This window comes from Gilliamella sp. B2923, from assembly GCF_026536565.1.
GTDB lineage: Bacteria > Pseudomonadota > Gammaproteobacteria > Enterobacterales > Orbaceae > Gilliamella.
Map to the genome: position 1 here is coordinate 1 of NZ_JAFNNZ010000002.1, position 57,671 is coordinate 57,671.

50 protein-coding genes (1 of these 50 running past the window's edge) are annotated in these 57,671 nt (G+C 35.9%); 24 read left to right on the top strand and 26 right to left on the bottom strand.

The features are described from left to right. The 17 genes from J3U42_RS02700 to araC form a co-directional block, all read right to left on the bottom strand. A partial coding sequence (locus tag J3U42_RS02700; protein WP_267335413.1) for a contractile injection system protein, VgrG/Pvc8 family occupies positions 1 to 514 on the bottom strand: 514 nt, incomplete at its 3' end. Positions 515 to 635: 121 nt separating this feature from the next. Further along, positions 636 to 1,061, bottom strand: coding sequence for a type VI secretion system baseplate subunit TssE (gene tssE, locus J3U42_RS02705; protein ID WP_220219106.1), 426 nt, complete (start codon positions 1,059 to 1,061; stop codon positions 636 to 638). Then, positions 1,062 to 1,577 (bottom strand): type VI secretion system lipoprotein TssJ, encoded by a 516-nt coding sequence (tssJ, locus tag J3U42_RS02710; RefSeq protein WP_220219105.1) that lies wholly within the window; start codon positions 1,575 to 1,577, stop codon positions 1,062 to 1,064. It lies immediately after the preceding gene. A gap of 13 nt (positions 1,578 to 1,590) precedes the next feature. After that, entirely contained in the window at positions 1,591 to 2,637 is a 1,047-nt protein-coding gene (gene tssG, locus J3U42_RS02715) for a type VI secretion system baseplate subunit TssG (RefSeq protein WP_267335415.1), read from the bottom strand. Continuing rightward, the gene (gene tssF, locus J3U42_RS02720; protein WP_267335417.1) at positions 2,601 to 4,364 is read right to left on the bottom strand and encodes a type VI secretion system baseplate subunit TssF; all 1,764 of its coding nucleotides are present in this window, start codon (positions 4,362 to 4,364) and stop codon (positions 2,601 to 2,603) included. The genes tssG and tssF overlap by 37 nt, the downstream gene beginning before the upstream one ends. An 82-nt stretch (positions 4,365 to 4,446) precedes the next feature. Then, positions 4,447 to 6,057: a type VI secretion system protein TssA gene (gene tssA, locus J3U42_RS02725; RefSeq protein ID WP_267328555.1), complete on the bottom strand. Its 1,611-nt coding sequence runs from the start codon at positions 6,055 to 6,057 to the stop codon at positions 4,447 to 4,449. Between the two features lie 33 nt (positions 6,058 to 6,090). Next, entirely contained in the window at positions 6,091 to 9,429 is a 3,339-nt protein-coding gene (locus J3U42_RS02730) for an ImcF-related family protein (RefSeq protein ID WP_267328556.1), read from the bottom strand. A gap of 21 nt (positions 9,430 to 9,450) precedes the next feature. Further along, positions 9,451 to 10,572: a hypothetical protein gene (locus J3U42_RS02735; RefSeq protein ID WP_267335419.1), complete on the bottom strand. Its 1,122-nt coding sequence runs from the start codon at positions 10,570 to 10,572 to the stop codon at positions 9,451 to 9,453. A gap of 4 nt (positions 10,573 to 10,576) precedes the next feature. Then, positions 10,577 to 10,843 (bottom strand): PAAR domain-containing protein, encoded by a 267-nt coding sequence (locus tag J3U42_RS02740; RefSeq protein WP_220219099.1) that lies wholly within the window; start codon positions 10,841 to 10,843, stop codon positions 10,577 to 10,579. Between the two features lie 420 nt (positions 10,844 to 11,263). After that, the gene (gene tssH, locus J3U42_RS02745; protein ID WP_267328558.1) at positions 11,264 to 14,095 is read right to left on the bottom strand and encodes a type VI secretion system ATPase TssH; all 2,832 of its coding nucleotides are present in this window, start codon (positions 14,093 to 14,095) and stop codon (positions 11,264 to 11,266) included. An 80-nt stretch (positions 14,096 to 14,175) separates the two neighbouring features. Next, positions 14,176 to 14,664 (bottom strand): Hcp family type VI secretion system effector, encoded by a 489-nt coding sequence (locus J3U42_RS02750; protein WP_220219097.1) that lies wholly within the window; start codon positions 14,662 to 14,664, stop codon positions 14,176 to 14,178. A gap of 35 nt (positions 14,665 to 14,699) precedes the next feature. Next, on the bottom strand, positions 14,700 to 16,460 hold the full coding sequence (locus tag J3U42_RS02755) for an OmpA family protein (protein ID WP_267335421.1): 1,761 nt from the start codon (positions 16,458 to 16,460) through the stop codon (positions 14,700 to 14,702). 11 nt (positions 16,461 to 16,471) lie between these two features. Further along, entirely contained in the window at positions 16,472 to 17,137 is a 666-nt protein-coding gene (gene tssL / locus J3U42_RS02760; protein WP_220219095.1) for a type VI secretion system protein TssL, short form, read from the bottom strand. Positions 17,138 to 17,146: 9 nt separating this feature from the next. Further along, positions 17,147 to 18,499 carry a type VI secretion system baseplate subunit TssK gene (tssK, locus tag J3U42_RS02765; RefSeq protein ID WP_267328560.1) on the bottom strand — a complete coding sequence of 451 codons (1,353 nt, stop codon included), beginning with the start codon at positions 18,497 to 18,499 and terminating at the stop codon, positions 17,147 to 17,149. Between the two features lie 48 nt (positions 18,500 to 18,547). Continuing rightward, positions 18,548 to 20,077, bottom strand: a complete 1,530-nt coding sequence (gene tssC, locus J3U42_RS02770; RefSeq protein WP_220219093.1) for a type VI secretion system contractile sheath large subunit — start codon at positions 20,075 to 20,077, stop codon at positions 18,548 to 18,550. A gap of 72 nt (positions 20,078 to 20,149) precedes the next feature. Further along, positions 20,150 to 20,650: a type VI secretion system contractile sheath small subunit gene (tssB, locus tag J3U42_RS02775; protein WP_220219092.1), complete on the bottom strand. Its 501-nt coding sequence runs from the start codon at positions 20,648 to 20,650 to the stop codon at positions 20,150 to 20,152. A gap of 754 nt (positions 20,651 to 21,404) precedes the next feature. Next, positions 21,405 to 22,328 (bottom strand): arabinose operon transcriptional regulator AraC, encoded by a 924-nt coding sequence (araC, locus tag J3U42_RS02780; RefSeq protein ID WP_220219091.1) that lies wholly within the window; start codon positions 22,326 to 22,328, stop codon positions 21,405 to 21,407. Between the two features lie 206 nt (positions 22,329 to 22,534). Between araC and J3U42_RS02785 the strand changes: the two genes are divergently transcribed. The 4 genes from J3U42_RS02785 to J3U42_RS02800 all read left to right on the top strand — a co-directional run bounded on the left by J3U42_RS02785 (position 22,535) and on the right by J3U42_RS02800 (position 28,022). Continuing rightward, on the top strand, positions 22,535 to 24,196 hold the full coding sequence (locus J3U42_RS02785) for a ribulokinase (RefSeq protein ID WP_267335423.1): 1,662 nt from the start codon (positions 22,535 to 22,537) through the stop codon (positions 24,194 to 24,196). Between the two features lie 41 nt (positions 24,197 to 24,237). Then, positions 24,238 to 25,746: an L-arabinose isomerase gene (gene araA / locus J3U42_RS02790; RefSeq protein ID WP_267335425.1), complete on the top strand. Its 1,509-nt coding sequence runs from the start codon at positions 24,238 to 24,240 to the stop codon at positions 25,744 to 25,746. Positions 25,747 to 25,847: 101 nt separating this feature from the next. Further along, on the top strand, positions 25,848 to 27,245 hold the full coding sequence (locus J3U42_RS02795; protein WP_220219616.1) for a sugar porter family MFS transporter: 1,398 nt from the start codon (positions 25,848 to 25,850) through the stop codon (positions 27,243 to 27,245). An 84-nt stretch (positions 27,246 to 27,329) separates the two neighbouring features. Further along, the gene (locus J3U42_RS02800; RefSeq protein ID WP_220219088.1) at positions 27,330 to 28,022 is read left to right on the top strand and encodes an L-ribulose-5-phosphate 4-epimerase; all 693 of its coding nucleotides are present in this window, start codon (positions 27,330 to 27,332) and stop codon (positions 28,020 to 28,022) included. 178 nt (positions 28,023 to 28,200) lie between these two features. Here J3U42_RS02800 and J3U42_RS02805 read toward each other — a convergent pair whose 3' ends face one another. The 4 genes from J3U42_RS02805 to J3U42_RS02820 form a co-directional block, all read right to left on the bottom strand. Further along, positions 28,201 to 29,799 carry a bifunctional aspartate transaminase/aspartate 4-decarboxylase gene (locus J3U42_RS02805; RefSeq protein ID WP_267335429.1) on the bottom strand — a complete coding sequence of 533 codons (1,599 nt, stop codon included), beginning with the start codon at positions 29,797 to 29,799 and terminating at the stop codon, positions 28,201 to 28,203. A gap of 28 nt (positions 29,800 to 29,827) precedes the next feature. Beyond that, the gene (gene aspT, locus J3U42_RS02810; protein WP_220219086.1) at positions 29,828 to 31,528 is read right to left on the bottom strand and encodes an aspartate-alanine antiporter; all 1,701 of its coding nucleotides are present in this window, start codon (positions 31,526 to 31,528) and stop codon (positions 29,828 to 29,830) included. Positions 31,529 to 31,856: 328 nt separating this feature from the next. Next, positions 31,857 to 32,255, bottom strand: coding sequence for a hypothetical protein (locus tag J3U42_RS02815; protein WP_220219085.1), 399 nt, complete (start codon positions 32,253 to 32,255; stop codon positions 31,857 to 31,859). Positions 32,256 to 32,285: 30 nt separating this feature from the next. Beyond that, the gene (locus J3U42_RS02820) at positions 32,286 to 33,371 is read right to left on the bottom strand and encodes a class I SAM-dependent methyltransferase (protein ID WP_267335433.1); all 1,086 of its coding nucleotides are present in this window, start codon (positions 33,369 to 33,371) and stop codon (positions 32,286 to 32,288) included. A 118-nt stretch (positions 33,372 to 33,489) separates the two neighbouring features. Here J3U42_RS02820 and J3U42_RS02825 point away from each other — a divergent pair, with 118 nt between their 5' ends. Genes J3U42_RS02825 through J3U42_RS02895 form a run of 15 tightly spaced genes read left to right on the top strand, consistent with a single transcriptional unit; the run spans position 33,490 to position 47,057 of the window. Beyond that, positions 33,490 to 34,215, top strand: coding sequence for a beta-ketoacyl synthase chain length factor (locus tag J3U42_RS02825; RefSeq protein WP_220219084.1), 726 nt, complete (start codon positions 33,490 to 33,492; stop codon positions 34,213 to 34,215). After that, positions 34,194 to 34,991, top strand: a complete 798-nt coding sequence (locus J3U42_RS02830) for a lysophospholipid acyltransferase family protein (protein WP_267328567.1) — start codon at positions 34,194 to 34,196, stop codon at positions 34,989 to 34,991. The genes J3U42_RS02825 and J3U42_RS02830 overlap by 22 nt, the downstream gene beginning before the upstream one ends. An 11-nt stretch (positions 34,992 to 35,002) precedes the next feature. Beyond that, the gene (locus J3U42_RS02835) at positions 35,003 to 35,257 is read left to right on the top strand and encodes a phosphopantetheine-binding protein (RefSeq protein ID WP_220219082.1); all 255 of its coding nucleotides are present in this window, start codon (positions 35,003 to 35,005) and stop codon (positions 35,255 to 35,257) included. A gap of 16 nt (positions 35,258 to 35,273) precedes the next feature. Then, a complete protein-coding gene (locus J3U42_RS02840) occupies positions 35,274 to 35,522 on the top strand; it encodes an acyl carrier protein (protein ID WP_220219081.1) in 249 nt (82 codons plus the stop codon). Positions 35,523 to 35,528: 6 nt separating this feature from the next. Next, entirely contained in the window at positions 35,529 to 36,092 is a 564-nt protein-coding gene (locus J3U42_RS02845) for a hypothetical protein (protein ID WP_267328568.1), read from the top strand. Then, the gene (locus tag J3U42_RS02850; protein ID WP_267328569.1) at positions 36,062 to 37,798 is read left to right on the top strand and encodes a hypothetical protein; all 1,737 of its coding nucleotides are present in this window, start codon (positions 36,062 to 36,064) and stop codon (positions 37,796 to 37,798) included. Before J3U42_RS02845 ends, J3U42_RS02850 begins: the two co-directional genes overlap by 31 nt. Beyond that, positions 37,789 to 39,537, top strand: a complete 1,749-nt coding sequence (locus J3U42_RS02855; RefSeq protein WP_267328570.1) for a glycosyltransferase family 2 protein — start codon at positions 37,789 to 37,791, stop codon at positions 39,535 to 39,537. Before J3U42_RS02850 ends, J3U42_RS02855 begins: the two co-directional genes overlap by 10 nt. Next, positions 39,530 to 39,949 (top strand): acyl-CoA thioesterase, encoded by a 420-nt coding sequence (locus J3U42_RS02860; protein ID WP_220219077.1) that lies wholly within the window; start codon positions 39,530 to 39,532, stop codon positions 39,947 to 39,949. Before J3U42_RS02855 ends, J3U42_RS02860 begins: the two co-directional genes overlap by 8 nt. Then, on the top strand, positions 39,946 to 40,551 hold the full coding sequence (locus tag J3U42_RS02865) for a LolA family protein (RefSeq protein ID WP_267328571.1): 606 nt from the start codon (positions 39,946 to 39,948) through the stop codon (positions 40,549 to 40,551). The genes J3U42_RS02860 and J3U42_RS02865 overlap by 4 nt, the downstream gene beginning before the upstream one ends. Beyond that, positions 40,529 to 42,859, top strand: coding sequence for an MMPL family transporter (locus J3U42_RS02870; protein WP_267335436.1), 2,331 nt, complete (start codon positions 40,529 to 40,531; stop codon positions 42,857 to 42,859). The genes J3U42_RS02865 and J3U42_RS02870 overlap by 23 nt, the downstream gene beginning before the upstream one ends. Positions 42,860 to 42,869: 10 nt before the next feature. Beyond that, a complete protein-coding gene (locus tag J3U42_RS02875; protein ID WP_267328573.1) occupies positions 42,870 to 43,442 on the top strand; it encodes a DUF3261 domain-containing protein in 573 nt (190 codons plus the stop codon). After that, positions 43,443 to 44,627: a beta-ketoacyl-[acyl-carrier-protein] synthase family protein gene (locus tag J3U42_RS02880; protein WP_267328574.1), complete on the top strand. Its 1,185-nt coding sequence runs from the start codon at positions 43,443 to 43,445 to the stop codon at positions 44,625 to 44,627. Beyond that, entirely contained in the window at positions 44,627 to 45,103 is a 477-nt protein-coding gene (locus J3U42_RS02885) for a 3-hydroxy-fatty acyl-ACP dehydratase (protein WP_267328575.1), read from the top strand. The genes J3U42_RS02880 and J3U42_RS02885 overlap by 1 nt, the downstream gene beginning before the upstream one ends. Continuing rightward, positions 45,103 to 45,834 carry a 3-ketoacyl-ACP reductase FabG2 gene (locus tag J3U42_RS02890; RefSeq protein ID WP_267328576.1) on the top strand — a complete coding sequence of 244 codons (732 nt, stop codon included), beginning with the start codon at positions 45,103 to 45,105 and terminating at the stop codon, positions 45,832 to 45,834. The genes J3U42_RS02885 and J3U42_RS02890 overlap by 1 nt, the downstream gene beginning before the upstream one ends. Beyond that, complete coding sequence (locus J3U42_RS02895) at positions 45,831 to 47,057, top strand: beta-ketoacyl-ACP synthase (RefSeq protein ID WP_267328577.1); 1,227 nt, start codon at positions 45,831 to 45,833, stop codon at positions 47,055 to 47,057. Before J3U42_RS02890 ends, J3U42_RS02895 begins: the two co-directional genes overlap by 4 nt. 40 nt (positions 47,058 to 47,097) lie before the next feature. On the opposite strand, the gene J3U42_RS02900 is transcribed toward J3U42_RS02895, so the two are convergent. Together J3U42_RS02900 and sohB are read right to left on the bottom strand one after the other, a co-directional pair. Further along, a complete protein-coding gene (locus J3U42_RS02900) occupies positions 47,098 to 47,505 on the bottom strand; it encodes a hypothetical protein (RefSeq protein ID WP_267328578.1) in 408 nt (135 codons plus the stop codon). 45 nt (positions 47,506 to 47,550) lie between these two features. Beyond that, on the bottom strand, positions 47,551 to 48,654 hold the full coding sequence (gene sohB / locus J3U42_RS02905) for a protease SohB (protein ID WP_267335438.1): 1,104 nt from the start codon (positions 48,652 to 48,654) through the stop codon (positions 47,551 to 47,553). Positions 48,655 to 48,805: 151 nt separating this feature from the next. Between sohB and J3U42_RS02910 the strand changes: the two genes are divergently transcribed. Further along, complete coding sequence (locus J3U42_RS02910; RefSeq protein ID WP_267335439.1) at positions 48,806 to 50,506, top strand: formate--tetrahydrofolate ligase; 1,701 nt, start codon at positions 48,806 to 48,808, stop codon at positions 50,504 to 50,506. Positions 50,507 to 50,520: 14 nt separating this feature from the next. Continuing rightward, positions 50,521 to 50,928 (top strand): RnfABCDGE type electron transport complex subunit B, encoded by a 408-nt coding sequence (locus J3U42_RS02915; protein WP_220219066.1) that lies wholly within the window; start codon positions 50,521 to 50,523, stop codon positions 50,926 to 50,928. Positions 50,929 to 50,970: 42 nt separating this feature from the next. Here J3U42_RS02915 and typA read toward each other — a convergent pair whose 3' ends face one another. Further along, complete coding sequence (gene typA, locus J3U42_RS02920) at positions 50,971 to 52,797, bottom strand: translational GTPase TypA (RefSeq protein ID WP_220219065.1); 1,827 nt, start codon at positions 52,795 to 52,797, stop codon at positions 50,971 to 50,973. 149 nt (positions 52,798 to 52,946) lie between these two features. Next, positions 52,947 to 53,498, bottom strand: coding sequence for a menaquinone-dependent protoporphyrinogen IX dehydrogenase (gene hemG / locus J3U42_RS02925; RefSeq protein WP_220219064.1), 552 nt, complete (start codon positions 53,496 to 53,498; stop codon positions 52,947 to 52,949). Between the two features lie 138 nt (positions 53,499 to 53,636). Between hemG and glmU the strand changes: the two genes are divergently transcribed. The 3 genes from glmU (at position 53,637) to J3U42_RS02940 (ending at position 57,218) form a co-directional block, all read left to right on the top strand. Next, positions 53,637 to 55,022 carry a bifunctional UDP-N-acetylglucosamine diphosphorylase/glucosamine-1-phosphate N-acetyltransferase GlmU gene (glmU, locus tag J3U42_RS02930; protein ID WP_267335440.1) on the top strand — a complete coding sequence of 462 codons (1,386 nt, stop codon included), beginning with the start codon at positions 53,637 to 53,639 and terminating at the stop codon, positions 55,020 to 55,022. A 3-nt stretch (positions 55,023 to 55,025) separates the two neighbouring features. Then, a complete protein-coding gene (gene glmS, locus J3U42_RS02935; RefSeq protein WP_267335441.1) occupies positions 55,026 to 56,858 on the top strand; it encodes a glutamine--fructose-6-phosphate transaminase (isomerizing) in 1,833 nt (610 codons plus the stop codon). Positions 56,859 to 56,972: 114 nt separating this feature from the next. Then, a complete protein-coding gene (locus tag J3U42_RS02940; RefSeq protein ID WP_267335443.1) occupies positions 56,973 to 57,218 on the top strand; it encodes an AbiH family protein in 246 nt (81 codons plus the stop codon). Positions 57,219 to 57,616: 398 nt separating this feature from the next. Here J3U42_RS02940 and J3U42_RS02945 read toward each other — a convergent pair whose 3' ends face one another. Continuing rightward, on the bottom strand, positions 57,617 to 57,671 hold the 3' portion of the coding sequence (locus tag J3U42_RS02945) for a hypothetical protein (protein WP_267335445.1). It continues 692 nt past the right edge of the window; 55 of the gene's 747 nt are visible here — the last part of the coding sequence; the start codon falls outside the window, past its right edge; the stop codon is at positions 57,617 to 57,619.

A 57,671-nucleotide genomic window follows, 5' to 3' on the forward strand; every position in this document is an offset into this window, starting at 1 on the left:
AATCAACGCCGGTAAATTCATGGCTGCGTAACACTGTTTCAACCACACTAATGACACTTTGGTTTTGAAAGATAGCGCTGTTGCGGCTCAGTGACAGTCGGGCTAATCTTGGCGATAACACCACCCGATAATGCGCCTCATCCCGGCTGACCGACAGCAGACTAAATGCAGTAATTACCCCATAAAGGGTGCGGGCTTGTCCTGCTGTCGGTAAGTCCGTTAAGGAGCGTATCGCTGTATTCAGCAAATTGCCGCTAAACGGGTTAAAGCAGAACGAAGCTTTTTGATTCAGCAGGGTTTCAATCGATAGTTGTTTATCAGTACAGGTAAATTCTATTGTGTATTGCCACGGCTGGTTTAACTGCTCTTCACCATTAACCTTTAATACTGAAACAGGTGCATTTAACCCGTCAACCGTTAAGGTATAACGATTATGACTGACAGCTAAGCCTGTCAGTCCATGGAGTAACTCTTGACCCAATGGGCCAATGAATTTGGCTAATTCCTTTTTCATATTACATCCCTTAATATCCCTGACCATTTCTTGGCAATTTTTAATTTTTTAGTTATTAACCGCTAACTTTTATACGCTTTATATTTTAGAGTTTTTTAATCATTAAACATTAAAAATCTAATTAATACCTTGTTGCTTTTTTGGTATATTTTAAACGAGCTTTACCATCTGGCATAAAATAGGTTCCATATTTAACCAATCCACCTTCTTTGAAATAACAAACTAATTCATAACTTAATACCATAGAATCATTAATTTTTTCATCAATATTAATACTAACTGATTCTAATCTTGGCTCATAAATCAGAAGCGTTTTCTCTATTGCTCGCATTAATACATAAGCAGAAGAAGGCAAAGCCTGAAAGATTGTTGACATATCGGGAAGCCCATAATCTGGCAGATGTTTTATCGCACCTGCCCGGCTATTTAAAATTCGCTCAATATTATCCATAACACTGATTATGGTTTGTTCATTTTCTGATACATCATCAATATCAATTCCGGATTCAAAATAACCGTATAATATGTCATATAGTGAAGCACTCATTTACTTTTCTTCCACTAGTTCAATTGAATATTTATTTGCAATAATTTCACGTGGATCGGTGATATGTAAATCATCTCGAGATAAGACTAATCGCCAACTGTCATCTTTCAAATTGGGTTCTTTATAAAGTGCAACGATTCCAACCTTTTCGGCCTTCTTATCAAAAGGTGTGTCTATCGAAATTGAAGTATTTGGTTTTAAGACAACTTCTTTACTTTCAATGAGAGAATCTTTTAATATCTCGCTATCTTGATCAACCAGATCTTGATAAGAAGCTGAGATAAAAGAATCTTCTTCTTTTAACTGATATATGCGAATTACCACCGGAGATGAGCGGCTTTCATCATCTAAATTTAATTCAGCTCTGGCTGTAATATCTAAATGTAACGTTCTAATGTTCCACTTGAAAACGGAATCGCTTATCCCTGTTACGGTTTCTGTCACACTCTGAGCAATACCACACCCTGTTAACCAAATCATTAATAAGCAAGTAGTTATCGATTTTATTATTCTCATTTCAATTCCTTTTTTAATATGCCTGATAATCAATACCAGAATAAAATCCTATATTTACCAATACATCTTCAATGGCGTCTTTATTGGTATTGGTTTTAGTAAATGATGCAGTTAATCCCAATCGACTATTGTTGGAGGTCAATTGGCTTTTCGGTAAAAATTTTCTTTTTATACGTAATGTGATTTTGGCATCAACCTGATAACCTAAATAAACACGTAATAAAGCCAAAATATCATGAAAGGTTTGACCATCCGGCAGAAGATCCGTAATTTGATTTTCATGTTGAGGGGTGATAATGATATGTATACACTGATTACACTCTTTAAAGCGAGATCCAAGGATAGCACCACCATCTAATCCAATTTTTTGCTGACCTTGCCCACCTAATTTTGCAGGCTTGTCGATCGATTGCCATATAGGATAAAACTCAATAACATCTACTTTAGCATCTTCAACCAATAATCGAATTAAGCCAGCGACTCCCTGTGCAGTACGTGTTTTTTGAGACATAGTCCCAAGCAGTGCAAAGAAACGAGATAACGGTGTACCAATCTGTTTACTCGTTCCTTTAATACCCAAACCAATTAGCCCGAATAAACATTGTGATATCGGATCTCGCCCACCACTTAAATAGCTTGCTGGATAATGGTATTTTAACCAGATTCGGTAAAACTGAGTAATCACCCTATGGTTAAAAATATCCAAAAAGTCAGTCATAGCCTGATAATTTTCTTCTCGGCGAATGATATTATCAAGCAACCCCAGTGGCAATACTGCATCGACACCATATAAACCCAAAAACCGTGTCCTTACTGTTGTTGGTCGATTTAAATAAGGTGACTTTTCAATACACTTCAATTCGCTCGCAGGAAAAGACATATCGACCGAAGGTGCAAATCTTAATGGGTCAGATACAGGTGATTCGAATCGACCTAAAGATGGCTCTTTATCATATAATTGCTCGAGTAACTGACAAAAACGATAAAAGTTAATTTTTGGCAGATTTTTTTCAAGCATTTGCATTAAAGGGCTATTTTCGATGCTTTGCTCTGATTCCATACAATTTTATTTCCTGTTGGTAAAATAATCATAACCAATTGAGTGAAAAGATTTACATCAGCATATAATGCGAAAAATTGATGTAATAATTCACCAAAAAGTCGCACATCACCTTCACCGGTAAATTGATAACTATTGATTGTCACTTCTATTTCTATCCCTCGTTGCAACATACCTTTTACTGTGCGTTTTATCATCCTATGCGTTACTTCTACAATCCCCTCTAAACGGCGGCGATTAAGTTCGTTATCTGTCCAATCATATAAAGCAAGCGTTCCACGCAAAACTTCTGCATTCATGAGTGAAAGATAATTTGGTGCAAGATGAGATAATACTCGCCAATAAAAACGATCCTCCGTTGGCGGATAACAAGGCATGGTTGGAGAGCAAAGATTGCGCACTTTAGCGATATTACTATTTGAATCTTTAAGATCATTAATTCGTGCATTACGTAAAGATTTACGTGGTAACATCCCATTGGTACCAGTGACACGCAAAGATAAGGTTTCAGTTTCAAGCAACTCATTTTTATCCCAAATCTTTCCGCCTAAAATTAACCATGTATCATGTAAACCGGATGCACCTTTTCTAACACGGGTATGATAGTATCTTTCCGGAGCATCATGTCTTAACATACCACCACGATGTTTGAAGCTAGTGAATGGCACATAACGATATCGCCCATCACGCGTAATTGATTCTACATGTTCAACTGAGTAGACCTCAATATGACCATCTTGACGAAGTAATGGACGAAGCAAATATTCACTCTCTAATTGATTTACAACAATCGGATCAGCTTCCATATCAAACAAGTTGATAACAGGTACGCAATGCAAACAAATATTATCATTTTGCAACGGCATATCGCTTGGCCAGGTCTGATTAAGAACTATTTCAATATCTATATAAGAACAAGAGTCTGATAACTGACAACTATCTAAACCATGTAAATCCACAAACATGAATTTTTCACGGAAAGCAAAATATTCTAGTAATAATTGATAACCGGAAAACGCATTATCCGCTTTTAACCATAAGCGGTCTTCATCACTAAAACCAACCGGAGTGATCTTGCCATTTAACTCGAGTTTGTTTTCGGGATTATTCGAATAACGAATAGACATTGATGCAATTTGTTGCGTTAATGCCAGATGCAAATTTGAGGCTATTGGCGCATCCGCATTTAAATACAAACGTAAACAAGATAGATCTAACTGCTCCAAATCGGCAAGTTCACTAAAACTTAAACGAATGGTTATCATGCTTCGACCATCATGATTAATACCAAGGTTAACTTGACTGATTTTAATTGGCTGTAATGTTACCGCCTGAGTTGTTCTAAATGGACATTTAGTGCCAACCTGCCCAACAGGTTCAGTCTGCATTTGTAAACCTTTTGGGATTAACTCTTGACGTGATAATGTCGAAAAATTAGGCGTTAATTCAACGATTGATAATGACGGAATTAAACGTAAATAGTGAGGCCAAAGTAAAGTCACTAGGCTTTCAGTTAACTCAGGTAAATCATCATCAATCTTTTGACGTAATCGTCCTGTTAAAAAAGCAAATCCTTCAAATAATCGCTCCACATAAGGGTCTCTGTCCCCGACATTATCTAAATTTAATAAATTCGCTCTATCAGGATGTATTTTTGCAAATTCCTTTCCGGCCTCTCGCAAATATCGCATTTCCGATTCATAGTAGCCTAAAATTAAATCATCCATTGTTTATCTCTTTTATTGTAACGTTATATTTTATTGAATTTATTTCGCCTGTTTTTATTCAGACCGTTAGTTGAATTTATCGTTAAATAAAACTCAATGCTCGAGCAGGGTCAAGCTGCATTAATTCATGTTGTAATAAGTCTATTTTCTCCAACAGCTCTATTTTTGTGTTATCTTTAGATTTATTTTTCTGCTTCAATAACCTTAACAGACAACGTTTAACATCAAATAGTAATTCAGGTTCCCACTCCAAAAATGAGATACCTTGCTGTTGGCCATTTAAGCCTGTCAATAAATTTAAGGCAACATCATGTTTGCCAAATTGTTCAGCAACTCTTGCTTGTGTATATTGAACTAGATACCGCTGCTTTGCTGTTCTGATTGACGGCATATTTTGTAACCATTGAAAGGCTTGCTCTAAACTCTCACTATGAGCCAATTCTAACGCTTGCGTTTCTATTTCACTCCAGTTGTTCTCACCAGATATAGAAATAGGGGCGATACTGTCACCTTCATCTAAATGGTGAATACGGGCATTACTGGCTATCCAACTAAGTGTTTCATCATCGGCAAAAGGCATACCATTTTCGTAGCTCAGTCTCTCAATTCCATTTAACCGTTCAAGCATTAAGCCAATATCTGTTAAAAATATATCAGCCCATGCTTGATATTGTCCGCCCATTTTTTGGAAAGAAAGCACGGTTGCACGTTGAAGATCTAACCAAAAATGATTAGCCCCCTCCATAAAAGCAGCCTCTACACGTTCGAAAAGATCTAACCATTGTTGCTGAATAATTAACCGGCTGATATTTTGTTTTAGCTCAGCTCTTGGTGCAGGTAAACGTGTTCTTCCTCGATGATCAGTAGGTGGTAACTCCAAAACTGTATCCCAGCGCAAAATTCGTAAAAAGCGAGCTGCCGCAAGATAACCTTCGGGTTTCTCACGTAAGAAAACCGCCATTTTACGTGCTTGATCGAGTAATTCTCGTTGCGATCCAATTTTAACATCGACTATTTTAGGTGTTGATTCCGATGCCGGTATGACTTGAGGCTCACTTGCGGTAGCAACTTCAACTTGAGAATTTTTGGCTTCATGCTTCAAGTTATTACTAAAAAAGCTGACCAGTGCGGATAGGTCTGGTGCTTCGATAGATTGTTCAGATGTTTCACTTACAAATAGTGATTGGCATGTCGTTTCAATCAAATTTAAAGCAAAAATGATTCGTGTTAGATTAGCTTCAGGTAGTGGTCTTAAATTAGCTAATAACTCTATAAATCTAGCGTTTGCTAACCACTCAATAGCATTTTTTCGAATATTATGCCGTGAAGGGTAAATTATTGTTCCAAATTTATCGAGTAATCCAGCCAGTAATTCAACCCCATCGGTGTAGCCGTCAACACCATCTAAATTTAGGCGAGCTAAACAATAATAAGTTGCAACTCGAATATCTTTACTATTTTGTTTTAGTATATTTTCGCTTTCAATAGCAACCATTTGATAATCAATACCAGAAAGTTTAGCAATCTCCTCTTTTATCTCCTGAAAAGTATCATGATAAGTTAAATCTTCACCAGTTGGTTTTTCCAAACTAATTGGCTCTAACCAATCAGCCCACTTTTGATTTAACTCTTTTTTTATTGATTCATCTGGGTCTTGTGTACCAAATAAACGGCTTAGTAGCTGACTAAACATAATCGTATTCCATTATCTATCTCTTATAAATACTTACTCAAATACCCTATCTGGTAAGTTAAAGTTACGTAATTTTAATAAAGTCAATGGACCACTACCTAACTGTGTCCTTAAAATATAGCGTAACCTTTTGCCATCTGATGTTTTCCAAACCACTTCAAAACGGCTGGAATCAAGTTGTTTAACTGACGCTTTTTCTAACAGGCGTATCCATGCCCAGTCACCATGGTAATAATTAAAAAGCTTCAAGCCAGTTTCATCTGTGCTCCAGCTAAGTTGTGAATAAGGAGAATAACCATCGCCCGGCCAATTAAACCGTTGCCATGTCGGGGCTTGATTAAAATATTCTGATCTTTGCTTATTAATAATTAATTCTGTACGAACAATCTGATTACCGCTACGCGGCATTAAATCGAAAGATAATGCGACATCACCTGAAGTTATTAGTTCCGAGGAAATATCATTAAATAATTCTAATGTTTCTAGAAATGCTGGTGAAAAATTAAGCCCTTGAGCATTAACCGCATTAACTACCCATCTTCCCCCTTTCTTTTCTAATACACCATTAAGCTCATTGACAATAAAGTTATCGATAATACCTGTATCACTCCTTAAAAAACGAGCAACTTCTGATAAAGAAGCTTCATTATCACTATTTTTGAACGGGTAACGACCGGCGAAAGATTTTTCCCATTGATTAACAACATAATTTTGCCAAACACTATTAAAACTATCAGCGGCAGGAGTTAAAACTACTTGCCAAGATTGTTCTAGGGGTTGTTTAAATAAGCTATGACCAAATCCAGACCATTCATCGCCCAAATTAGCGGCAATTAAATTGCCATAATCTCGTGTTTCAGTTAGATCAACGGAAGAACCTTTGAAAACACTTTTTGCCAGACCTTGCATCATAGCTTGAGGATCTTGACTGTTAGTTACATTTTGTAATTTTAAGCGCACTTGAGTAACACGAGATAGATAAGTTTGTAGTGATAATCCATTGTTGTTATCATTCTTAAGCAAACTCAATACGGGTGCAAAAGTGGCAGTTAAAGGCCCTGATGACTCATTTTCTTCTGGCATTGGTAAAACTGATTGATTCTTTTTACCCATAATTTGTTGTGCTGTACGCATTAAATTATCGGATATGCCATTGCCTTTATATTCAACTTCTGACTGATATTTAATAACATTGATTAATGCAATTAAGGGAGACTGGCGATTATCGGCGAGTAAGGTTAATTGTGCAATTACATCTGAAACATTATCTGCTTGTTGCCATTTAATTGTGTTTAAAAAATCAAGCCATGCAGCACTATATTCACTGAAATATTGATCTGTCAGCTGTTTTTTTAAAATTTCAGGCGCAATCGAAGCAGTTAAGTTGCTTTGATTATCATCACCTAATACCCAATCTATTTGTTCTTGTCGCATTTTTGCAGCATCTTCAATTTCTTCTTTTATTAACCCTTCCCAAGCTTTACGAGTATAGACACCTGGAATTTCGGTCTCATTAGAAAACAACAAATGGCTATCAATTCCTTCAAGCAATTGATCTAAACTTTGATTAGAATATTGTTGGCTTGCTCGCTGAATTATCTCTTGATACAACGTGTTAACGGCATTTTTTACGCCAATTTTATTTATCAGTATTTTTTGTGTACTTTTGACAAGTTGTTTATCTTCAAAAAGGCTCCACTCCGGGTGCAAATTCAGCATTTGTCCCCAAAAACGAACTAATTCTGGCATTATTTGTTGCCAGTCACCATCTTTTATCTCTTTTGGTGCTCGCCAATTTTGAGCGGCAAAATCACTTAAATAGTGTCCATCACTTTTATCAGGATGACTTAGCATTAAATAAGCTTTCAAATAGTCGTAAGCTGAATCAACTAATTTTTTTCGTTCCGGGCTTTCAGGCGGTAGCGTTGTTAATGAAACTAAATAGTTGGTCAAAAGATCATGAAACGGCGTTGCAATATTACGTGAATTAGTCACTTTATAAGTAAGCCATAATTTTTGTAACAATTCATCATTATGGTTTAACCCAAAACGGTGTGATAATGGCGAGCCATGTTGCTGACGGTGAAGCAATTGCGCTACACGCTGCTGTAATTGAAATTGTGTTTGCAATTTGGACAGATAATCTTGCTTAACAGAATTATCAGCTTGTTTTGCCAATTCAATTGTACTATCAATAAGCGAGGCATTATTAAAGTAAGAAGTGACAATACCTATACCGCTAATAACTAAAAGCCCCAAAAAGGCGCAAGCTGAAACCATTCCCCATTGAATTCCCATGCGTCGCCCTTGCTGTTGATTAGCGTCATCACTAATCGACTGCCATGTCGGTGTCATTAATAGATAATTATCATAAAATGGGCTATCTTCCATTAATGAGGTTTGATTAGGTATAAAAAACAACCCTCTCACCTGTGGTGAAAAAGGCAGAGAGGTTAATGTTAATAGGTAATTTTCAATCTTATTGATATCACCTTTAACAAGTTTTTGGCTAAGATTTAAAAGAAAAGAATAGTTACTGTTTACTTTAATTTGTTGAACGCCACGCTTACTACACAATATCGAAAGCTCATTAAGAGACGATACAACGGATGCCATTGTATCTTTTTTTAATGTTGGCAAAAGTAAACCGACACTTTGCTCAATGCGATCCTTTTGTGACCACTCACTATTTTCTGTAGCAACAAGATAAACTGGCGCTGACCATTTTAACAACTTATCACGTGATTTAAATTGTGTTATCGCTTTTTCAATGGTTAATTGTTGCCAAGGAGTTTCATTAAGATAGTTATTAGGTACAACCCAAATTATTGCATTTAAAGGTTTAAGAAAAAACGGAATAATTCTTGATAATTGCTTTTTTAACGCCAGTAACCAAGGTGTATTGAGTGGATCTTCTATGTTTCCACCATAAATCATTAAAGTTTTATCGTTTAACTGCCATTGATTTTGTTGTAGACGAGGAAATGCTGACTCCACATCCGATGATGCACCTATGACTAAACATTTTCTAATTTTATAACGCCAGAAAAGCCCCGAAATATAGCGGCATTTTTTTTGAATTTCTGCAAATTCAGGGAAAGGGGTTACTTTTATTGGTTTTGCTGTTTCATTAGGATTAAGCGCTTCACGCTTGATTTTATCTTTTGCTGCAATACGAAGGCTATTGGTAATGATTGCGGGAATTAAAAGTAAGCCTAATATAAACAGCATACAATAGACCCACATTTCCAATTTACGTCCAAATGTAGTAAAACCTAATTCATCACCCCAGAAAAAAAGACCTAAGGCTATAGATACAGCACTTAATAAAATAATGAAAAATAATCCAGCACGTTTCCATTTGTGACTCATTTACAACTCCATTTCCCTTTTTTACATTCCCTTGACTACTGAAAGTAACTTTTGATTCATACTTTGCGAAGCAATTAAGTTATTTTGATTAGTTATCGTTATCATTTCACAGGCTAATGCCAATGCAAGCCAATAAGAAAGTTCGGTTTGATTTCCAACAAAAATCTCAAGCATATATAGATGTTCAGGAACGATCTGATAATCAGCTAACTGTTTTATAATATTAATTTTTTCCTTACTGTCGATGTTTGTGAACCAAAGCTGATTGATCTCTTCTAATGCACATTGCATATCAACCATCTGTTTTAAATCAGTGGTCAAATCATTCGATATCATCGGTCTTAAAATTTCACTTTTCGCAAAACTAATGTTTAGCTCTTGATAATAAGTTTTATTGGTCAACAAAAAAGCAGCAACAAACGCTGAACCATTTGATTTAGCGTTATTAATGATAATTAATTGGACTCCTGGCTGAGATGAATCAATATTTTCAATTAAATTTTCTATATTTGTATTTTGCAAAATCTGATGAGATAGATTATAACCTAACGATATTTGGGCATTTTTATAGGCATGACTAATAGTTTGATCTATATAGCTAAAACTATCTGGTGAAGACAAAACTTTAATGTCCAGGTGTTCTGTAGAAGGTAATTGAATTAGTGTATCTTTTATCGCGAAAAAAAGATCCTCAATGTACCTTTCGGCTTTTACATCCCCTTCAAACTCTAGTGACTTATTAACTTGAGAGTCTATATTCGATGCATTACTATAGATTTCCATACTAGTTATATGTGTTGGTATGGAGTAATAACTATCGAGAACAACTAATGACTGCATTGCCCATTTTTGCCAGTTTTGATCGACCTTTTGCTGTTCCTGTTGCCATATTTCATATTCTTCTTGAGATAATCCATAAAGATATAATCGTATGCCAAAAGCGGAACCACCGATTAAAGTTGGTATAAATGTTGCCACCGCCCAATACATCCACTGAGAGTGAAAATTTTTACTTGGCCAAATTGCAGCAAGAATTAAACAAGTAATAATAAATAATACAATAAAGAAAAGAAACCACCTTCCACGGTTTAACTTTACCGGTGGTTTTATAATATTTAGAGTATTTGGTTTAGGCCAAGACATAATTTTAATCAATCTCCGATGTAGTGGTTGTTGCAATAACCTTGCAGCCACAAGCACAGGCACATTGATCCATAACAACAGGTTTACCGTCTGAGAATGTATAAGTGGAAGCTTCAATAATTGGGTTTACACCATGACCGGGTAAAGGGCAACTGACTAAATCCCCTAATAGCGCTACTAACTTACCTTCTATATTCGTTTTTGACGATACCGAAATCACCCTACCTCCATGTGTTGTTGGATCACCCAATCGTACGACGTTTCTACCCATTTATATTCCTTTATGATTCTAGGTTATTTTCCACTTTTTGAATTAAAGATTTTAGATTCATTAAAATAGTATTAAAACTGATAATCTTTTTTAATCATTACCTTGCTAAAGTATGTTAAATCTGAAGATCAAACATAAATAAAGCAATTTATCTAAAATGATTTATAACAAGTTCACTTCGAATAAAACAGTCAAATAGCCTAGTTATATTCTTAGTTTAGCTTTGTTGTTAATCACCATTAACATGGACAAATAACTATGAGAAAACTAACCTCATCATCCGCCAGAAAAGTTGAGCAACTTTAGCTAACCTAAACTGTTAGCTAATTAGTCTTTACTAACAAATATCATGAGATCAGTTAACTCATTTTCCATGTTATGTCCCCCTTTTATTCCTTAAAAGGTATTTATCTTTATATTTTATTTATCCTTTTTAACTGGTTTACTTTTTTTATTTGTTTTTTCTGTTGATTGAGCCTTCACCTTTGTCGCTTTTTGAGACTTATTTTTTTTAATCTCAGCCTTACTTTGTTCATTCCCCCACTCAAGCACAATACCTTCTGACTCGTTAAAATCGAGTATTAGTTTTGGTACTTCACTATCTGTGCTATTACTTCTTTGTAAAAGTAAATTTGAAACCACAGGTAAAATTTGCTGATTTAATATGCTATCAATATTTCTAGCACCAGTGTCAGGTAAAAGACAAGCCGACACTAATGTGTCATATAATTTTTCACCAACTTCAAACACTATCTTGTAATGTTTTTGTAATCGGCTAGCAACTTTATTGAGTTTCATTTCAACAATTTTACGTAAAGCTTGTTGACCTAGTGGCGTATAAATCACAGTTTGAAAACGAGCTAATAACGCAGGTTGGAAATGTTCTCGTATAATTGGGCGTAATAGTTCTTGCTGAGTAGCTGTATCTGCATCTGGCATTTCATCAAAAAGCGCCATTAGTTCATCACTACCCAAATTAGAGGTCATTAATATCAAAGTATTACGGAAATCAATTTCACGTCCTTCACCATCACGCATAAACCCACGGTCGAATACTTGATAAAATAAATTAAGAACATCACGATGTGCTTTTTCAACTTCATCCAGTAATACAACACTATAAGGTCTTTTGCGAACAGCTTCGGTTAACACACCTCCCTGTCCATATCCTACATATCCTGGTGGTGACCCCTTAAGTTGTGATACAGTATGTGACTCCTGATATTCCGACATATTAATCGTTACAATTGATTGATCTCCACCAAATAAAGTATCAGCAAGTGCTAATGCCGTTTCTGTTTTACCAACACCTGAAGGACCAACTAATAAAAATACGCCCATAGGAGCATCTTCTGAAGTTAGTCCTGTTTTTGCTGCACGAATTCGTTTAGCGATTTCAAAAAGTGCATTATCTTGGCCTACAACTCGTTTTCCTAAATCTTCCTCGAGAGAAAGCAAGTGGCTTTGTTCATCTTTTAATAAACTTTCTAAAGGTACACCAGTCCAGTCAGAAATAACAGCAGAGACCACCCGACTGTCAACGTCAAGTGATAGTAAAGGCATGTTACCTTGTAGATCTGACAATTCTTTTTGCATATCACTTAATTGACTAAGTACTTTTTTATCAGATTTATTGGTAAGTTTTTGTCTCAATGCTATTAATTTTTCAACTATTTTTTTCTCTTTTTCAAATTGCTGCTGTTTGTTATTCAAAAGATCTGTCAATTGGGTTAACTGCAACGCTATTTCATTTAAACGTTCATCTGATATTTTTTCACCTAGCGCAAAATCTGCTTCGATTGCTTGTTTTTCTATGTTAAAAGAGGCAATTTTTGCTTCGAGTTCAGTGATCGATTCAGGGATAGTATCAAGCCCCATGCGAACACGAGCAGATGCAGTGTCGAGTAAATCGACTGCTTTATCCGGCAATTGGCGGCCACTAATATATCGACGAGATAGCGAAACGGCCGTTTTCACTGCTTCATCTAAAATATGCACGCCATGATGCTTAGCGTATCTTGATTTCAAGCCACGTAACATAAGGGATGCTTTTTCATCATCCGGTTCATCCACTTTAACCATTTGAAATCGGCGTTCTAATGCAGCATCTTTTTCAAAATATTGTTTGTATTCAGACCAAGTTGTGGCTGCGATAGTGCGTAATTCACCCCTTGCTAATGCTGGCTTTAATAAATTAGCAGCATCTGCTCCCCCGGCTGAATTACCTGCGCCAATAATAGTATGTGCTTCATCGATAAAAAGGAGTACCGGAGTTGGTGATTGTTGTACTGCATCAATCACATTTTTTAATCTCTGTTCAAATTCACCTTTAACGCCTGCACCAGCCTGTAGTAAACCTAAATCAAGCGTTAGTATGCTTACATTTTCAAGATTTTTGGGGATGTTTCCTTCAGCTATACGAAGTGCTAATCCTTCCACAAGAGCTGTTTTACCCACACCTGGTTCACCAACTAAAATTGGATTATTTTTACGGCGACGTGATAATATGTCTACCATTTGTCTGATTTCACTATCACGACCAAAAACTGGGTCAATTTTTCCGGCTTTGGCTTTTTCAGTTACATTTTCTGTAAAGCGCTCAAGGGCAGCTTTATGATGATTTGCCTGTGTATTCGGTTTGTCACTATTTGTTGTATTTTCGAATGATCCAGATTTTTCATTTCTGTTCATTGCTGTTTCTTTATTAACTTGTGTATTAATATCTAAAGTTTCAGCAGATGTTGAGGTTGAATCTGAATAATAGTTGTATTGATATAGTGGGTTTTCATCAGATACCGTATCTAATTTCGAACGAATTTTTTTTAATGAAACAGCTGGTAAACTCAATAATTGCCATGCATCTTGAGCTTTAAGACAGTGTGGCATTTCAACTAAAGCTTGTAAAATATGGACAGAACGGATCATCTCTTCTTGATCTTCTAATGATGCCTTCAGCCATGCTGATTGAATTACCGCTATTAATGATGATGATAAACTAGGTTTGGAATCGATTGTATGTGGTAAGAAATCCAGATATTTAAGTAATCCAGACCAGACTTTATCCATATCAAGTTGATAATGTCTAGCTATGATTGTTATATCGCCTGAACCCTGCTCTAATAATTTCAATAACCAATGTTCAAGTGTAACTTCTGTATGAGCTCTTGTTTGGCATAATCCAGCAGCCGCTTCTAAAGATTTTGCACAATAAGAATTTAGTCGTCTCAATAAGATAGAGGGGTCAGTAATCATTTGCAGTCCTTTTCTAATTACATTATTAGTATTATTATGACAGCCCCTATTAATGGCTAATAAGGGCTGTGTTAATTAAATTAACCTCGGCTTTCTACCCAGCTGTCTGAGTGAATGATGTTGCCATCTTTATAAGTCCAGGTAATTTTTTCATAACGAAGTTCAATACGCTCAAGGTGATTGTATTGCTCTTTTGTTGGATCTTTGATGTTGTGCATTTCTGGTTTAACAGAAACAACTTTAACGCCATCCATTAAAGTATTGAAATACTCAACTTCTTGACCCGCATCGTTAATTTTGTACCACTTGATCTCAACTGATTGTAAGTTTTGACCGGTAGTAACGGCTTTGTAAAGGTAAGGCGATGAAGCATCAACTTCTTTAACAAATTCAAGTGCTTTATGTACACGTGTACCTGTTAATTTACCTGTATTACCATCTGTAGGGATGTATACTCGGTGGTCAAACTCAACCACTTCAACACTACCCTCGCGCCCAACAACGGTTACAGAACCTTTGATTTCAGCACCGCCATCATCCTTTAAAAACATATAAGCTGGAACAGCCATTGTTTGTCTCCTTTTGTTGTTTTTGCTTTACATATTTAGTTTTCTCTCGACCAAATACAATTTGACGATTGAGGAACTAAATTAATTTCTACCCTTCGATTTTTAGCACGACCCTCTAGCGTGTCGTTACTCACTAAAGGTTTTTTGGCTCCATGCCCTTGAATGGCAAAACAGGTCTCCGGTAAGTCACTGGCTTTTAAAATCCAATCACGTACCGACATTGCACGATTAAATGATAATTGTTCGTTTTTTAACTCATCACCGACCGAATCGGTATGACCTGCAATGATAATTAGCCAGCCTGTTTCCGGATTGGTATTCATCTGTTTTTTGATATCAACTAAAGCATTAATTAATACTTTTTCAGATCCCGTTTTTAAATTTGCTTGTCCACTTTCAAACAAAGCTAAACTATCAAGACGAATGGACGGAGGTGGCTCTTTGAAGATAACTTCCGTTTTTTCGACTATTACTTTCTCAGGTTCTGGTGGTTTTGCCACATAGTCACTCATTGATACATTTAAAGGCTCCACAAGTTGTGAACCACGGTATAACCCCATTCCTAAACGGATAGGTTCTCCTTGCGTAAAATATTCATTTAATAATGACTTATCGTTTTTTAATACATCCAATGCTTGTCGTTTTTCTTCATAGTTATTCATTGGAATTAAACGATAGTGATGAATATCATTCTGGATTTGACTAATAAACTTAACATTATTACAAAATGAAGCGCCTAAACAGCCCATGATAAACAGTGAAGTAATCATGATTAAACCACAAACCATTGAACACATATGAGAAAATGGATACGCTATTGGCATAAACTTAATCAAACTATCTGGTGGAGTAATACCGCCTTGAATAGTGTGAGTATTAGGAAGTGATAAGGTAGTCGCACTTTCCCATAGTTTTTGCATTATATTTTCATTTATAAGCGTTTTATTCGTTGGGTAAATCACCACTCCTGATGGCACACATTTAGCAATCGGTTGTTTCTCACTAATTAACGTCGTTAAAACATTAGTTTCAAACCATGATTGAGTTTCATTGAGAAATGGACGAAGTCGTAAGCGCCTTTCCCTTTCATCACTTGGGATCTTGATATCATTAACCCAATTATTGATTGGTGATAAATAACGATCGAGTAAATATAACTTTTGATTAACTGACTGAAACCAGTAAACCGGTAAAGGATTATACTCATCATAAATCAGGTCATTTAGCCCAATATGTACCGATAAATAAACAGGTAATTGATATTTTGCTATACGACAAGTATCAACCCAAGACTGCCGAAATGCTTGCAATTTTGCAACAAATAAACCTTGTTTATCTTCTATTTCAGGATTTAATGCCAAAAATACCCCGACACGACCTAACATGTCAGGCCATTTAGCAATCAATGAATCATAGACTATTGGTAAATGTGAGTACTCATCGACATATATCCAAACTGCTTCTGAAGAGACTAAGACATTTGATTGAGCTAATGTTAAATCTTCAGGAAAAAAATCTTTTGCTGCACTACCAGTCACTAATAAAATGGGTAAACGATAACGTTGTCTTGCAGGTAATAAATCAAGTTTTTCCGTTAAAAATTGAATATTTGCCGTAGAGGCCGCTAACACACGCCGATAACGAAGCATCTGCCAAAAACATCCACCTGCAATAGCGAAAACTATAATTGAACCTAATATCTTCCAACCTATTGTAATTGGCAAAAAAACGAATAATAACAATAGGCTTAAGACTAATGCATATATTATTTGAATATACTTTGGGTAATCGCTCATAATAAACCTTTCTAACCAACAAGTTGCTTAACTAATTTATCGAGTTGATTATCCAACACAAAGTAAAGTCCAATAACAGCCATAACTGACAATGCGGTACATGCTAACAAAATGGCTTTACGACCTTGATAACGATACGTTTTCGGCTGTTCTATAATTGGATAAGATTGATCTGGTTCGTATTCACGTAATGATTCACGTAAAGCTAAAATTAGATGTTCTCGTTCCATTTGCGGTTTATCCAGATAACAACCTTGAAAACCTAGCCCTAAAACTCTATCAAAACAAGCCAACACTAACTCTGCTTTTTTATCAGCCTTAAGTCTGGAACGTATTTTTTCAAACAGATCATAACCTGCATTATGAGTATTAAAATAAATGACTTGCAACGGCGATCCTAACCACTCATCATAATCTTGATTTTTGGGGTTATCACGATGGCAAAGTAGCACAGTTTCATCCAATAAGGCACATAAAGCATAACAAATGTCATCAATGACATCTTGAGAGTATTGCGCATTATGTAACTGCTCTTGAACGTTTAAAACTTGCTGTTTACAAAGCTCATACAATTTATGACCTGAGGGGATATCAGCTTTAGCTTTTAACTGAACTACAACCAAGATCGAATCACGTAGTAGCTGATCAATATTAATTGGGTTAGATTCTATACTCATAATTCGTCCCTATGATCGTAAAACTGCAAACAGCTCTAATGAAATATCAGGCATTGCTCTTGGCACATAAAATTCACAACAACGGGCAGTCAACATATTTTTTGCTGCTTCATGTGAAAGATCTAATGCAAAATATTGATTGTCTAAACGTACTGGTATTGCAGCAGGCACATGACTTAATGCTTTAATTGGTATTCCTGATAATGCAGAATGAATAATTTGTCTGACATCATCTGGCGCACCTGCTTTACACAAGATTGGAAATCTTGATTGTAATTGATGCCCAGGCATACTCGAGCGAACTGACAAATAAAAATCAGCTTCCTCAACAAGCCGAGAATCATTTAATTGTCCTGTCCACAAGGTATCTTTATCATGAACTAATTCAATTTTAACGACTCGAGACGGCAAGCTCTCTTCAAGCAAGTTACGTACTAGCCCAAACAAAGGAGGGAAAACTTCATTAAGATTGTTATGTTGGTATGCAGGAATACCATCAACATCATTGAGTAATGAAAATGTTAACAATGCACCAGTAAACGCAGTTAGTGTTTGGTATAGCTTTTCAGGATGAACTGAGGGATTATCCCGAAAAAATCTAATCTGAGGTTCATAAGTATTTAACGCATTTAAAAGCCAAAACAAAGACACATCTGCTGTAGCAAATTCTGCAATTTGCTGATTACGTTCATGTCGCATTCCCATTAAATGGTGACGTTTTGCTTGCATTTGAATACATAAAAGTTCTAACTCTTTGACAAGAGTACCACTTTGCGTAAATAAATTTAGCGATGGTGGAAGGTATTCTAAATCAAGCACAAATCGCCCATTAAGATCACGTTTTAAACGAGCAACAGGACAAGTTAAATAATCACTCTGATTTTCAAAATCAAATAAGAATGTTAACGCATAGTGCTCGACAGCAATACTTTGGACATTTTGGCCAAGCAAATCTGGAACTTCAACCCATTCTTGCCGAAAACGAAGTGGTCTTTCAAGACGCTGGTTTTCTTGTAAACAGTTCCCACCATTGGCTTGCAAAAGTGGAATACCGATAAAAACGGTTACTTCATCAAGCTCCGGCGGAACATCGATATTTAATATTCTGGCCTCAGGTAATTTATCAGCAACATCCGTATTGATAACAACACCATCAGGAAAACGAATATTGATTGATTCAGCTTGCAACCTATCTACAGTAAGCGCATAAGTATCAATTGTAAGACTTTCAATCCCCCAAGGGTTAGCTACGGCTAAAGTAGCTAATTTTTGTAAAGAGAATTGTTGCCACAACGTTTGCTGCTGGAATTGTTGAGGCGTCAAAAAGACGCCTTCGTTCCATAATGGACGAAATAGTTTCATCAGGTCTAACACTCCTTATTAGATATTAATGAAATCAGGCTAAAACACTTATGCTTTAGCTTTTGGCATCTGAGATACCATTGATAAATTAATATCCATTCCTTCAATTTGGAAATGAGGAATTAAGAAGGTTTTAACGCGGAAGAATCCTGGATTATCTTCAATATCTTCTACAATAACGTTAGCTTCTTTTAATGGATGAGAAGCTTGTACTTCATCACTAGGATCTGTCATTTCAGTCACTAAATTGCTTACCCATTTATTCAATTCAAGTTCAAGCAAACGACGATCTTTTGTTGCACCAATATTTTCACGCTGAATAACTTTCAGATAATGCGCAATACGTGATAACAAGAAGATATAAGGCAAACGAGCGTTAATACGACTGTTAGCAGTTGCTTCTTTTGTGTCATAAAGAGCCGGTTTTTGCGTTGAGTTTGCCGAGAAGAAACATGCATAATCTCTATTTTTATAGAATGATAATGGAATAAATCCTAAATTAGCAAATTCAAACTCACGTGTTTCCGGAATAAGCACTTCGGTTGGAATTTTAACTTGATTACCGGTACCTAAATCATAAAGGTGAATAGGTAAGTCTTCAACCAATCCGCCAGCTTGAGGTCCTCTGATTTGAACACACCAACCATTACGAATGAAACTTTTCGCCATATTAGCTGCAAAAGCATAAGATGCATTAGCCCATAAATAACGGTTATGATCTAAACCTTTAACATTTTCAATATAATTAAAACTACGGACAGGAATGGTATCTGGACCATATGGTAAACGCGCAAGAACTCTTGGCAAAGTTAATCCGATATAACGAGAATCATCAGTTTCACGGAAACTATTCCATTTAGTATATTCAGCACGGTCAAAATAATTAGCAATATCCTTGATTGCTGCGACCTCTTCCATGGTTTCTTTACCAAAGAATTTAGGACCAACAGAGCTAATAAATGGCATGTGCGCAGCGGCCGCTACTTTGGAAACATTACGTAACAAGGCGATATCTTGTGGGTTACGATCAAATTCATAATTTGAAATCGTTACACCAATTGGCTCACCACCCGGGGTATCATATTCTTGGATATAGGTATGTCGATAGAAACCAGTTTGAATTATTTCCGGTGCATCTTCAAAATCTTGTCGTAGTTCTTCTTTTGAGACGTCTAATAATTCAATTTTTACATTACGACGAAAATCAGTACGATCAACTAAGAATTTAAGCCCACGCCAAGTACCTTCGATCTCCTGGAATGTTTCGTGATGCATAATCTCATCAAGTTGACGGCTTAATTTTTGGTCTATTTGACTAATATGATAATCTAATAAATGTTTATCTAGCTTCTCAATTTTTTGCGATGAACTTTGGATCAATTTAAGTAAAATATTGATCGCCATTGTAACACGTTCATCTTGCGAAGATTCAAATAGTACTTCGTTATCTTCAAACTTATCAATTTCACCAGCTTTTTCAATTGGATTTAAATTGATTTTATCAAACAAAGATTGGTAAACACTGCCATTCTCATGTACAACCGTTTTAGTTGTGCTGTCTTGCTTTTTAATGTTCATAACTCTATTCTCTTAATTGCTACCAAAACTTTATATTTTGTCCAAAAAATAAAGTTTTAATTTATTGAATTTCTACTTTTCACTTTCAGATACAATTGACTCTAACTCAGCTCGAAGCTCATCAGTTAATTGTTCGTTTTTCACTATTTTTTCAAGCTCATAACGGAAAGTAGCGTTATCTAATAAGTTTGATTTTAAATCTCTTAAAAGGTTACGCATTGCAAGTAAAGAACGGAGTTGTGGTATTTTTTTAGCAACTTGTTCGGGGGAAAAATCTTTCATATCTTCAAAAGATAAATCAACATTAAATTCACTGCCATCATCTGCAAGTGTGTTACGAACACTAATTTTGGCTTGCGGATTAAAATCTTTAAGAACTGCATTGAAATTATTTTTGTTAATAGATACCTTTTCTTTTTCTGAAAGAGGGCGTTTATCCTTGCCACGACCATAATCGCCAATAGATAAAATTTTGAGGGGTAATTCGACTTTCTTTTTCGCACCGCCAGTATGTAAATCTAAACTAATATTAACACGAGCAGCAGGGACTTCGTTTTGAAAACTGTTTGACATAACTTCTCCTGAATTTCCATTTCCTTTTTTTAAGGATGATCAATAAACAACCTTAAGTAGAAAATAAATTACACGATTAAAGTTTAAATTACAAACTTAAGCCGGATAACTAATTAATGCTCTTTTAGAAACTATGAGAACTTAATAGAAACTATAAGCACATTACCTCATTTTTCTAATTAAATTAAAAATGAATAAAAAAATCTTAAGTAAAAATTAAATTAATTTAAAGGATTAAAAAATTATTAATTATATAATTTTGTATATAAATCAATAAGAAATATTAGGGTAAATTAACGATAAAATTTTTTTGGAAAGCACCATTTATCAACTGCTAAAAAATATACAATAATGGTAACCTATGTCATGTATTTTTTTTATCAAAAAAATTAAGAACACAAAAAATGCATTTATATCTACAAACAGAAACCATACAAGCGCACAAATTTTCGCCGATTGTTAAAGAATTTAAATAAAATTTACAATTAAAAATGCAAAATTTCATCATAAAAACAGGTTACTCTGTAAATTTTAGCGCTTAAAAAAGTATCGTTTAATACAATTGATAACACGTTATCCAGATATCAACGATAATAAAACGTTGGCAACTCAAATAAATATGAAACCGATAGTTGGTTAAAAGACAAATGATAATAATTAAATTACAGTTGATTTAAATTGTTTTATTTGTTGATTTATTTGTTGTTTTAAGCTGATTATACAATGAAAAATCATCAAAACGTTCCAAAAAATATCAGCTCTCTATAAAATGACTTTTTTTATCAAATAAATAAAGGGAATTGATATTTTCAATCTTCCTTTTATTTTGCTCTTGTGTACTATAGCGATATTTTTGTGGGCTAAGGCCAATTCTTTTTTTGAAAATACGAGAAAAATAGAGTTGATCTTCAAAACCACAACAGAGCCCTATTTCAGCAATATTCATTTGTGTTGTTTGTAATAAAATCTTTGCACGACTTATTCTTTGTTCTTGTCGCCATTCACCAATCGACATGCCCATCTGATCTTTAAAAATATGTGCAATTCTCGATGTTGACAAACAAACTTTATCAGCAACGTTATCTAACAAAAATTTATTCTGATCCAGAGTATCAATCAGATAGTTACACACTTGCAATACACGATTATCAATACTTAGTGCAAACGTATCTGAACTTTCTTGAGCACGCCTTATTAAAAATTGCTCAAGCATACTCATAGCTAAATTTTCAGAATAAATAATCGTGGATTGTCCCACTTCGACAATTTTAATAAATAATTGCTCCAGCTCTTCTTTAACTTTAATGCTAGGGCGATAAAAACCTGTATTTTCTAATCGATTTTCCCAAGTTAACAAATATTTCCATGTTGATCTTGGTCTAAAATAGATCCAGAAGTGAAACCAATTATTTTCATCGTCTTTACGTCCATACAGGTGAGGCTCTTTTGGTGGAAATAGGACAAAATCACCGGGATGACAATTAAAAAATTCCTGATTACGATAAATAGTTCCCTGACCTGCGTAAGTTAGATTGATTATATAACCATTTAATCCCTTTGGGCGATCAATAAAAAAATCAAATTTCCCTGCTTTTTCTATAGGTGTTAACCCCGATACAAGATGAACATTAAATGAATAGCCTGGAAGCAGAGGATCATTTTGTTGAAAAGTATTCATCTTTTACCGCCCTATTTTTCTAAGATTTTTTTATTTTTACATAAAAATTCTTTTTGAATAGTAGCAATAGTGAGATCTCTATCACAAAACAAAATACCTAGACAGAATCGTCTATATTTATAGCAATAAATAACCTACTGGATAAAACTTAAATTAATTATTCTTCCGTAAAAGTTCCATTTAATTTGTTTTTGAGGTGGTATCGGATGAATAAAAAAATAGCAATTGGATTAGATTTTGGCAGCGATTCAGTCAGGGCTTTAGCGGTTGATTGTCAAAATGGTCAAGAATTAGCAACAGAAGTTGTGTATTACTCACGTTGGGCAAAAGGTGAATTTTGTGATCCGAAAAAGAATCAATTCAGGCATCACCCACTTGATTATATTGAATCAATGACCCTATCAATTCAATCTGTAGTCAAACAACTTGACACTTATGCTAACAATGTAGTTGCTATTGGTGTTGACTCGACAGGATCAACTCCCGCCCCAATTGATGATAATGGTGATGTACTAGCCCTGAAACCAGAGTTTACCAATAATCCTAATGCCATGTTTGTATTATGGAAAGATCATACCTCAGTGAACGAGGCAGAAGAAATTAATCAGCTATGCGCAACGTCCGACTATTCTCAGTATTTAGAATATTGTGGTGGTGTATATTCTTCTGAATGGTTTTGGGCGAAAATCATGCATATTTTCCGCCATGATAATGCCGTGAAAAATTCAACTGCATCATGGATTGAATTATGTGATTGGATCCCAGCTTTATTATCCGGAACGACAGCGCCCAATAAAATTAAACGCGGGCGATGCGCAGCCGGCCATAAATGTTTTTGGAGTGAACAATGGAATGGCTTACCGCCGTATGAATTTTTTGAAAAGCTTGACCCTTCACTTGTCAATGTACTGCCTTATCCATTGTTTAAAGAGACCTATACTGCCGATAAGCAAGTGGGAGTCATCACATCACACTGGGCAGACAAACTAGGATTGCCGACATCAGTTGTTATTGCCGGAGGCGCTTTTGACTGCCATATGGGTGCGGTTGGTGCAGGTGCTGAGCCTTATACTTTAGTAAAAGTAATTGGCACTTCAACATGCGATATATTACTGGCAGAAAAAGAAGTCATTAAAGATCGTTCAATCAAAGGTATTTGTGGTCAAGTTGATGGTAGCGTAATGCCTAATTATATTGGATTAGAGGCTGGCCAATCAGCTTTTGGTGATATGTATGCTTGGTATCAAACATTACTAGGTTGGCCGCTTAACCAATTAACCAAACAATTACCCGAAATACAATATGAAGTTGATCAATTAAAACAAACATTATTGAACCAGCTAGCCACGCAATGGTCTCAAAACCCTAATTTAGACAATATCCCAATAATCCTTGATTGGTTTAATGGACGCAGAACTCCATTTGCTAATCAACGGCTCAAAGGAGTTATCTCCAATTTAACGATTGCAACCGATGCTTTAACACTTTTTGGTGGTTTGATTTTATCAACTGCATTTGGTGCTAAAGCAATTATGGAATGTTTTATTGAACAACAAGTCCCTGTAAATAATATTGTTACATTAGGTGGTATAGCCAAAAAATCCCCTGTTATTATGCAAGTTTGTGCTGATGTTATGAATCGTCAATTAAAAGTTGTCAAATCAGAACAATGCTGTGCATTAGGTGCAGCAATTTTTGCAGCCGTTTCAGCCAATATTTATCCCGACATTCCAACCGCTCAAAAAATAATGTCCAGTAAGATCGAAAAAATGTTTATTCCAAATGCCGAAAGAGCCGCCAAATATCAGCAGCTGTATAGCAAGTATCTAACTTGGTCTACCTCTTGCGAACCTAATTATCACGTTTAGATTTGCACCCAACCTATCAATTAAATTTAAAGGAGTGAAATATGTTTGTTTATGAAGAAGCAGAAATTTGGTTTGTCGCTGGAAGTCAACATTTATATGGCCCGGAATCACTTGAGCAAATCAAAAAAAATATCCAATTAGTCTCAGAGTATTTCAATAAAGAAGCCAATCTACCAGTAAGAATAGTTCTTAAACCGCTAGCCACTAAACCGGATGAAATATATCGCTTATGCCAAGAAGTTAATTATTCGCAAAATTGTGTCGGTTTAATCACATGGTTACACACCTTCTCTCCAGCAAAAATGTGGATTAATGGATTAACCCAGTTACAAAAACCATTGCTACAACTTCATACGCAGTTTAATGAACTAGTACCATGGGATTCAATGGATATGGATTTTATGAATCTTAATCAAACTGCACATGGTGGGCGTGAATTTGGTTTTATTGGGTCTCGTATGCGTTTAGCTCATTCCATTGTCACAGGTTATTGGAAGGACAAGGAGGTACATGAAAAAATTGCAAAATGGATGAGAGTTTGTGTAGCCATACATGAAGAAAAAACAATGAAAGTAGTGCGATTTGGCGACAATATGCGAGAAGTTGCAGTAACCGAAGGCAATAAAGTATCGGCACAAATAAAATTTGGCTACTCAGTCAATACACATGCAGTGGGCGATCTGGTTTCGGTAATTAATTCAATCAATAATAGTGATATTGCCCAATTAATTGAGGAATATGAAACACTTTACCAAATTAGCCCTGTTGCTCAAGTTAATGGTCCAAAAAGACAAAATTTAATTGAAGCAGCAAAAATTGAATTAGGTATCAAAACGTTTCTTGAACAAGGCAATTATTCAGCATTTACCACTACATTTGAAGATTTATATGGTTTAGCACAATTGCCCGGTCTTGCCGTCCAACGGTTAATGGAAAAAGGTTATGGATTTGCCGCAGAAGGTGACTGGAAAACAGCCGCATTACTTCGAACAATGAAAGTAATGGCAAAAGACCTGTCTGGTGGAACGGCTTTCATGGAAGATTATACTTATGATTTCACCAAAGGCAATGAACTGGTTATCGGTTCACACATGTTGGAAGTTTGCCCGTCTATCACTGATGATGAAGTTAAACCATTATTGGATATTCAACCGTTAGGGATTGGTAATAAAGCCGATCCTGCACGCCTTATTTTTGCATCCAAACCTGGCTACGCTATCAATGCAAGTTTGATCGATATTGGTAATCGTTTCAGACTGATAACTAATGCATTACAAACCATTAAACAACCGTACCCATTACCCAACTTGCCTGTAGCTTGTACAGTATGGAAACCACTACCTTCATTAGATATTTCAGCCGAAGCGTGGATTCTTGCCGGCGGAGCTCACCACTCAGTTTATACCCAAGCATTATCAATGGATTATTTTAGACTCTATGCGCAACTGCACAATATTGAATTACTTGTGATTGATGAAAACACAGAAATGTGTAATTTCAGAAATGAACTGCGCTGGAATGAAATCGCCTATGGTAACACTAATGCATAACATTCTGATTTGGTACATAAAATTAAAGAAGTTATAACCGATAATTTTTAAAATAGATATAAATAAGGGGTAAATAGATGGATATCAATACACCTATACCAATGGATAAAAAGGCAAACAGTTCCGCAAAAAAAATGACATTTTTAATCGGTTTTTCAGCTGCCATGGCTGGATTATTATTTGGTTTAGATATTGGCGTAATTGCCGGTGCTTTACCGTTTATCACCATCCAATTCCAACTTACCACACAACTTCAGGAATGGGTGGTTAGTTCCATGATGTTAGGCGCAGCCTTAGGTGCCATATCAAATGGTTGGTTATCTTTTTATCTAGGAAGAAAATATAGTTTGCTAGCGGGCGCTTTATTTTTTATTGTCAGCTGTTTTGGCTCGGCTTTAGCGCCGAATGTCGAAGTCCTGCTCGTTTGGCGGGTGATCTTAGGGTTTGCTGTTGGAATAGCTTCGTATACGGCACCATTATATCTTTCTGAAATGGCACCAGAAACAATCAGGGGAAAAATGATAGCTGCATATCAATTATTAGTAACAATTGGTATTTTATTAGCTTTCTTATCTGATACCTATTTCAGTTTCACCGGAAACTGGCGAATGATGCTTGGTATTATCGCTATACCAGCAATTATTTTATTTTTGGTAGTGATATTCCTTCCTAATAGCCCTCGTTGGCTAGCTTCCAAAGGTCGATTAAAGGAAACCCAACAAGTTCTTCGATTAATTCGGAACGATCCAAACAAAATTCAACAAGAATTTGATGATATTACCGAAAGCTTAAAAGAGAAACAAGAAGGATGGACTCTTTTCAAAGCAAATAAAAATGTCCGTCGCACGGTTTACCTTGGTATGGCATTGCAAGCAATGCAACAATTTACCGGCATGAACATTATTATGTATTATGCACCGAAAATTTTTAGTCTTGCTGGCTTTCAAACAACGGAGCAACAAATGGTTGCAACCATAATTGTTGGACTCACTTTTGTATTAGCCACCTTTATTGCAATTTTTACCGTCGATAAATTAGGACGAAAACCTATTTTAAAAGTTGGATTTGGTATTATTGCAATAGGAACACTAATACTTGGTATTTGCCTGCAATTAATTGAAAACGGAAACACATCCTCAATCACATCTTATGCTGCTGTCGGTATGGCTATTATGTGTATAGGAGGATATGCCATGAGTGCTGCACCTGTGGTATGGATCCTTTGTTCAGAAATTCAGCCATTAAAAAGCCGTGATTTTGGTGTAACTTGTTCCACCACAACCAACTGGATATCCAATATGATTATTGGCGCAACTTTCCTCACTTTATTAAATCACATTGGTGTAGCACAAACATTTTGGCTGTACACCGCCATGAATATCTTATTCATTTTTGTTGTTATCTTGTTTGTGCCTGAAACTAAAAATATTTCGTTAGAACATATCGAAAAAAACCTAATGTCAGGAAAAAAACTGCGCCATATTGGTGTTGATAAATAAACAAATAAAGGCTAATTGAAGGACAATTTAAATTGAATTGTCCTTACTTATTATTCAATTCCCTCTTTATTAATAGGATTTTATATGTTTACGTCATTAAAACAACGGGTACTAGCTGCCAACTTATTACTGCCGCATTATCAACTTGTCACCTTTACATGGGGCAATGTATCAGAAATTGACAGGCAAAAAGGCGTGATTGCCATTAAACCTTCAGGCGTTGCTTATGAACAACTGAACGAAGATGATATTGTTATCGTCGATTTGAACGGAAACAAAATAGAAGGCCGGCTAAATCCTTCAAGTGATACCAACACACATTTAGCACTTTATAGAGCTTTTGAGCAGATAGGCGGAGTCATTCACACGCATTCACGTTACGCAACTATCTGGTCGCAAGCTGGTTTAGATATTCCAGCATTAGGAACAACACATGCTGACTATTTTTATGGTGATATTCCTTGTACAAGAGCGTTAAGCCCAACCGAAATCGCAACAGATTATGAACTCAATACGGGCAAAGTAATTATTGAAGAATTTGCCAAACGTTCATTAGAGCCAATGGCAATTCCAGGTGTGCTAGTTATGGGTCACGGCCCTTTTGCTTGGGGCATTACTGCACATGACGCAGTACAAAACGCCGTAGTACTTGAGGAAGTCGCAACAATGGCATTAGCTACCCGAAATCTCAATATCGGTATTAAAATACAATCAGAATTATTAAATAAACACTATTACCGCAAGCATGGAAAAAATGCCTATTATGGTCAAGGATAAACAATGTCATTTCCATTGATTTGATACTGAAAATTAATGCAGTTTAAATAACCTTAAATTAAAACGTTAACCACTATTTTCAATTTTTAAAGCAAAATATTTAATAATTCAAAAAATATAAAAAAGCCCTGCACTGATCAGGGCTTTTTATTTGTATTAATTAAAGATAATTATGCTGTTATTTTTTCTTACCTTTATACTCATTATAATACTCTTGAGCAAGTTTACGCATTGATAAGCCAATTGCAGCATATTGATACTCATTTAAATTTGCTAAAGAAGCACGTGCTGAAGGGTGTTGAACAGCAAAACCTTTACCAGGTAACAGAACCACACCTGCTTCATCAGCAATTCTAAACAACATCTCTGAAGGATTTTTATTTTTCAAAATCCACTTAGCAAATTTATCATCGTAAAGTTCACGACAAATATGCTCTAAATCAATTAATGTATAATAATCAACGCTATTTTCATCTGTATTATGTTTAAGACCTAAATGCTGATAGAGCGATGCTGCACGTCGACGTATAAGCGATTTTAATGCCGCTTTATAACTTTGATCATTATCCATCATTTCACATAGAGCAAACAGAACCATTTGTACTTGTTGTGGTGTTGATAGCCCGGCGGTATGATTCAAGGCAACAGCACGACTATCGGCAACTAAGCGATCAATAAATTTAAGATTTTGCGGATCAGTGACAATTGAGCTATAACGTTTATTTAAAACCTGTTTAGCTTTACTAGGTAAAGCTTTAATGGTTTTATCAATGACATTGTCACGAGTGGTAGCAATTACCCCTAAACGCCAGCCGGTTGCACCAAAGTATTTTGAAAATGAATACACCAAAATAGTATTTTTAGGGCAAATTGCGAATAAAGATTGAAAATCATCAGCAAAAGTACCATAAACATCATCGGTTAAGATGATTAAATCAGGGCGTTTTTTCACTATATCAGCAATGATTTTTAAACTTTTATCATCGATCTTAACTGACGGTGGATTCGATGGATTGACTAAATAGAAAGCTTTTATTGATGGGTCTTCAAGTTTACGCAATTCAGACTCTGGATATTGCCAATTTGCATCCGGATCGGCATTAATCAATACTTCAACTAATTGATAATCATTAAGAGCTGGGATTTCCAAATATGGGGTAAAAATTGGTGCACCTATTGCAATTTTATCCCCTTTTTGAATCAAACCATTCTCTTTCATTGAATTAAATATATAAGCCATTGCGGCGGTACCACCTTCAACGGCAAACAAATCAAGATCATCACGATCAAGATACTGCGCTCCCATTTGTTGCAACACATAGGCTTTCACTATTTCTTCACTAAAACGCAACATTCTGTCGGGTACAGGATAGTTACATCCCAAAATACCTTGAACCATTTCTTGTAAAAAAGCGTTTTCATCAAGTCCTAGTTGATCACGAATATAGGAAAATGCTTTACCTAAAAAAGCGACACCAGGCGTTTCATAATTTTGGCGAACAAAATGCTCAAAGCGCCCTGTTAATCCAGCTTTTATTGGAAATCCACCTACACCTTCATTCAAATAAGAATAAGACATTTCCGATTCTTGAATTGCAAAAACACCCAGTTGGAAGAAAGCTTGACGCGGCCAAGTAGCAAGAAAGTTAGGATTACCACGACCAGCATTTAACATAGTTCGGTCAGCGTGGCTTTGAGCTAGTTTAATTAAGTTATCTTTCAATTCAAAAGGGCTTAAATTAGCGTACTTTGCATACTCTGTTTTAATTTTTTTCATAATTTGTACCTTTAATCTGATATTACAATTAAACAAAAGCCACAACTAATGGTCCTAGTAATGTTAGGAACACATTAGCTAAAGCATAAGTAATAGCAAAAGAGTTAGTCGGGGTAGAGTTACCTGCTTTGTTTAGCACTTCCCCAAAAGCTGGGTTAGCACTACGAGAACCTGCTAACGCACCGGCAAATACCGCTGAGTTTTTATAACCCAATACATATTTACCAAAATAGATAGCAAGCAACATAGGTAAAATAGTTACCACCACGCCAATTAAAAATAGAGACAGACCTTGTTCTCGAATGGTATCAATAGCTTGAAGACCAGAACTTAATCCAACAACCGCAACAAAACCAGCCAGACCAAAATCTTTTAATAGTTGCAATGCCCCTGTTGGAATATTACCAACAGTTTGATGAAGCGAGCGATACCAACCAAACAATAGGCCGGATAACAATGCACCACCACCAGCACCTAAAGTAATAGGAATATCACTAACACGGATAACGATTAATCCAATAATTAACCCCACAACCAAGCCCAAACCATGGAATATCCAGTCTGTTTTTTCGCTTTTAGTGATGGGTGCCCCAATTTTATCCACAACACGACGTAAATCGCTATCAGCACCATAAATTGTAATCACATCACCTAATTTTAAATTGATGTCATTATTGAGTGGTAGTTGCTGTCCGTCTCGATGAATAGCCGTTAAATAGATGCCATGTTTTAACTTCATCACTTCTTCAGACGATAAAACTTGCGTTAAATTTTGACCAACATAACGTGTATTACGCATCTCAACATCTTGTGTATTCATCACCACATCCATGCCAGAAGCGGAATTGACTTCAGTACCAAGCAAATCACTCGCTTTAATCATCGAATCACGGTGACCAACAACCAATATAATATCCCTTGCTTTCAATAAAGTATCAGGACTAGCTTCGAGGATATTATTACCCCGTTTGATACGTTCGATACTGATACCATCGACAAGCTTTTCAACACTCTCAACAGTTTGATTAATTTTATTGGTAATGCGATATAAACGGCCTGTAACATCTGATAGCGCTAAATTTTGGTTGCTACCTAATAGAAGTGAACCATGAAGTTGCTCAGCTTGTGCCTTCATCGCATCATCGTTAATATCACTGCCCATAATTTTAGGAAGGATATTGACACAAACAATAATGGCACCAAGCGAACCAAAAATATAAGTCACAGCATAACCTATTGTGACATTACCTTGCATTTTACTGAGTTCTTCAGCACTCAGACCTAATTGACTTAAAGCATCAGAAGCGGTACCCATAATTGCAGATTGGGTTAATCCACCAGCCGCTAAACCAGCTGCAAGGCCTTTATCTAAATGGAATAATTTTGCCAATATAACCACCGTTGCAAAGCCAGCAACAGCAATAAACAATGCTAAAAATATTTCACGTAAAGTTTTTACACCCAGTGAACGGAAAAACTGCGGACCACTTTCAAAGCCAACAGCATAAATAAATAGCGCAAATAGCACAGCTTTAACGCCAGCGTCAACTGTGACGCCAAAAACACTTAGTGCTACTGCCACGAGTAATGAACCTGCAACGCCACCCAATTGAAATTTACCAATGCGAATAGCACCGATTAAATACCCTAAACTCAGAGAGAGAAATAATAGAATTTCCGGTGAGTGTCTAAGTCCATCTAAAATCCAGTCAGAAAGCCATTGAAACATAATAATTGTCCTCAAGTGCTAAGATTTATGATTTAAGAATATGAAAAGATATTTGTCAGATTGGAGCAATATTCACAAAAGAATATGAATACAATTACATATTAAACTGCAATGAAAAGAATAGATATTCAATTTTAACGATTAATATTATTGTTAGAATATGGTAGTTGAAGAAATTAACATTATCAATAAGATTTTAAAGTATGCACACAGTTAAACTAAATGTGGAACTTAATTTATAAGCTCAGTAAAAAACTGAGCTTATAAACTGCTTGATTTTTAATATTCAGCATTGACAAAGAAGCTGAATAATTTAACTTTCGTAAAATTATTTTGTTTTAAAAATATTTTCTCTAATTCTCGCATCTAAATTGTTGATCCAACGATTATAGTTACGATGAACATTGCCACGTTTATCTTTTAAATTATCACTAGCTGAAACATATTCGATAGAATATCCATTAGCTGAATAAGGAATATTTACAACAACCTCAAATTTACGGTTGAACAAACTACCTCGGATATTGTTATTATCTACTGATTGAAATTTCCAAGTACCAAAAGCTGAACGACCATTAGTTGAAGTATTCAAAATCGCTTGTTTAACTTGCTCTTTTGTGACTCCTTGTACAGGTGTAGTGACATTTTTGGGTGCTTGAAATTTACTAGCACAACCGAGTAATGTGGTAATAAATAGCGTGGTTATAATTAACTTAATAATTTTCATTGTTAACTCCTTTAATCTAAATTATATTATTTAACGTTTTTTACATATCAACAAAGTATGACCGTATCCTAAGCCATCAATATCCTTTTCAACGTGAAAACCGGCGCTATTTAAACACTGATAAAAAACCTTCGAATGATAAAAACGACTATTACCATTTGCTAAACACGTAAAGTATAAAGATGAAGCATTTAAACTTAATGCCCCTGCTTCAAAAGCTTGCCTGTCCCAAAAAAGATCCATAATACATAAAACTGCATCATCTCTCATGCTACCATGAATCAACGACAAAATATGGGTAATTTGTTCTACACTAAAACAATCTAAAAACTGGCTCATCCACCAAACATCAGCTTCATTCGGCAGTTGTTTGGCTAATAATAAGTCAACGGCAAAACCATGAATTCGATCATCAAAACCGGCTGCTTTAATATTATTTTGGGCAACGGCTATTTGTTGAGGTAAATCTAAGAGTGTTATCTTAAGATCTGCACATTGCTGGGCACAAAAAATAGCCCATTTACCGGTATTTCCGCCAACATCATAAATATGCTTAGGATTGAGATCTTTAATATGAGAATAAGCAACTGGAAATGAATGATCAGAATAGAAGTGGTCAAAGGCGAACCAGCTTTTTTTTGCTTGTTCAGGTAATTCTTGTAATGCGGGGTAAATAGTATTCCAATCACCAAATACTTTTAATCCTTCAGGTTTACCATTTGCTAATGAGTCTTGAAGATAAAACATACTTTGATAACACACGTCTTTCACAAAATCGAAATTTACCTTCGTCATCGTGTCATGTAGCAAATAATGACCAACCTTACCTAAAATAAAATGATCATTATCTTGATAAACAATATGCATACTCAATCCAATATCTAATAAAAGCTGAAGAGAATAAGATGACAACGAAACTTTATCCATTAAATCATCTAAACTCATACCAGTTTTACCGGCATTATCGAGTTGAGCTAATATGCCTTCATTTTTCATACACGCAACAGCTTGAAACATTAATGGTGCAAATGCTATTTTTTGTGCTTCAGTTATTGCTTCTAAGGCAGTATAAATATCCTTATCATAATTAAATTTTTTTGTGTTGAGTCCTTTCAATCTATTGCCTTTTTGAAGTTTTACTGTATTTTATAAACAGCCCCATATTAGGGATTGGTAAAAATAAATAATATTACAATTTATTATTAAGTAAAGAGTTAATTGAAACATTATCAAGATGAATTTTTCTTTTTCCATAAAAAACTGGTTTGCTCTCTCTTCTGGTCTATCTAATCAATCGGATTGGGAAAATTGGTCTAAAAATTCCAACCATGATTGGAATTTGCCTTTGCCAAAGCTAGTCAATTTACCCATGATGCAAGCTCGCAGGATGAGTGTTCAATCACGTCTAGCGGTAGAAGTTGGAATGGAATTAATTAAACAATCTCAAGTTCCCGATCTCGCGGTATTTACCAGTCAACATGGTGAGATAGATAAAACATATAAAATTTTATCAATGCTCAATCAAAATAGTGATATTTCGCCCACTGATTTTGCTTTATCAGTTCATAATACCGCATCAGGTTTGCTAACTATTATTGCCAAAAAACCAATCCCAATCACTTCTATTTCTGCTCATTATGACAGTTTTCAACAAGGATTAATTGAAGCAATATCTGTATTAACGCAAGAAGATAAAACAGTATTACTAATAGACTTCGACGGAACCATTCCCGATACATATCACAGTTATATAAAGTCATCGGTTCCAACTTACGCTGTTGGCTATATAATAACAAGAGGTAATGAGATCAGTTGCCAGAATATAACGCAAACAACAACTGTTCCTGCTGAAAAATACCCACAATCGCTTGCTTTTTTACGTGCTTATTTAAATAAGCAACAGCGCTTCATAGTAAAAGGAAATACTCAAGATTGGTTATGGACGATGAACGAGAAGTAATTAAACAACGCCGTCAAATCAATATATTTTGGCGTCTTATTGCTACCACATTTGGATTTATATTATTTGGATCTTATGGATTATTCATACTATCGCTATTGTGGTTTACTTTATTAAGATTATTTGTTTGGAACGAAGCTAAAAGAATCGCTATTGCGCAAAAAAGTATTAGTTTCAGCTTTAAGATTTTTTTATGGATTGTCAAATCGCTAGGTATTATCGATTATCAGTTTTACGGTCTTGAAAAACTTAAACAAGATAAAAATTGTTTAATCGTTGCAAATCATCCCTCCTTACTTGATGTCGTACTGTTAGCGTCAGTTATGCCTCGCTGTGATTGTTTAGTAAAAGGTGCATTGTTACAAAATATTTTTATCAGTGGAATTATCAAAACGGCAGGTTACATTTTAAATCAGGAGTCTGAAAAAATATTGCCTCAATGTCAGCAAATTCTGGCAAATGGCGGACGAATTTTAATATTTCCTGAAGGAACAAGAAGTGTACCGAATGAACCGATCAAATTACAAAGAGGGGCGGCTAATATCGCATTAAGGTGTCATGCAGATTTGAGAGTCATCCACATCCAATGTAACCCTCCTTTACTGTTCAAAAAACAAAAATGGTACCGAATACCATATAAAAAACCCTGTTTCACTATTACAATTGGCGAAAAAATAGCGATTAACGAATTTTCTGAATTTAGTACTACGATAGCGGCACGGAAATTAACCCAGCGCTTAACATCAATTTTTAACAAAAAAAGTGAGATAATTTAAAAAGGAAACTTATGGAAAAGCTACAAAATGAAATTAAGCAGATAATTATAGATGTACTTAATTTGGAGGATATCACACCGGCTGACATAGATACAAAAGCCCCGCTGTTTGGTGATGGATTAGGTCTGGATTCTATTGATGCTTTAGAGCTAGGACTTGCGATAAAAAGCAATTATGGTATTGTTTTATCTTCTGAAAGTGAAGAGACCAAAAAAGCGTTTTATTCCGTTCAAACATTAGCAGATTTTATTTCAGCACAACAATAAAAAGGAGCTTAATAACATGGATAAACAACAAATCTTTGAGCAAGTTAAATCTGCACTTGTCCAACTTTTTGAACTTTCATCTGAAGATATTACACCCGAATCAAAACTTTTTGAAGAGCTAGATTTAGATAGTATAGATGCGGTTGATTTAGTCGTTCATCTACAAAAGAAGATCGGTAAAAAAGTTGATCCTGAAACGTTCAAATCAGTCAGAACTGTTCAAGACGTTGTTGATGCGGTTGATAACTTAATTAATAGTAAATAATTAATTATGAGTAAAGTTAAGTTAATTATTAAATGTTTAACAAATCTCTCTTTTGTTTGTTACCCATTTATCATTTACTTATCTTTACGCTATCAGGAAATTAAACTAGCCATTTTCTATTTAGCTGCGTTATTTATTCTACGGTTATTAACTCTTCCCAATATCTTAGTAAGTATGCGTTGGCTTGCCAAAATTACTGCGTTTATTGGATTATCATTATTATTAAGTAGCTGGTTGTTTTCTCAACATCAAATACTTTTTTACTACCCCGTTATGGTCAATGTGGTATTTTTGATTACCTTCGGTTATTCCTTATCACAACCGCAAACAATTGTTGAAAAATTTGCCAGAATTAAAGATGCTAACTTACCCCCTAAAGCAATAAAATATACCCGTAAAGTCACGATTTGTTGGTGCCTTTTTTTTATGCTTAATGGAAGCATTGCATTAATTACCTGTTTAATAAACAATCTTTACTGGTGGACAATGTACAATGGCTTAATTAGTTACATTTTAATTGGCACACTTATGGTGGGAGAATGGCTGATACGTCAACAAATCAAACAATAGTCTCGCTATCTAAACAGTTATTACGGCCTGATCATGAAATTATCGCTTTTAGAAAAAAGCAACCACTGTCTGTACTTGATTTAAAAAAACAAGTTTTACTGTTGAGTCAGCAGCTTTCTAAAAGTCCTGAAAAATATTGGGCTTTAACCATGCAAGATAGTTTTAATTTTGTTGTGGGTTTATTTGCTCTTTTCTATTCAGGTAAACATCCCAAATTAATTAGCGCTTATCATCAAGAAATTAAAGATGATTATGATGCATTATTAACTGATAATCAGGCTATTCATCAGTATGATACTCATAAACGTCTAATAAATATCAATCAACTGGTTAACGCAAATTCCGTTGAAATTGCTGATTTTATAAATAAAGATTTTAGCTATAGCACATTAACAATATTCACATCAGGTTCAACCGGTTTACCAAAACCAATTGAAAAAACAGTCAATCAGTTCGAAATAGAGATCCAACAGCTTGAATCTAACTGGGGAAAATTATCCGCTGATCTTATTGTCGCATCAGTTTCTCATCAACATATGTATGGCTTAACTTTCAAAATCATGTTATCGCTAATGATGAAAATTCCCTTTGTTTGTGAGCCGATAATTTATCAAGAACAACTGTATCAATATAATGATAAAAAATTTTTATATATAACAAGCCCTGCTATTATCAAAACGTTAGATGTCAAATTACCGACAATCAATTGTGATAAAGTAATTTCTGCGGGTGGAAGTCTGAAATATGAGGAAGCTTTATCTTGTAAACAAAATTTTAATGTCTTGCCCGATGAGATATATGGATCGACTGAAACAGGTATCATTGCGACTCGTAAACAACTTCACCCCAATATGCCTTGGCAGTTATTTTCTGAAATGCAACTTCAACAAAATGGCGATCAAAAGACATGCCTTATTTCTCCGCTGTTAACACAACCAGAGCTGTTGAATGATAAAATAACGATAGTTGATGCACAGCATTTTCACTTAAATGGTCGATTTGATAAGATTATTAAAATCTCAGAAAACCGTGTATCACTGACATATATTGAGAATAAAATTAATCAATTACCTGAAGTAGAAGAAGCAATTGTCATTCCTTTAATTCAAAATAACAGAACTATTTTGGGTGCTATAGTTAAACTATCTACATCACATAGCGATCTATCTAAAGAACGCAATTCTTACAATTTAACACAATATTTTCGACTTTTTTTGAAAGATGAATTATCATTGATTGAATTACCTAAGAAATGGCGATTTGTGGAAAACCTGCCAAAAAATATGCAAGGTAAAACCACTTACATGGAATTGAAATCATTATTTGAAACTAATGAGAAAGTAATGAATAAAGTGTTTGCAAATGAATTAAGCGTCGATAAAGATACTCATCATGTTAATATTGAGTTAGTCATACCTACTGATCTATTTTGGTTTAAAGGACATTTCCCTTCCCAACCATTATTGCCAGGGGTCGTACAACTTAATTGGGTAATTTACTATACCCAAAAATACTTTAATGCAAATTTATCATTATCATCGATAGATGTGATCAAATTCCAATGCCCGATACTTCCTCAAGACCGACTTAAATTAAATTTGAAGTGGAATGAAAAAGAGCAAAGAATAGATTTCTCCTATTCTTTTATCAAGCCAGATAACACGCTAAAAATAGCTAGCTCCGGAAAACTTACATTATGTCAATAAACACGATTAATCTATCGGCAAATTATTGTTTTGTAATTCCATGTTATAACCACAGCCATGCATTACCAAAAGTCCTCAAAAGTATTGAACAATACCAACTCAAGTGCATCGTCATTGATGACGGTAGTTCGATTGAACAAGCTCAAAAGATAAAACTCATTACCGACCAATATACTTGGGTGATCTTAATTCGTCTCGCAACCAATCAAGGTAAAGGTGCAGCTGTAATCAATGGGCTTAAATATGCCTATAATCAAGGCTATAATTATGCCATTCAAATCGATGCTGACGGACAGCACGACAGCAATAGCATCACACAGTTAATCGAACAATCACAATTAAACCCATATTCCTTAATTTCAGGCTGTCCGATATATGATAGTTCCGTACCCAAACATCGGCTTATCGCAAGATACATTACCCATTTCTGGGTATGGATTGAAACGCTATCATTGAGTATAAAAGATAGCATGTGTGGCTTTCGTATCTACCCACTACAAGCTACCAATAAATTATTAAGGCGTTGCAAAATCGGGAAACGCATGGATTTTGATACAGACATTATGGTGAACTTATACTGGCAAGGTACCAATAGCGTTTTTGTACCAACAAAAGTCACTTACCCCAAAGATGGTGTCTCGCATTTTAAAGCGGTGAAAGATAATTTACTAATATCATGGATGCACACTAAACTATTTTTCGGAATGTTTCCACGAATGGTTTCGCTAATAAAAAGAAATTTCAAAAAAAAGAAAGATCAACAACACTGGTCACAAATTCAAGAACGAAAAGGACTTTGGGGTCTTAGGTTTATTTTAAAGTTTTACCGTTTGTTAGGTAGAAGAGCAGCCAAGGCTATCATGTTTCCGGTTATTTGTTATTTTTGGCTGACCGGTAAAAAACAACGTCAGGCATCACAACAATATTTGCAAAGAATAAAAAATCATTATGACAAAATACCTTTTGTTGAAAAGAAAAGACTAACCTCTTTTAATCACTTTTTAAGATTTGGAGAGGCATTACTAGATAAACTTGCGTGCTGGCAAGGCGATATAAAAATTAACGATATATACATTCCCAATAACCAAGAGTTCTTAAACCTCATCGATGAAAAAAAAGGAATAGTATTAATAGGTTCACATTTAGGTGATATTGAAATGTGTCGAGCGCTTGCGCAGCTTTCTCATGATGTAAAAATTAATGCATTAGTCTTTAATAAAAATTCAAGCCGTTTCAAGCAAGTATTAAGTGAAGCCAATAATGCTTCAACGGTTAATCTTATTCAAGTCGATACCTTAGGCGCCGACACTGCAATTATGCTTAAACAAAAACTAGATGCAGGTGAATGGATTGCCATTGTTGGTGATAGAACCTCGACCAATCCGCATCAAAGGATGCAAGAAAACGCGGTCAGTTGGGCGAATTTTTTAGGATCGCCAGCACCTTTTCCTAAAGGCCCTTTCATCCTCTCATCTGCATTAAGTGCGCCGGTTTATCTTTTTTGGGGATTAAAACCAAATGGGCGTTTTCAAATACACTTTGAACTTTTTTCAGATAATCTCAAATTCTCTCGAAAAAATCGTCAAGCTGAAATCGACTTAATCATCCAAAAATATGCAAAAAGGTTGGAACACTATTGTTTAGTGTCACCACTAGACTGGTTTAACTTTTATGATTTTTGGGATTTTAATAAGCCTGAATTAAACGAAGCAACAACAAAAGTAGATAAAAATGAATAACAACGCTAGCCATAATGCAATCATCGAATATACCACTTCATTTCACGATACAGATGCCATGGGCGTTGTATGGCATGGAAACTATCTAAAATTTTTTGAAAAAGCACGTGAAGCCTTGTTTCAGAAATTCAACTATGGTTATAAAGATATGATTGACTCCGGTTACCTATGGCCGATAGTCGATACACGAGTCAAGTACATTGCACCGATAATTGCAGAGCAAAAAATCCAAATTATGGCTAAGTTAGAAGAGTATGAACATCGAATAAAAATTAGTTATCTCATAACCGACAGTCAAGGAAGAAAAACGACTTGCGGTTATACAATTCAAGTTGCGGTATTAGCAACAACCCAAGAAATGAGTTTTGTTACCCCTCATATTTTTTTAGAACGATTTGGATTATTAAAATGAAAAAATATTTTGTCATTGTCATCACCCTATTTTTGATATTTTCAAGTGGCATAACTCAGGCAATAACACTCGAAAACTTGCAGCAACAATTTAGTCAAAATAAAGTTGTTCGAGCAGATTTCAAACAAGATCGTTTTATCAATGGATTAAGTCATCCTCTACATTCGACAGGTAAAATGATTATATCTCAACAAGATGGATTATGGTGGCAACAACTCAGTCCTTTTAAAATGACCTTAAAAATGAATCAAGTTAGAATGGAACAGAATATTGACGGAGGAACACCACAAATAATAACAGCTGAAAATCAACCTCAACTGTTTCAATTCAATCATTTACTATCTGCGATTTTTACTGCTGACGCACAAATGCTAAAAAATAACTTTAAATTAACACTCACAGAACATGATAAGCAGTGGAATTTAACATTGATCCCAATATCAGCCCCACTAAATAAAATTTTCAAGCAGATACAGCTAAGCGGAAATGTATATCTTGAAAAGATCGCGCTTGATGATATGCAAAATGATAAAACGGAAATTACATTTTTCAACCACAAGACAACTAAATTAACACAACATGAACAGTCGTTATTCAAATAACAAAAAGTTACTTAAAATAAGAGCCATTTTATGGCTTTTTGTTGTGATAAGCATACTCTTAACTGCTGGTTATCTGATACAACATAGCAAACTCAACACAAGCGTACTATCACTACTGCCTAACGAACAAACTAACGATGTTCCAGTAGAAATTATTGATGGCTTTCAAGATAGATTGGATAAACAGCTGGTTTGGTTAATCAAACCTCATCAAGCAACCAATTTAGAGCCAGTAAATTGGTGGTATGAACATTTACAAAAGCAGCCTTTTATTCATAGTGTTAATGGGTATTTTGATGAACAATTTCAGCAAAATTGGGGCAAATTTGCCTATCAATACCGATATCAATTGTTAGACGAAACTACCGCCAATCGAATTGAAATGCACAATCAATTTGCATGGATTGAGAGCCAAATTTATTCACCATTTAGCGGGGTTAGTGCCACAGAATTAAATAATGACCCACTCTTACTGACGCGATCTTCACAGCTTAATCAGCTCAATAGTGCCGGAAAACTGGCAATTAAAAACAAATGGCTATCAGTTCAAGATAGTTTGGGTAATGACTGGTACATGATTTATGCTGATCTTAAAGATTCCTCATTTAACATTAGCCAATCACATCAAATTGTCGAACAGTTAGATGCGCTTATTGAACAACTACAAATTAACTGGCCTGAAACTAACATTTTAAAACGAGGCGTTCTTTTTTACAGCGATTATGCTAGTGAACAAGCCCAAAATGATATATCGACTATTGGAAGCATTTCAGTTATCGGCATTATTTTATTAATTATGTCTATATTTCGTTCCGTCATACCCATTTTTCTTTCATTACTTTCAATTTTTATTGGTATTGTTTGCGGTTTAGTTGCGGTATTGGCTTCATTTGGTCAAATCCACATTATGACTTTAGTCATGAGTACAAGTATTATCGGAATAGCGATAGATTATTCATTACACTATTTAACTGAACGACTTTTGCATGGTGATCAAGAATCACCTTATGCAAGCTTAAAAAAATTAATATCAACATTATTCATTGCATTATGCACAAGTTTTATTGCCTATTTGGTACTGTTAATTGCACCTTTCCCGGGGTTAAAACAGTTATCCATGTTTGCTATTTTTGGTTTAATTGGCGCATTTATGACAGTTATTTGCTGGTACCCTATTTTGGTCAATAAATTACCTGTACGCCAACATGTTGGCCAACGTATATTGACTCGCTGGCTTGATATATGGCAAAACAAAAAAACACAGTGGCTATTAGTATCATCAGCACTGATATTTATCGGTATCGGGTTATCCAATTTAAAAATTGATGACGATATTGGCAAATTGCAAGCATTACCTGCAGAACTACAACAACAAGAACAGCAGATAATCGATATTACAGGGCAAACAAGCGACCAAAAATGGTTTATTGTCTTTGGTGATAGTGCAGAGCAGACATTACAACGGCTTGAAAATTTTATACCTAAATTAGAACAGGCAAAATCAAATGGCTGGTTTACGCAATATCAAAGTATCAATTTACCTTCTATTGGCAAACAGAAGCGAAACATTGCATTAATAGACCAATATACCCCCGAAATTATCGCAAAACTCAACCAAATTGGTTTTGCAATTAAAACACCAAGTCTTCAAGAAACAAACACATTTATTACACCTAATTTATGGGAACAAAGTGAAATCAGCCATGGGAAAAAACTACTTTGGCTATCATTAAAAACCGGTGAAAGTGCAACTTTAATTCCAATAAGTGGTATAAATAATTTAACCGAAATTTCTCAAATGTCTCAAATTGACGAGGGTATTTATTGGTTAGATCGACGTTCAGAATTTACAACCATGTTTACACATTATCGAGTTTATCTGACAAAGCTCATTATCGGATCAGTTATTGCGATTTGTATATGTTTTATGGTTTATAATCGTAAGCATGGGATAAAAACCGGTTTGAAAAGCACACTTCCAACACTTTTATCCATTGGCATTGCGCTATCAGTACATGGCATGATTGATCAAACGTTGAATCTTTTTTCAATGTTGGCACTTATCCTTGTGATTGGTATTGGTATCGATTATAGTCTGTTTTTAAGTAATCACAAAAGCCAAACCCAAAGTGCCCTATTAGCCGTAACAATGGCAGCAATAACGACACTTTTATCATTCGGGTTACTGATAATTAGTCACACAACTGCTATTATGGGATTTGGTTTAGTACTAACTAGTGGCATTTTTGGCGCATTTGTATTTGCCCCGTTAGCAATCAATAATCGCCTTGTATTAAAAAAGGATTAGGTAATTAAGGATGAAAAAATATATTGTTTTAATTATGGTTATCGTTGGTTTCTTAGCAACCGGATGCGCTAGCAAAACCAAATCCGAAGCTTGGTTTACTAAAGATACAAAAGTGAGTATTCCCAAACCTAATTTTGAAAATAACTATCATGATCAACAGCTATTAAAATTTAAATATAATGACCAAGAGCACTCTTTAATTATCCTTTTAGACGCTAAAGATGATCAACTCAAGGTTATAGGGCTTTCGGCACTTGGAATACGCTTATTTGAATTGAGCTATACAGGCAAAAGTATTAAAACCAAACAAAATATTTTTATCAAGCAACTCCCTCCGCCCGAACAAGTGCTATCTGATATCTTATTAAGCATTCTGCCTCTTAAGCAATGGCAAGCGGTTTTACCACAAGGGTGGAAACTTATTGATAATAACTATCACAGACAATTAATCGATGATCAACAAAACATCATTATTGATATTAGTTATAATCAAACAACATCGAATCAGATTAGAAAACCTACACAGATAAAACATAATATATTTGGTTATCAAATTTCAATACAGAGCATGGAAGCAAAATAGATGGTTTATGTAGCAGCATTTGGTGCAATTAATAGTTTAGGTAGTTCTCAAGACGAAATTAAACATAATTTAAGTCAAAATTATTGTGCTAAGCATTGTTTAATTCAACAAGAAGGATGGTTATTAAACGGCAAAAAAACTTGGTTAGGAAAAGTTAATAATCAGACACTTCCTGCTATTCCTAAACATTTATCGCCATATTCAACCCGAAATAATCAACTACTTTATGCTGCCTATTTACAGATTCAGACAGAAATAAACAAAGCGATAAAAAAATATAACGCTGATCGCATTGCCATTGTGATAGGAACAAGCACATCAGGTATTGATGAAGGCGATAAGTATATAAAACAACTGACGCAAACAGGCAACCATAATCAAGATTTCACTTATGCTCAACAAGAGTTAGGCAACCCTTCTTGTTTTTTAACCATGTTACTAGGCTTAACCGGGCCAAGTTACACAATATCAACAGCTTGTACTTCAAGTGCGAAAGCAATAATAAGTGGCAAAAGATTAATTGAGCTTGGTATTGTTGATGCCGCAATTGTGGGCGGTGCCGACAGCTTAAGCAGAATGCCAATCAACGGATTCAACGCCCTTGAAGCACTTTCAGAAAAACCCTGTACCCCATTTGCTGAAAAACGAGATGGCATCAATATTGGTGAAGCCGGTGCTCTATTTTTATTAACTAAAGAACCGACCAGTGATATTAGGCTATTAGGCGCAGGTGAATCATCAGATGCTTACCATATCTCTTCACCGCATCCCGAAGGGATAGGTGCTCAACAGGCCATGCAAATGGCGTTAGATACGGCTAAATTGACGATCAATGATATTGGTTATATCAATTTACATGGCACCGCAACCAAATTAAATGATTTAGCTGAAAGCAAAGCTGTCTATCGATTATTTAAACAAAACTTACCGCCTTGCAGTTCAACTAAACATCTTACCGGACACACATTAGGCAGTGCGGCTATAACTGAACTGGCGCTTAGTTGCCTGTTACTCGATCAGAATATCTATCTACCTCAACAAGACTTTTCCCAATCACCTTATGATGAAAGTCTGGATAAAATTAATATAATTACTAAAAAAATGATGTTAGAAAAACGGATTATAATGTCGAATTCGTTCGCATTTGGCGGTAATAATGCATCACTAATTATCGGAAAAATATGATGAACTATCACCCAGCAAGCTATTATTTACCTCATCAAACGCCAATGGTAATGGTGGAAAACATTCATTTAATCAATGAAGAAAAGTGTATTTGTAGTGTTCGAACTCATGAAACAGGTATTTTAGCGCCTTTTTTGAATGAAAATAAATTACTACCCAATTTTTATGCGATTGAAATAATGGCGCAAACCATTGGCGTTTGGAATGGCTATCACAGTCTGTTAAACAACAAAATACCCTCTTTAGGTATGTTAATCGGTGGACGAGCGATAAAAACAACTTTACCTGCATTTCCTTATGATAGTCACTTAATGATCCACGCCAATTTAGTTCTGAATGATTCAAAATTGGCTAACTTTGATTGTCAAATTTTTATTGACCAACAATGTGTTGTCAAAGGAAAACTTAATGTATATGAGCCAGATGAGTCCGAATTAGAAGACTTATTTGGTGACAATCGATTAGGAGAAAAATAATGGACAAAACAGTACTTGTTACTGGCGCAAGTAAAGGAATTGGTAAAGCGATTGCTTGTCAGTTAGCGCAAGATGGATTTAACCTCGTGATTCATTACCATAGCGATAAACAAGGTGCGCTTGATACTAAGGCAATAATCGAAAATTTAGGTGGTCAGGCTCGTTTGATTCAGTTTGATGTAAGCAATCAAATGCAATGTAAACAAAGAATAGAAGAAGATATCGAATTATATGGCGGTTATTATGGCGTCGTGAATAATGCCGGGATAATACGCGACGGTGCTTTTCCTGCATTAACGCAAGATGATTGGCAAAGTGTCATTCATACCGATCTCGATAGTTTTTACAATGTACTTCATCCTTGTATTATGCCAATGATTGGACTGCGCCGTGGTGGGCGTATTATTGTTATCTCATCTGTATCGGGAATTGCAGGCAACCGAGGACAAGTAAATTATAGTGCCGCAAAAGCAGGCGTCATTGGCGCAAGTAAAGCGCTGGCACTTGAGCTAGCTAAACGAAAAATTACCGTTAATTGCATTGCACCGGGATTAATTGATACCGGCATATTAGATATGGAGCCGATTGCGCTACAAGAAGCTATGAAAATGATTCCATTAAAACGAATGGGACAAGTTGAAGAAGTTGCCGGACTGGCGAGCTATTTAATGTCAGATATTGCGGGTTACATCACTCGCCAAGTCATTTCAATCAATGGAGGGATGATATGACAAAAAGAGTTGTCATAACAGGTATGGGCGGCGTTACTGCATTTGGTAATGACTGGTTAAATGTACAAAACAGCCTAAAACAGTTACAAAATGCGGTTAGATATATGCCCGAATGGGAAATCTATGATGGCTTACACACAAAATTGGGTGCGCCTATCGACAATTTCATAATACCGGAACACTATACGCGTAAAAAAATTCGCTCTATGGGTAGAGTATCATTGCTGTCGACTAAAGCGACAGAAATAGCATTAGAAAAGGCAGGCTTATTAGATGATCCTATTCTTACCGATGGTGAAACAGGGATTGCTTTTGGTTCATCAACCGGCAGTACTCAACCGGTTGCCGAATTCGCCACAATGTTAAACGAAAAGCATACAAATAACATAACAGCGACCACCTATATACAAATGATGCCTCACACCACAGCGGTTAACACAGGCTTATTTTTTGGATTAAAAGGAAGATTAATCACCACTTCCAGTGCTTGTACCTCCGGCAGTCAAGCGATTGGCTATGCTTATGAAGCCATTAAATACGGCATGCAAACCATTATGGTAGCAGGCGGTGCTGAAGAGTTATGCCCTTCTGAGGCCGCAGTATTTGATACCCTATTTGCCACCAGTCAATTAAACGACACACCTAAGCTATCACCTCGTCCTTATGATCGAGATAGAGACGGGCTTGTTATTGGTGAAGGTGCGGGGGCATTAATACTTGAAGAGTACGAACATGCCAAAGCCCGAGGCGCTAAAATATATGGCGAAATTATCAGTTTTAAAACCAATTGTGATGCTAGTCATATTACCCAACCACGCCAAGAAACTATCCAAATTTGTATGGAAGAAGCGTTAAAACAAGCCAAATTAGATGCTAAACAAATTGGTTACATTAGTGCGCACGGAACAGCAACAGCCCGAGGCGATATAGCTGAAAGCAATGCAGTAGCAAACATCTATGGTAACCAAACGCCAATATCATCATTAAAAAGCTATTTTGGTCATACCCTAGGGGCTTGTGGAGCAATAGAAGCCTGGTTATCTGTCGAAATGATGCACAGTGGTTGGTTCAACCCTACCATTAATCTTGAAAATGTCGATCCAGCCTGTGGAGACTTAGATTATATTGTCGGTTCAGGTCGAAATTTGGATATTGAATATATGCAAACCAATAATTTTGCTTTTGGTGGCATCAACACTTCAATTATTATTAAACGTCTTTAATTTTTCTAGAAATAACAACTGTATAACTTAATTACAGTTGTTATTTTCTAGGTGTGTGCAACCAAGTCTTAAAAAAATCTTCTTGTTCTTTTGTGGAAACAATATTTTCATCTTCAAAATCAAAAATGGGCACAAGATCTTTCTGATTAGCAGGTTTGCCAATGGTTAATTGATAAGCGACTAAACCACCACCCATATCCCTCGCCATTCTCGATGGGTAAACGTTTTCTTTAGCCCCTTTACAAAGAAAGGTAATATCGGGAAAATGATCCCTAATTTGACAAAAACAGCTGAAATAATCATTATCAGTTACTTCAAAACTGTCATTGTTACTAAACAAGATTTTTAACTTGTATTTATCAGATTGTGTTGTTTTAAAATAAATTTCAGCTTTTTCAGTTCTTCCTTGGCGGATTAAGGTTATCTGCACAGGCGCTTGTTTTTTCATTTTTATCATCACCCAACACACAGTTTCTGGCGAGTAAAAAGGGCATTACAGCCCATTTCCTTGCCTGAAAAACAATCTTTCAACGCTTTTTACGACATTTTTTGAGATTTTCTCTGAAAGTTTTTGTTTACGTTGATAACTAACAGAAATAATTTTATGTGAATCTAAATGAGATAAAATAAAATCATCACTGGTACTGATTTCGTCAACTAAACCTTTATCTTTTGCCTGAGTTGCAAACCAATGTTCACCCGTTGCCACTTGCTCGATATCAATATTTGGTCGATACTCTTTAACAAAATCTTTAAATAACAAATGAGTTTGCTCAAGCTCTTGTTTAAATTTTTGGCGACCTTCGTCGGTGTTTTCACCAAACATAGTTAAAGTACGTTTATATTCCCCAGCTGTTTGTAACTCAATATCCACATCATGCTTTTTAAGTAAACGATTAAAATTAGGAATCTGAGCGACCACACCAATTGAGCCTACAATTGCAAACGGTGCTGCAACAATTTTTGAGGCAGTACATGCCATCATATACCCACCGCTTGCTGCAACTTTATCAACAACCGCAGTAAAAGGAATATCACGTTGTCTGAATCTTAACAACTGCGATGCGGCAAGTCCATAACCATGAACCACACCACCAGGGCTTTCAAGTTTTATCACAACATCATCTTCAGGTTTTATTACAGCAAGCACAGCAGTAATTTCTTGACGTAATTCTTCCACTTCATGAGCATCCATACTACCATTGAAGGATAAGACAAAGAGTTTAGGTTTAGCGTTATCCTGATTACTATTTTCAGTTGACGGTAGACCTTCAGCCGGTTGTTCATTCCTCTGATCGCTATTTTGTTGCTGCTTATTTTTTTCTTTAGCGGCTAATTTAGCTTGTTTTTTCTCAAGCTTTTTCTGTTTTTTTAGATCTTTGGCAAACTGTTTAGCTTCCAGCTCATCCATACTCAACATTAACATGTCATCTTTGACTTGCTCATACTCATGACTGATATCTTTGACACTAAGACGTCCTGCTGCTGTTGAAGATTTTCGGCGTTGACTAATGATAAAAACTAAAATCGCCAATATTGCGATCACAACTGTTACTGTTTCAGCTAAAAAAAGTGAATACTGAGAAAACCAATTCATCTAACTATTATCCTTTGATTGAAAATTTAAATTATTATAACAATATAAATGAGGATTGTGCTTAAAATCAATAAAGATAAAATTGGCGCTTTATTCGGCAATTCAAATTATTTATACTGATACCCCAATTAAAAGTAATATGAGAACAAATATGTCGTTACGCCCAATTACCGAAATTGCAAAACAGTGCAATATACCTGACGAATTTGTCCTGCCTTATGGCAAACATGTGGCAAAAATCGATCTTTCAATTATTAAAGCAAATGAAAATAAACCAAATGGCAAATTAGTGCTTGTGACAGCTATTACCCCTACTCCACTTGGTGAAGGTAAAACGGTAAATACTATCGGGCTTAGTGAAGGTTTAAATTATATCGGCAAAAAAGCCATCGCCTGTATTCGCCAGCCTAGCTTAGGGCCAGTTTTTGGCGTTAAAGGTGGCGCAGCTGGTGGAGGTCAAGCGGAAGTATTACCAATGGAAACGCTAAATCTCCATTTAACTGGTGATATTCATGCCATAACTGCCGCCCATGATTTAGCATCAGCGGCTTTAGACTCTCGCCTTTATCATGAAGAGCGACTTGGTAATGAGTTTACCGAGCAAACTGGATTGCAACGATTAAACATTGATGTCAATCGTATTGTATGGAAAAGAGTGATAGATCATAACGACCGTGCTTTACGAAACATTATTGTCGGTGTGGGCGGTGGTGTAAATGGTATAGAGCGCCGTGATGGTTTTGAAATTACCGCCGCTTCTGAATTAATGGCGATATTAGCCTTGTCATCAGATCTACACGACATGCGTACTCGTATTGGCAAGATTATTTTAGCCTACAATACTCAAGGCGAACCCATTACAGCTGAACAACTTGAAGTTGCCGGCGCCATGACTGTACTGTTAAAAAATGCGATTAATCCTAATATGATGCAAACCGTTGAAAACACCCCTGTGCTTATCCATGCGGGTCCTTTTGCCAATATTGCCCACGGCAACTCATCGGTAATTGCCGATCGCATTGCTTTAAAACTGGCAGACTATGTGGTAACCGAGGCTGGCTTTGGATCGGATATGGGTATGGAAAAATTCTTTAATATCAAATATCGCCAAGCAGGAATTAAAGCCGATTGTATTGTGTTAGTTGCAACTGTGCGTAGCTTAAAATCGAATAGTGGTAAATATAACATCAAACCGGGGCAAGCCATTCCTAAAGAGATCTCTGAATCGAATGTAGAACTACTTGAGATTGGCGCAGCAAATTTAGCATGGCATATTAACAACGCTAAAAGTTACGGTTTACAAGTGATTGTAGCGATAAACCGCTTCCCGCATGATAGCGAAGAAGAACTGGCTTTCTTACAAAAATATGCTGTTGAACATGGTGCATTTGCCTGTGAAGTGAGTGAAGTATTTACTCAAGGTGGTAAAGGTGCTGAAAAACTGGCGCAACATGTTATTCAAGCGTGCGCTATGCCAAGTTCGATCACATTACCTTATCCGGATAATATCCCGCTAATCGACAAAATACAAACCATGGTCAAAAAATATGGTGCCAATAAAGCCAATTTATCGGAAAGAGCGCTGGAAAACATCAAAGAGATTGAAGCACTAAAACTCGATATTCTACCGCTTTGTATTGCCAAAACACCTATGTCGATAAGTGCTGATGCTAACCTTAAGAATGTACCAACTAACTTTGATGTTGATATTAGCCACTTAGCTATATCAGCTGGGGCTGGCTTTATTCGTGTTTATGCTGGTAATGTAATGACCATGCCAGGGCTTGGTACTAATCCTGCATATCGACAAATCGATATTGACAAAGATGGTAATATTGTAGGTTTAAGTTAAAACAAGAAGTGATTATGCAAAACCAACAACAATATAAAGCTTTTATTGATGAAGAAAACTGTATTGGTTGTGGCAAATGTATTCGTGTTTGCCCAACTGATGCTATTGTCGGTAGCAAACAAGTATTGCACACCATTTTGCCTCAACTTTGCACCTCGTGCAGTAATTGCATCAATACTTGTCCAACAGACTGTATTAGCCTTAGTACGCTAGGCGTCGCTTTAAGTGAAGATGAGGAGCTAAGATTAACGCAGAAGAAACAACAACGCTTAAACCATAATCAACTGGTACCACCGACCATTTTATTTCCTCGTTCAATACCGGTTAATCCCGCGCCTATCAGCACGCAAAAGGATCGCAAACAGTCTATTGCAGATGCTATTGCCAGAGTAAAAGCCAAAAAAAACCTCGCTAATAAGTAGCGAGGTTTTTGTTTAACAGTTGTAAACTAATGTGACAGACACTTAGTCTTTATTGCCACTTCTGAACGCACGTTTACGATCATTTTCAGTTAAATGTCGTTTACGTAAGCGAATTGATAATGGCGTAACTTCAACTAATTCATCATCATCAATAAACTCTAACGCTTGCTCTAATGACATTTTAACCGGTGGAGATAACGTGGTTGCCTCATCAGTACCCGATGCTCGCATATTGGTTAGTTTTTTACCGGTTAAACAGTTAACGGTTAAGTCATTTGAACGGGTATGAATACCAATAATTTGACCTTCATAAACTTCAGCACCATGACCAAGGAATAATTTACCACGATCTTGTAAACTGTATAAAGCATAAGCTAACGCTTTACCTGTACCATTAGAAATCATCACACCGTTATTACGTTGACCAATTTCACCCGGACGCACATCATCATAATGACTAAATGTAGAGTAAAGTAAACCTGTACCCGACGTCATTGTCATAAATTCTGTTCTAAAGCCAATCAAACCACGGCTAGGAATCACATAATCTAAACGCACACGACCTTTACCGTCAGGCAGCATATTGGTTAAATCGCCTTTACGTAAGCCAAGCGCTTCCATTACTGAGCCTTGATGTTGCTCTTCAATATCAAGCGTCACTTGTTCAAATGGCTCTTGTTTTTTACCATCAATTTCACGATAAATAACTTTAGGACGTGAAACCCCAAGTTCATAACCTTCACGACGCATATTCTCGATTAACACCGACAAATGCAATTCACCACGACCAGACACTCTAAACGCATCAGGATCAGGAGTTTCTTCAACACGAAGTGCTACGTTATGTACCAATTCTTTATTTAAACGTTCAAGAATTTGACGTGAAGTAACATACTTACCTTCTTTACCGGCAAAAGGTGAACTGTTTACATTAAAGAACATGGTGACCGTTGGTTCATCAACGCTCAATGCCGGTAATGCTTCAACACAACTATTGTCACAAATTGTGTCAGAAATGCCTAATTCACCAAGCCCGGTCAAGGCAATAATATCACCCGCTTCAGCTTCTTGCGCTTCATAACGCTGTAAGCCTAAATGACCTAATACTTGACCCACTTTTCCGGTGCGTTTATTACCTTCACTATCAACGATAGTAACTTGCTGATTAGGTTTAACTCGACCACGTTTAATACGACCAATACCAATAACACCAACATAATTGTTATAATCAAGTTGTGAAATTTGCATTTGGAATGGACCATCTAAATCAACTTTAGGGGGTTCAACATATTTAACAATCGCTTCAAACAATGGCGTCATATCTTCAGCCATATGCTCGTGATCTAAACCAGCTATACCCATTAAAGCAGATGCATAAACAATTGGAAAATCTAATTGTTCATCAGTTGCACCTAGATTGACAAATAAGTCGAATACTTGATCGACAACCCAATCCGGGCGAGCACCTGGTCGGTCAACTTTGTTAATAACGACAATTGGTTTTAAACCATGAGCAAACGCTTTTTGCGTAACAAAACGTGTTTGTGGCATTGGTCCGTCCATTGCATCAACCAGCAAAAGAACAGAGTCAACCATTGACATAACACGTTCAACTTCGCCACCGAAATCGGCATGTCCCGGGGTGTCAACAATATTGATACGGTAACCATTCCAGTCGATAGCTGTATTTTTAGCTAAAATGGTAATACCACGCTCTTTTTCAAGCGCATTAGAATCCATTATTCGTTCATTGTCATCGCCACGCAAATTATCTAGCGTGCCTGATTGTTTTAATAACTTATCAACCAAAGTCGTTTTACCATGGTCAACGTGAGCAATAATGGCTATATTTCTTAAATTTTCAATCACAATTAAAATCCCAATTAGGAGATAGATTCTTTAGGCGCAATATTGTACACCTTTTTATTAAAAATGTTGATCTATATCACAAAATTTCTTGAAAAGAACTTTATAACACAATAACTAAAGGAAAATCTTAAATTTAGCGTTTAAGATCTTTAAGACAAAGTACATGTTTTAATATAAAACTGCTGAGCAAATTCATTAACCTGATCCCAATTGGTATATTCAATGATTTCCTTAGTCACATCGGTATCCCCTTTACCTAACCACATAATAAAGCGAATCATATTACGATCAAACCAATTATATTTAGGATAATAAAGCGCACCGGCAAAAACGGCTGTAATAGTTGGCTTCCAAGCAATTTTGGCTAAAAACTTTTTAGTATATAAATTGGTTTCCGGCGTATTTTTATTTGGCTTTCTAGCCACCACATTCACCCCAAAAAAACCTGATTTAATTTTGTTTAATTGTTGATAATTTTCATCAATAAACTTCTTCATCACTTTACTGTAAAAACCATATCGAATCGAACAGCCTAACAACACTGCTTGATATTGGCTTAGGTCAATTTTGCTATCTGATTTTAACTCAATAAGATCACAATCACATTTTCCTTCGAGTTGTGCTTTAATTCGTTGCATGATTTTAAGTGTTTGTTTTTCGTGTGTGGTATAGAGTAATAAAACTTTTATAATACTGTTCATAACGATGCTTCCTTTTAATAAACACTTAGTTAATTGCACGATAACTTTTTTTATGAGAAAAATTAATTCATTCGGGATGATTTCATACCAAACTTTGATTATAGTATTAAACTATTTTCAACCAGACCGGAACTGATTATGGCAATTTCACCTCCAAAACTTAGTGCTATTATTTTGGCGGCAGGAAAAGGCACACGGATGTATTCTAACCTACCTAAAGTATTACATACAATCGGCGCTAAGCCGATGTTACAACATGTTATCGACACAGTACAACAACTTAATATCAATCATATTAATATTGTCTATGGGCATGGTAAAACACAGCTTGAAGATGCCTTACAAAAGCAAGATTTACAACTGGTTTACCAAGCTGAGCAGCTCGGCACCGGACATGCGGTTTTACAAGCGATACCCAATATACAAGATGATGAAGATGTGTTGATTCTTTATGGCGATACCCCGTTAATTTCGGCAGCTACACTACAAAACTTAATTGCCAGTAAGCCTAAACAAGGTATCGCACTATTGACGGTAATACTTGATGATCCTACCGGCTACGGGCGCATTGAGCGACAAAACGGTAAAGTGGTTGCTATTGTCGAACAAAAAGATGCCACAAAGGAGCAGCAAAAAATTAATGAAGTCAACACGGGCATTATGGTAGTAACAGGAAAACTACTTAAAAATTGGTTATCCAGACTTACCAATAACAATGCACAAAATGAGTTCTATTTAACTGATATTATTGGCTTTGCTCATCAAGATGGCTATGAAATTCTTACATCTCATCCGACCGATCAGTTTGAAGTGGAAGGTGTGAATAATCGATTACAATTAGCAACATTAGAGCGCCATTATCAGCTTAAGCAAGCCCAAAACCTATTGCAAGCAGGTGTCACGTTAAAAGATCCAAGTCGCTTCGATTTACGAGGCACGCTTACTCATGGCAAAGATGTCGTTATCGACTGTAATGTCATCATTGAAGGAGACGTTAAATTAGGCAATAACGTGACAATTGGTGCCGGATCAATTTTAAAAAATTGCACCATAGATGATAATTGCGATATCAGCCCTTATAGCATCATTGACAACGCTAACATCGCTCAACATTGTACAGTTGGACCTTTCGCTAGATTAAGACCCGGTTCAACCCTTGACGAGCAAGCCCATGTAGGAAACTTTGTCGAACTGAAAAAAGCGCATTTAGGTAAAGGCACTAAAGCAGGCCACTTAACTTATCTGGGCGATAGTGAAATTGGTGATAATGTCAATATTGGCGCAGGTACAATTACCTGTAATTATGACGGCGCCAATAAATTTAAAACGATTATTGAAGATGATGTTTTCGTTGGATCTGACAGCCAATTGATTGCCCCGGTGAAAATTGGCAAAGGCGCAACCATAGCTGCCGGAACGACGGTAACAAGCGATGTAAACGAAAACGAGTTAGTCGTAAGCCGGGTTAAACAAAAACAACTTGCTGGTTGGAAAAGACCGTCTAAGTTATCGAACGAGGAATAAACAATGTGTGGAATTGTTGGCGCCATTGCCAAACGTGATGTTGCAGAAATTCTATTAGAAGGATTAAAACGACTTGAGTATCGTGGTTATGATTCAGCAGGACTTGCAATTATTTCCCCGGCAGACGAGTTACAACGCGTTCGACGTGTTGGTAAAGTGCAAGCACTAAAAGATGCCGTCGAACAGCATCCTATTAAAGGTGCCACCGGTATTGCCCACACACGCTGGGCAACCCATGGAGAACCGGCCGAACACAATGCCCATCCACATGTATCTGATTTTATCGCTGTTGTACATAATGGCATTATTGAAAACTTTGAGCCACTACGTGAACAGTTAATTGCTAAAGGCTATCAGTTTCGTTCTGAAACAGACACCGAAGTGATTGCCCACCTAATTCATCACATTATTACCACTGAAGATTGCCCGTTATTAGAAGCCGTACAAAAAGCCATACCGCAACTAAGAGGCGCCTATGGTACGGTAATTATGGATACCCGCAATCCAGATATCCTTGTGGCTGCTCGCTCAGGTAGTCCATTGGTGATTGGTTGTGGAGTGGGTGAAAATTTTATCGCCTCTGATCAACTTGCGCTTTTACCGGTTACTCGTCAATTTATCTATTTAGAAGAAGGCGATATTGCCCTTATTACTCACCGCACGGTCACAATTTTAGATAAAAATCATAATGAAGTTACCCGCCCTTGTATTGAGTCAGAAGCAAAATATGATGCGGGGAGTAAAGCGGGTTACAACCATTACATGCAAAAAGAGATCTACGAACAACCTAACGCCATAAAAAATACTTTGGAAGGACGCATGGCACATGGCGAAGTGGATTTATCAGAGCTAGGCGAAGAAGCGCAAGCAATCCTTAATCAAATTGAGCATGTGCAAATTGTTGCCTGTGGCACGGCTTATAACGCCGGAATGGTTGCCCGTTATTGGTTTGAAGCATTGGCCGGTATCCCGTGTGATGTCGAAATTGCCTCAGAATTTCGCTATCGCAAACCGGCTCGACGCAAAAACAGTTTATTTATCACCCTTTCTCAGTCGGGCGAAACAGCCGATACACTGGCAGCACTAAGACTTGCCAAAGAAAATAACTATCTATGCACTTTAGCGATTTGTAACGTCGCTGCCTCTACGCTAGTACGTGAAGCCGATTTAGTTTTGCTCACTAAGGCAGGAGTTGAAATTGGTGTAGCATCAACCAAAGCTTTTACCACGCAATTGACAGTCTTACTGTTATTAGTGGCTAAATTGGGACGCTTAAATAACATGGCGCAAATCACTGAACAAGCGATTGTCCATGCCTTACAAACCTTACCTAATCGCATCGAACAAGTATTAATGGCGGAGCCTGAAATTAAAAAACTTGCTGAAAAGTTTGTTGATAAAAATCATGCACTATTTTTAGGGCGTGGGGATGAGTACCCAATTGCCATGGAAGCAGCGTTAAAACTTAAAGAGATCTCTTATATCCATGCCGAAGCTTATGCCGCTGGCGAACTTAAACATGGCCCTTTAGCGTTGATTGATGCCAATATGCCAGTCATTGTTATGGCACCGACCAATGAAATGCTGGAAAAATTAAAATCCAACATTGAAGAGGTGCGAGCACGTGGCGGTCAACTTTACGTTTTTGCAGAGCAAGACGCCGGTTTTGTCAGCGACGACACTATGCATATCATCAATTTACCTCATATCGAAGAGCTTACCGCACCAATCTACTACACGGTACCAACCCAATTACTGGCATATCACGTCGCCTTAATTAAAGGTACCGATGTCGATCAGCCAAGAAATTTAGCAAAATCGGTAACAGTAGAGTAAATTTCGCTATATAAAATTTGAGGACTGAGTGTATGGTTTTGATATCATCATCAAAACCAACGTTCTCACATTAAATCAATTAGATAAAGATGAAAAACTATTCTAAAGCTAGAATTGAATAACAAATTAGAATTTTTAAATCAAAAACCAAGTTTAAAAGGTTTAGCTACGAACACAAAACTACCATTATCTTATCAGGTTACTGAAACTTTATTTTTAAATTTCAATTACACTAATACCATTGAGCAATACCTATCACCTGAGATTAAAGCAAAACATCTCCAAATACATGGCAAACAAGGCAATCTAGATAATCCGATTGTATTTGGATATGGCGATGAATTAGATAATTCATATTAGAATTAGAAAATAAAAATGATAATCGATATTTGAAATATTCAAAATCACTGCATTATTTATTGAATTCTAATGATAAAGATTTATTAACTTTTCTAAAGCAAGATATGTATCAAGTTTATATTTGGGGTCATTCTTGTGCCACCTCAGACCGTGTTTTATTAGAAACAATATTTGAACATGAAAATTGTGTAAGTATTAAACCATTTTTCTATAAATCAAATAATGGCACAAATAATTTTACGGATTTATGTACTAATATTAGTCGGAGTTTTACTGATAAACAGAAGTTTAGAGATGTAGTTGTTAATAAAAAATATTGCGAACCTTTACAGGTTAAATTATTAACTAGGTACAAAAATTCGAGTACCTAGTTTTTTCATCTATATTCTTTTTTATTATTAATATTCTAATTTTCGCGTAATAGTACCTAAATCAATATTACCATTTTTAATA

Excerpts from the sequence above, each read along its gene's own strand:
- glmU (WP_267335440.1), top strand. The coding sequence starts at position 53,637 with ATGGCAATTTCACCTCCAAAACTTAGTGCTATTATTTTGGCGGCAGGA.
- J3U42_RS02870 (WP_267335436.1), top strand. The coding sequence starts at position 40,529 with ATGAACAGTCGTTATTCAAATAACAAAAAGTTACTTAAAATAAGAGCC.
- J3U42_RS02850 (WP_267328569.1), top strand. The coding sequence starts at position 36,062 with ATGGCTGATACGTCAACAAATCAAACAATAGTCTCGCTATCTAAACAG.
- aspT (WP_220219086.1), bottom strand. The coding sequence starts at position 31,528 with ATGTTTCAATGGCTTTCTGACTGGATTTTAGATGGACTTAGACACTCA.
- tssK (WP_267328560.1), bottom strand. The coding sequence starts at position 18,499 with ATGAAACTATTTCGTCCATTATGGAACGAAGGCGTCTTTTTGACGCCT.
- J3U42_RS02835 (WP_220219082.1), top strand. The coding sequence starts at position 35,003 with ATGGAAAAGCTACAAAATGAAATTAAGCAGATAATTATAGATGTACTT.
- tssG (WP_267335415.1), bottom strand. The coding sequence starts at position 2,637 with ATGGAATCAGAGCAAAGCATCGAAAATAGCCCTTTAATGCAAATGCTT.
- J3U42_RS02785 (WP_267335423.1), top strand. The coding sequence starts at position 22,535 with ATGAATAAAAAAATAGCAATTGGATTAGATTTTGGCAGCGATTCAGTC.
- J3U42_RS02800 (WP_220219088.1), top strand. The coding sequence starts at position 27,330 with ATGTTTACGTCATTAAAACAACGGGTACTAGCTGCCAACTTATTACTG.
- J3U42_RS02740 (WP_220219099.1), bottom strand. The coding sequence starts at position 10,843 with ATGGGTAGAAACGTCGTACGATTGGGTGATCCAACAACACATGGAGGT.
- J3U42_RS02880 (WP_267328574.1), top strand. The coding sequence starts at position 43,443 with ATGGTTTATGTAGCAGCATTTGGTGCAATTAATAGTTTAGGTAGTTCT.
- J3U42_RS02805 (WP_267335429.1), bottom strand. The coding sequence starts at position 29,799 with ATGAAAAAAATTAAAACAGAGTATGCAAAGTACGCTAATTTAAGCCCT.
- J3U42_RS02845 (WP_267328568.1), top strand. The coding sequence starts at position 35,529 with ATGAGTAAAGTTAAGTTAATTATTAAATGTTTAACAAATCTCTCTTTT.
- J3U42_RS02910 (WP_267335439.1), top strand. The coding sequence starts at position 48,806 with ATGTCGTTACGCCCAATTACCGAAATTGCAAAACAGTGCAATATACCT.
- sohB (WP_267335438.1), bottom strand. The coding sequence starts at position 48,654 with ATGAATTGGTTTTCTCAGTATTCACTTTTTTTAGCTGAAACAGTAACA.
- araA (WP_267335425.1), top strand. The coding sequence starts at position 24,238 with ATGTTTGTTTATGAAGAAGCAGAAATTTGGTTTGTCGCTGGAAGTCAA.
- J3U42_RS02750 (WP_220219097.1), bottom strand. The coding sequence starts at position 14,664 with ATGGCTGTTCCAGCTTATATGTTTTTAAAGGATGATGGCGGTGCTGAA.
- J3U42_RS02875 (WP_267328573.1), top strand. The coding sequence starts at position 42,870 with ATGAAAAAATATATTGTTTTAATTATGGTTATCGTTGGTTTCTTAGCA.
- J3U42_RS02730 (WP_267328556.1), bottom strand. The coding sequence starts at position 9,429 with ATGAGTCACAAATGGAAACGTGCTGGATTATTTTTCATTATTTTATTA.
- tssF (WP_267335417.1), bottom strand. The coding sequence starts at position 4,364 with ATGGATGATTTAATTTTAGGCTACTATGAATCGGAAATGCGATATTTG.
- J3U42_RS02825 (WP_220219084.1), top strand. The coding sequence starts at position 33,490 with ATGAATTTTTCTTTTTCCATAAAAAACTGGTTTGCTCTCTCTTCTGGT.
- J3U42_RS02865 (WP_267328571.1), top strand. The coding sequence starts at position 39,946 with ATGAAAAAATATTTTGTCATTGTCATCACCCTATTTTTGATATTTTCA.
- tssL (WP_220219095.1), bottom strand. The coding sequence starts at position 17,137 with ATGAGTATAGAATCTAACCCAATTAATATTGATCAGCTACTACGTGAT.
- tssB (WP_220219092.1), bottom strand. The coding sequence starts at position 20,650 with ATGTCAAACAGTTTTCAAAACGAAGTCCCTGCTGCTCGTGTTAATATT.
- J3U42_RS02735 (WP_267335419.1), bottom strand. The coding sequence starts at position 10,572 with ATGTCTTGGCCTAAACCAAATACTCTAAATATTATAAAACCACCGGTA.
- J3U42_RS02895 (WP_267328577.1), top strand. The coding sequence starts at position 45,831 with ATGACAAAAAGAGTTGTCATAACAGGTATGGGCGGCGTTACTGCATTT.
- tssH (WP_267328558.1), bottom strand. The coding sequence starts at position 14,095 with ATGATTACTGACCCCTCTATCTTATTGAGACGACTAAATTCTTATTGT.
- J3U42_RS02855 (WP_267328570.1), top strand. The coding sequence starts at position 37,789 with ATGTCAATAAACACGATTAATCTATCGGCAAATTATTGTTTTGTAATT.
- glmS (WP_267335441.1), top strand. The coding sequence starts at position 55,026 with ATGTGTGGAATTGTTGGCGCCATTGCCAAACGTGATGTTGCAGAAATT.
- J3U42_RS02795 (WP_220219616.1), top strand. The coding sequence starts at position 25,848 with ATGGATAAAAAGGCAAACAGTTCCGCAAAAAAAATGACATTTTTAATC.
- araC (WP_220219091.1), bottom strand. The coding sequence starts at position 22,328 with ATGAATACTTTTCAACAAAATGATCCTCTGCTTCCAGGCTATTCATTT.
- tssE (WP_220219106.1), bottom strand. The coding sequence starts at position 1,061 with ATGAGTGCTTCACTATATGACATATTATACGGTTATTTTGAATCCGGA.
- tssA (WP_267328555.1), bottom strand. The coding sequence starts at position 6,057 with ATGTTTAGTCAGCTACTAAGCCGTTTATTTGGTACACAAGACCCAGAT.
- tssC (WP_220219093.1), bottom strand. The coding sequence starts at position 20,077 with ATGAACATTAAAAAGCAAGACAGCACAACTAAAACGGTTGTACATGAG.
- J3U42_RS02830 (WP_267328567.1), top strand. The coding sequence starts at position 34,194 with ATGGACGATGAACGAGAAGTAATTAAACAACGCCGTCAAATCAATATA.
- J3U42_RS02755 (WP_267335421.1), bottom strand. The coding sequence starts at position 16,460 with ATGAGCGATTACCCAAAGTATATTCAAATAATATATGCATTAGTCTTA.
- J3U42_RS02815 (WP_220219085.1), bottom strand. The coding sequence starts at position 32,255 with ATGAAAATTATTAAGTTAATTATAACCACGCTATTTATTACCACATTA.
- hemG (WP_220219064.1), bottom strand. The coding sequence starts at position 53,498 with ATGAACAGTATTATAAAAGTTTTATTACTCTATACCACACACGAAAAA.
- J3U42_RS02885 (WP_267328575.1), top strand. The coding sequence starts at position 44,627 with ATGAACTATCACCCAGCAAGCTATTATTTACCTCATCAAACGCCAATG.
- J3U42_RS02900 (WP_267328578.1), bottom strand. The coding sequence starts at position 47,505 with ATGAAAAAACAAGCGCCTGTGCAGATAACCTTAATCCGCCAAGGAAGA.
- tssJ (WP_220219105.1), bottom strand. The coding sequence starts at position 1,577 with ATGAGAATAATAAAATCGATAACTACTTGCTTATTAATGATTTGGTTA.
- J3U42_RS02890 (WP_267328576.1), top strand. The coding sequence starts at position 45,103 with ATGGACAAAACAGTACTTGTTACTGGCGCAAGTAAAGGAATTGGTAAA.
- J3U42_RS02860 (WP_220219077.1), top strand. The coding sequence starts at position 39,530 with ATGAATAACAACGCTAGCCATAATGCAATCATCGAATATACCACTTCA.
- J3U42_RS02915 (WP_220219066.1), top strand. The coding sequence starts at position 50,521 with ATGCAAAACCAACAACAATATAAAGCTTTTATTGATGAAGAAAACTGT.
- J3U42_RS02840 (WP_220219081.1), top strand. The coding sequence starts at position 35,274 with ATGGATAAACAACAAATCTTTGAGCAAGTTAAATCTGCACTTGTCCAA.